The organism is Streptomyces sp. NPDC005070 (assembly GCF_053600395.1).
The window spans coordinates 1-57,671 of the sequence record NZ_JBSFZS010000004.1; the positions used below are offsets into that span (position 1 = coordinate 1).

Sequence of the window (57,671 nt, forward strand, 5' to 3'; positions counted from 1 at the left end):
CTAGGCCGTGTCCGCAAAGTCGCGCCTGCCCGGCGACGCCTGGCACGCACTCTCGCCGCACCGGGCGAAGACCCAAGTACGTCCAGTACGAGGGCCTGCGCCCGGCACGCCGAGAGCACGCACCAGACGCCGCCGGGCCCGCCCTCCGGGCGGACGCCGCGACTTTGCGGACACGACCTAGCCCGTACGGCTTTCGTTCGCCCGGTCGGCGGCACCGCGGGCTCCCGCGCGGGTTCGCCGGACGAGTGCACCTTGACCGCCACGGGACGTGCCGCGAAGGATCTCTCGCATGACCTTCAAGGGTGTGCTCTTCGATTTCTCCGGGACCCTCTTCCGCGTCGAGGACACGGAATCGTGGCTGCGCGCGGTGCTCGCGGAGAGCGGTCACACGCTCACGGAACCGGAGTTGGCCGAAAAGGCGCGCGCCTTGGAGGCGGTGGGCGCGCTCGCGGGCGGAGCCCGTCCGACGCTCCCGGTGCCGGATCGCCTCCGCGCCCTGTGGGAGGCGCGCGACCGCGGTGCCGAGCAGCACCGGGCGGCGTACACCGGCCTCTCCCGGCAGGTGTCACTGCCCGATCCGGGTCTGCACGACGCTCTCTACGACCGCCAGATGCGACCCTCCGCCTGGAGGCCCTATCCCGACGCGGCCGAGGTGCTCGGCGCGCTCCGCGAGCGGGGTCTGGGCGTCGGGGTGGTCAGCAACATCGGCTGGGACCTGCGGCCGGTCTTCCGCGAACACGGGCTCGACCCGCATGTCGGGACGTACGTCCTGTCGTACGAGCACGGTGTCCAGAAACCGGATCCGCGGCTCTTCGCGACCGCCTGCGCCGAACTCGGCATCACCCCGGGGGACACCCTGATGGTCGGCGACGACCGCACGGCGGACGGCGGCGCGGCCGCCCTGGGATGCGCGGTGCTCTTCGTCGACCATCTGCCGACGGCGGACCGCCCTGACGGACTGCGGCCGGTACTCGGCCTGCTGGACACGAACTGACGCACCGGAAACAGCCGTTCACCGTCGCTGGAACACCCGTTCAGGAATCCCGATACGAAGACGACGATTTTCGGCCTCGGGCAGGCCGACACCGTCAAGTTCTGGCCAACAAGGGCCAAACACCTCGTAATTCGAGAGCCACGGCTACGTTGGCGCCTCCGCCACACAGTCCCGAGGTCCGCAATGAAGACAGCGTTCTGGATTCTCCTCGCCGGCTTCCTCACCTGCGTCACCGGTGCCGCGCTCGTCAACACGGCGCGCAGCGACGACAGGGAGAGCCTCGTCGGCAACGCACTGCTGAGCCTGTCGGTCGGCTGGTACATGGTCACCAACTGGCGACGCGCCTACCTCGCCGCACACCGGCGCCCGCCCCATGGCGAGATGCCCGAGATGCGGAACGGCGGTTCGGGGCGCGAGGACGGCAGCCGCCTGGACGGCACTCCCCCGACGCCCGCTGCCGCGCGTCCGACCTGAGGCGATCCCCCGCGTCGCCCCAGGTCGGCGGCAGCCCGGAACCGCCCCGCGAAGGGCCTCGATCCGGACGCGTTGAGTATAGTTGGCTGGCAGCCAGTCAACGCAGGAGTTACAGCATGTCCCCGCGAAGCGCCTCGGTCAATGAAGAGTTGCGGCGGCGTTCCCGGGAGCGCTTGCTGCAAGCCGCGGTCGAGCTCGTCAGCGAGCGTGGTTACGAGGCCACGACGCTCGGGGACATCGCCGATCGCGCGGGCTCGGCGCGCGGGCTCGTCTCGTACTACTTCCCCGGCAAACGCCAGCTCCTGCAGTCCGCGGTGCACCGGCTGATGCACCGCACGCTGGAGGAAGCCCTCGAACGCGAGCCTCGCAGCGAGGACGGCCGGGAGCGGATGGCGCGGGCCATCGACGCGATCCTGGGCCTCACCCAGGACCAGCCGGTGCTGATGCGGCAGCACATGGCCGGGCTGCTCCAGGCCGAGGGGTTCGTGCGGTGCCCCGAACAGGTGCGGCTCTCCGAGCTGCTCGGGGACACCGTGGCACGGTACGGATCGCAGCAGGTCTCGGCCGACTACCCGATGCTGCGCGCCCTGCTCATGGGCGCCGTCTACTCGGCGCTGGTGCCGGGCGTGCCGATGAGGATCCCGGTGCTGCGGGCCGAACTCTTCAAGCGCTACCGGCTGGACTGGGAGATGGGGGCGCCGCCGGACGCCGAGGCGTCGAACGGCCCCCGCACGACGGATCTCTCCCGCTTCTTCGCGACCGATCCAGAGCCAGAGCCCGGGCCAGAGGCCGCGGACGGTCAGTCCGAGTAGCGAGCTTTCCGGGGAGGTCGAGCGCGTGGCGCCGACCTTTCCGGAGGCCAGGACCGCGCGCGGGAGCACGAGCGGGCGGGCCCGGCCCCGGTCAGCGGCGCGCGTGACGAGGTGTCAGGAAACCCGCGTCCCGGGCCCCCGCGATCAGTCTCAGGGACTTGCGGCGGCTGTGACCGGTGGCGTCCATGACCGCGAGCACCGGATCCACTCCCTCTTCCTGCGCCGCCCGGTACTCCTCCGCCACCAGCAGACGGCCCTCGGCGCCGCGCGGCCAGGCGGGCCGGGCGCGCCGCGCCTGGCTCTCCCGGTCCTGATCCTGGTCGTGGCCGGCACCGAGACGACTGCCGCACGCCTCGGACAGGGGTTCCTCGATCCACTCGGCGACCGCCGCCAGGTCGTCCAGCGAGAGGGGCGGCTCGGCCCGTACGTCCTCGATCGACAGGGCCGTCGCCGAGAGCACGGCGAGCAGATCGACTCTGGCACCGTCGGTGAAGGCCAGCCGGACGTTGAACCAGGACGTGACGCCCGACGCGGACTCCCGTACTTCCCAGGCGGGCCACACGGACACGTCGCCGTCCGCGCGGCAGCGTTCCGACAGATTAAGAAACGATGCGTCTAGCACATACGGAACGTAACCGCATCATCACATTCCCTACGAACGGACACGCGCGTGATCGGCACGCACCGCACCCTGTCAGCGGAGCACCCGGTGGTGCGATCCTGGGAGCACCAGCGATTTCCTGTCAGCGATCTTCCTGATCCCTCGGGTGAGGAGTTCCGCCGTGCTGCGTGTCGCCGTCGTCGGTTCGGGACCCAGCGGGGTCTACAGCGCACAGGGTCTGATCCAGCGGAGCGGGCCTCCAGACGTCCGCGTCGACGTCCTGGACCGGCTGCCCTGCCCGTACGGCCTGGTGCGCTACGGCGTGGCACCCGACCACGAGAAGATCAAGTCGCTCCAGAACAATCTGCGGACCGTCCTCGAGGACGAGCGGGTGCGGTTCCTCGGCGGCGTCGAGGTGGGCCCCGGCGGAGTGCCGGTGGCGCGGCTGCGGGAGCTGTACCACGCGGTCGTGTACTGCGTGGGCGCCGCCACCGACCGGCGTCTCGGCGTGCCCGGCGAGGATCTGCCAGGTAGCTGGTCGGCGACCGAGTTCGTCTCCTGGTACAGCGCGCATCCCGACTCCGTGGCCGACGGCTTCGTGGCCGGGGCGCGCTCGGCCGTCGTCATCGGGGTCGGGAACGTCGCCGTCGACGTGACCCGGATCCTGGCCCGCACCGCGCCCGAGCTGAGCCCCACGGACATTCCGCAGGCGGCGCTCGGCGCGCTGGCCGCCAGCGAGGTCACCGCGATCAGCATGGTCGGGCGGCGCGGGCCCTCGCAGGCCCGCTTCACGACGAAGGAACTGCGCGAGCTGGGTGGCCTCCCGGAGGCCGACATCAGTGTGGACGAGGCGGAGTTGGCGCTCGATCCGGCCTACCTCGACCCGTCGGGGCTGCCCGCCGCCCAGCGGCGCAACGTGGAGGTCCTGAGGGGCTGGGCGGCGGCCGCGCCGCTCGGCCGGCCGCGGCTGATCCGCCCGCGCTTCTTCCTGCGGCCCGTCGAACTCCTCGCCGACGGCGGCCGGGTGGGCGCGGTGCGGTTCGAGCGGACGGTTCCGGACGGGTCGGGCGGGGTGACGGGGACGGGCCGATTCGAGGAGATCGAGGCCCAGTTGGTGCTGCGCTCGGTGGGCTATCGCGGGGTGCCGCTGGACGGGATGCCGTTCGACACCGGCCGCGGCACGGTGCCGCAGCGGGCGGGACGGGTCCTGCGGGACGGCGCGGTATCACCGGGCGAGTATGTGGCGGGCTGGATCAAGCGGGGCCCGACCGGAGTCATCGGGACCAATCGCCCGTGCGCGAAGGAGACGGTGGCCTCCCTGCTGGAGGACGCCCCCGCTCTCGTACGGCGGGAGGCGGCCGATGATCCCCTCGCGGCACTGCGGGCCGAGGGCATACGGCCGGTCGAATGGGCCGGATGGCAGGCGATCGAGCGGGCCGAGGCGGAGCTGGGAGCCAGGCTGGGCCGCGAGGTCGTCAAGCTGCCCGACTGGGACGCGCTCCGGACGGCGGCACGGACGGCCGGGTAACGGGCGGCCGCGCGGACTGCCGGCTCCCGGCGACCTGCGGAGGGTGGGGCCCGGCGCCCCTCGCCGGTCCGGCCCCGGCAGCCGCGGGGACAGACGGCATCGATGACCCACGGAGGACGGGATCCGGCGCCCCCCGGCCGGGCCCCGACGGCCGCCGGACAGACGGCTTTGACGGCCCCCGGAGGGTGAGTCCCGGCGACCGCCTCGACCCGACCGACGATCATGCGGATGCCGTGTTCCCTGCTGCCTACGGGGGCCCCGCAGGCCGCGGGGACGGCCGGCCTCCTGCGGTCCTGTGTGTTCTCCGGCGTCAGGGGCTTGTGAGGATGACGAGTTGCTGGGTCGCCCGGGTCATCGCGACATAGCGGTCGACCGTGCCTTCCACGCCCTCACCGAAGTTCTCCGGGTCGATGAGGACGACCAGGTCGAATTCGAGGCCCTTCGACAACTCCGGTGTCAGCGAACGGATCCGGGAGGTCGCCCGGAACGCGGGATCGCCGATGACGCAGGCGATTCCCTCGGCGTGCCCGCGCAGCCAGGTGTCGAGCACCGACTCCAGATCCGCGACCGAACCGTGGACGACGGGAACGCCGGAACCGCGGACGGAGGTCGGCACGTTGGCGTCCGGCAGCGCGGTCCGGATGACGGACTCGGCCTCCGCCATGACTTCTCGCGGCGTCCTGTAGTTGATGGTCAGCGAGGCCACGTCGATCCGGTCGAATCCGACCCGCCCGAGCCGTTCCTCCCAGGACTCGGCGAAACCGTGCCTGGCCTGCGCGCGGTCCCCGACGACGGTGAAGCTCCGGGACGGGCAGCGCCGCAGCAGCATCTGCCATTCCGCGTCGGTCAGTTCCTGCGCCTCGTCGACGACGATGTGCGCGAACGGCCCCGCGAGCAGGTCCGGTCGGTCGGCGGGCAGTCCGCTCTCGTCGATCAGGGTGTCCTGCAGGTCCCGGCCGCGCAGCATCGTCACCGCGCCCTCGCCGTCGTCGTCGGCCGCGAGCACGTTGTCGATGACGCCGGCCATGCGCTCGCGTTCGGCGGCCACGGACGCCTCGTGGCGGCGCCTTCGCAGAGAGGTCTCCGGGTCGCCGAGCCGCTGCCGCGCCGCGTCCAGGACGGGCAGGTCGGACACAGTCCACGCCTGCGCGTCCGGGCGCTGCAGTCCCCGGACCTCCTCGGGTCCGAGCCAGGGCGCGCACAGCCGCAGGTAGGCAGGCACGGACCACAGGTCGCCCACGACGTCCGCCGCGTCGAGCAGCGGCCACGCGCGGTCGAGGGTCCCGACGAGCTCCTGATCGTGCAGCAGCGCCCTGCGCAGCAGTTCGGTCGGGACGTCGTCGTCGTGCTTGTCCGCCAGGATCGCGAGCAGCGCCTCCCAGATCTGGTCGCGTGCCTCGTTGTGCGGAGTGCCCGGTTCCGCCGCCTCGAAGGCTTCGGCCCAGTCGTCGGCGGTCAGCGGGACGTCGGCCCACGGGGTCGTGACCGTCATGCCCTGGGCAGGCGGCTCCTCGTAGAACCTGACGGCCGTCTCGATCGCCCGCACCATGGCCGCGGAGGACTTCAGGCGGGCCACGCCCGGGTCGCGCTCGGCCGTCGCTCCGGCTCCCTCGGCGACGAGGTCGCGCACGGTGCAGGTCTGCACCCCCTCCTCTCCGAGGCTGGGCAGGACGTCGGCGACGTAGGCCAGATAGGGCTGGTGCGGACCGACGAACAGCACGCCGCCGCGCCGGTGGCCGAGCCGGGGGTCGGAGTAGAGAAGGTAGGCGGAACGGTGCAGCGCGACGACCGTCTTGCCGGTGCCGGGACCGCCGTCGACGACGAGGGCACCGCGGGATCCCGCGCGGATGACGGCGTCCTGGTCGGCCTGGATGGTGGCGAGCACGTCCCTCATCCGCGCCGAACGGCTGCCGCCCAGGCCGGCGATGAAGGCGGACTGGTCGTCGAGGGCCGCGCGCCCCTCCAGCCCCTCGGCGGTGAACACCTCGTCCCAGTAGTCGCTGATCCGGCCGTCGATCCAGCGATATCTGCGTCGGCTCGCCAGCCCCATCGGCTGGGCGTGGGTCGCGGCGAAGAACGGCTCGGCGGCGGGAGAACGCCAGTCGGTCAGCAGCCGGCGGCCCTCGCTGTCGGTGAGGCCGAGACGCCCGATGTAGACGGGTCCGGAGCCGTCCGCCGCGACGATGTGCCCGAGGCACAGGTCGAGTCCGAAGCGGCGCAACGTACGGAGCCGACCCGTCAGCCGGTGGATCTCCAGGTCTCGCTCCATCGCCTCGCGGCCGAGGCCGCCGGGCGCCCTGCGTTCGGCGTCGAGGCGGTCGGACAGTTCGGCGATCGCGCGTTCGAGGCTCTCCGCGACGGCCGCGAAGTGCCTCTCGTCCGCGGCGATCAGCGCCGGGTCCGCCTTGGCGGAGAGCCGGCCGGGAAGGCGGAACGCGCTGGTGGTCAGAGGGCTCATGTCAACTTTCCGCAGTTCCTGGCTTCGGCCAGTGATTCTGCGGGACGAGGGGGGCCTTGCCGCAAGCCCCCCGGTGCGCTATAAGTTGAGAGTGGCAAGGGATGGATTTCCCCCTTGCCCTTTCTTTTTGCCCGGAACCCGGAAGTCCCGGAAGCTGCTCCGTGAGACACCGGAAGCGGCGCCGCGAGGGCCTCGGAAGCGGGCTCCGCGAGGCGTCACGGCGCCGGGCGGGCGGCCTGCCGGTTGGCGGCCTCCAGAACGCGGTCGAGGAGTCCGGGGAAGAGGGCGTCGAGGTCGTCCGCACGCAGGCCGTTGAGTTTCGCCGTGCCGCGGTAGACCTGGCGGACGACCCCGCTCTCGCGGAGCACCCGGAAGTGGTGCGTCGTCGTGGACTTGGTGACCGGCAGGACGAAGTCCGAACAGGAGAGTTCACGCCCCTCGGCGGCGAGCTCGCGGACGATCTGGAGCCGCATCGGGTCGGACAGCGCGTGCAGCACCGACTCCAGCCGGATCTCCTCACGCGCGGGGTGCGGCAGATCACGGCCACTGGCGGCGGTGGCGGCGGGCGTCACGGCGGCTCCACTTCGTCCGGGGACCTCGGTCTTCGCCCCCTCACCTTCGGCATCGTCCGACGGGCTTCACCCGACTCCGCCATTGTACGAGACCCGTCGTAGTTTGACGTTCGCCGTACTACGAGGCTTATCGTACGAGGCATACACCGGACCCGCCACGAATGGAGTCGGTCGTGAGCGCTCTCTTCGAGCCCTGCGTCCTGCGCGAAGTCACCATCCCCAACCGGGTGTGGATGCCCCCGATGTGCCAGTACTCGGCCGCGCCCGACGGCCCCTCGGCAGGAGCTCCGCACGACTGGCACTTCGCCCACTACGCGGCCCGCGCCACGGGAGGGACGGGACTGGTCATCGTCGAGGCGACCGCCGTCTCGCCCGAGGGCCGGATCTCCCCGTACGACCTGGGCATCTGGAACGACACCCAGGTCGAGGCCTTCCGCCGCATCACGCGGTTCCTCTCCGCCCAGGGCACGGTGCCGGCCGTGCAGCTCGGCCACGGCGGGCGCAAGTCCTCGACCGACCGTCCCTGGAAGGGCGGCGCCCCCGTCGGTCCGGACGCGCACGGCTGGCAGCCGGTCGCCCCGAGCGCGCTCGCGTTCGACCAGAGGCACCCGGTTCCCGACGAGCTGACGGTCGGCGGAATCCGCGAGATCGTGGGCCGGTTCGCCGACGCGGCTCGCCGCGCCCTGGCCGCCGGCTTCGAGATCGTCGAGATCCACGGAGCCCACGGTTACCTCATCAACGAGTTCCTCTCCCCCCACTCCAACCACCGCACCGACGCGTACGGCGGCTCGTACGAGAACCGCACCCGGTTCGCCCTCGAAGTCCTCGACGCCGTACGGGAGGTCTGGCCGCAGGACAAGCCGCTCTTCTTCCGCGTCTCCGCGACCGACTGGCTGGAGGACGCGGGCTGGAGCGCCGACGACACCGTCCGCTTCGCCGGCGAACTGCACGAACACGGCGTGGACCTGCTCGACGTCTCCACGGGCGGGAACGCCTCCGCCGTACGCATTCCCGTCGGACCCGGCTATCAAGTCCCTTTCGCCGCACGGGTGAAGAGGGAGACCTCGATGGCCGTCGCCGCCGTCGGTCTCATCACCGAGGCGGAGCAGGCCGAGAAGATCGTCGCCAACGGCGAGGCCGACGCGGTGCTGCTGGGAAGGGAGCTGCTGCGCAACCCGTCCTTCGCCCGGCTCGCGGCACGCGAACTCGGGGCCGAGGTCCATGTCCCCGATCAGTACCACCGGTCCGTGTAGACGTCCGGCCGCCGAGGCCGCGAAGTGGCTCCCGGCGCAGGGTGGTCGACGCACTGTCGCACCACCCGGTGCCGGGAGCCGGACCGTGCCTCGCCCCGTTCAGGCGGCGGTCGACGCGGCCCTCTCGACGGCCATCGCCCTGATCGTCGCCACGGTCTCCGTCCCGGTCGTCACCTCGGCCTCCGCTTCGGCCAGCAGCGCGATCAGGGTCGCGCGGGCGCGTGCCACGCGGGAGCGGACGGTTCCGACGGGGCAGCCGCTGACGAGCGCGGCCTCCGCGTAGGGCAGACCCATCATCTGGGTCAGAACGAACGCCTCGCGCCGTTCGTCCGGGAGCACAGCCAGGAGTTCCAGCAGGGCGACGCCGTCGTCGAAGCCGGGCAGACCGAGCGGCTGCTCGCGTTCCACCGCGGTCTGCCAGTCCGCGCACCCGGTCGACCGTGGCCGGGCGGCGGCGTACCGCAGGCTGTCGATCACCGCGCGGCGGGCGATGGACAGCAGCCAGGTCCGCGCCGAGGAGCGCCCCTCGAATCGGTGCAGGCTGCCCAACGCCCGCAGGAACGTGTCCTGGGCGAGGTCTTCGGCGGCCTGCGGATCGGCGGACAGATGGGCGACGTAGCGCACGACATCGCGGTGCAGCGCGCGGACGAAGCGCTCGACGGCGGCCGGATCGCCGGCGCGGGCGGCCAGCGCCCAGGCGGTCGCCGATTCGTCGGCCGACACCGCTCGGCCGTCTTCGTTCCGCCGCTCGCGTCCACGGCGGGGAACAGGCAGGGCAGGAGTGATCACCAGGTGTCCTTCTCGGGTCATCCGTGATCCGGACCGGCGCGAGGGCCATGGGTCCGGTGGTGGGGTGCGGCCGTACACAGGAGGTACGACCGATGCCCGAAGCGCCCAGGTGGCGTTTCGGGGAGCGGGCTGTCTCAGGCGACAGCGGTCCCCACGGGCGGACCCCGGGAAGTGATCGCGTGAACGAGAAGGAGGAGGCGCGGGGCTCGGTCCGATGAACGTCGGCGCACCCGGAGCGTCGGCCGGTACGGCGGCACCGGAGGAGCGAGCAACAGCCGCAGGGGCGCGGCCAGTCGGCCGGCCACGGCCCGCAGGACGCGGAACACGGCACGCTCGCCGTGCGCGAGCCAGAGGCCGCACAACAGTGCCGCGAGCAGGTGAGCGGCGACCATACCGATCGATGAGGGCGAGCCCGCTTCGGCTCCCCAGGGAAGCACGTGCGCCATGGTCCCGGAACCCATGGAGCCCCCACCCATGGACCCCGTCCCCACGGCGTCCAAGCCCATGGCGTCCATGCCCATGGACCCGCCGCCCATGGAATCCATCGAGTTCATGTTCATCGAGTCCATGGCGCCCATCGCCATGGCGTCCATGCCGTCCATGGCACCGCCGGCGGACCGACCCGGTCCGGCGTCCGCGGCGGCGGTGAGGGACTGCGCGACCGAGAACGCGCTGTGGAGCACGCCCTGGGCGAGCACCACGACGGAGACGATCAGGGGAAGCCCGCGCTCACGACCGGCCAGCGACCAACCCGCTCCGGCCATGCCCGCTCCCGAGCCGGCCAGCGCCCACCAGGTCACCGGAGAGCCGGACATCATGACGTGGCCGAGGGCTGCGAGCACCACACAGACGGCCGCGAACATCACGGCCCGCAGCATGCGTGTGCACCACCCGGCAGTCATGACCGCCTCATCCTCGCATCCGGGGTCCGGACGTCATGAAGGGGTACGGAAATCCGCGGGCGCCGAACGGGCGGCGCACCCGTGATCCGGATCACGCGGTCCGGACGCCCCGGTCCCGCATGACGGCCGCCGTCCGGGGTAGCCGCCGCAACACCGTGGAAGCACGGCCAGGACAGAGAGACCCTACGTACTGTAGGGTCCCGGCGGTGAACGACGTACGGCAGGGGGAGCCCGTGAACGAACGTGACACCGGGCGTGTGGCACGCGGACCCGCGTCCGTGCTGGCACTGCTCGTGCCGAGCCTCGGGATCGCCGCGCTGGGCGTGTACCACCTGTGCGGGTTCGACCTGCACGCCCTGCACGGACGCCCGCACCTCGCCGACGGACTGACCATGGCCGGAGTGATCACGGCCCTGGTGGCGGCGGGCGCCGCCCTCGGTGACCTTCTGTGGTGGGCGACCACACGCACGGCGCGCGACCGGGGTGCGACGCCCCAGCGCTGAGGACCGCGCCCCCGACCCCGCCGCCACCGACGCGAGGAATCCGCGATCCGCGAGGGGCACGGCCGCTCGAGACACCCGGCTCGGCCGTCACCACGACCGAGCCGCGGCCGGCGATGCGCTTCCACGTCCACGGCCGGACCGGCCCGCCGACAACGGCGCCCCGGCCCCTGCCGGACAGGCGCAACGCGACTCCTGCCGGACCGGCGGGGGGACTCTGCCGGACAAGCGCGGGGGACTCCTGCCGGACCGGCGCGGCGAGACTCCTGCCGGGCAGGCACGACGCGGACCGCTCCGCGCATTCTCAACTCCTCCTTACCTCTTCACTCCGCCTCTGGCTGGCCATAACCTCACCCTTCCCTACAAGATGTAGTGTTCCGGCCTCTGTCCCCACCGGTTCTCCCGCCCTCTCCCCAAGGTGATGCTCCACGGTGTCCGTACAACAGTCAGCGCTGATCCCGGAACAGCGGCACACGAGCCCGCGCGGCGCGGCCCCCTCCGGACGAGCAGGCGACGGAATCCGGCCACGAGCCGCCGCGTTCACGGTCTGGTATCTGCGGCTCCTCGCCGTCCTCAACATCGTCGCCGTGTCCTCGCTGCCTTTCCGCGAAGAGGTGCACGAGCACAACGCAGGCGAGTTCTTCACCCCCTATCTGGCCACGGCCGGGCTGATCTCGGCGGCGCTGGCCTTGTTCCTCGCACTCGTGATGCGGCGCCGCAAACGGGCCGCCTGGATCTTCAACCTGCTGCTCGCCGGGCCGCTCCTGGTGCTCTACAGCGTGGCCCTGACCCAGGACCGCTACCAACGGCACGTCTTCAACTGGATCTCGCTCCTGCTCACCGCGCTCTTCGTCCTCGCCCTCCTGCTGGGGCGCAAGGAGTTCCACGCCGTCGGAGACCGCTCGAATCCCCGTCTCGCGCTGGCCGTCGGCGCGGGCGGCCTGCTCGTGAGCGCCACCCTCGGCACCCTGCTCGTCAGCGCCACCAACCGCGTGCCGGGAACACCGCTGAGCGACCGGATCGCGTACACCCTGCTGCGCGGAATCAGTGTCGGCCCGCTCGCCGACCGGTTCGACAGCGTCGTCGCGCCCCGCTGGGTCGACATCCTGGTCAACGTGCTGGTGGCCGCCACCTTCCTGCTGGTGCTCTACGCGTGCTTCCGTTCGCCGCGCGGTCTCGAACTCCTCGGCGAGGACGACGAGGTCCGGCTGCGAGCCCTGCTGGCCCGGCACGGGGAACGGGACTCGCTCGGCTATTTCGCGCTGCGCCGCGACAAGGCGGTCATCTGGTCCCCCAGCGGCAAGGCGGCGATCGCGTACGGCGTGCGCGGCGGTGTGACCCTCGCGTCCGGCGACCCCATCGGCGACCCGGAGGCCTGGCCCGGCGCGATCGAGGCGTGGCTGCGGGAGGCGCGGCGGCACGCGTGGACGCCCGCGGTGATGGGGGCCGGCGAGGAGGCCGGGACCGTGTACGCCCGGCACGGCCTGGACGCCCTGGAGCTCGGCGACGAAGCCATCGTGGACCGGTCCGACTTCACCCTGGAGGGACGCGCCATGCGGGGCGTCCGGCAGGCGCACAAGCGCGTCCGGCGCGCCGGCTACACGGTCCGCGTCCGACGGCACGAGGACATCCCCGAGGCCGAGATGGCCGCTTTGACCGACAAGGCGGACCAATGGCGCGACGGGGCGACCGAACGCGGCTTCTCCATGGCGCTCGGGCGGCTGGGAGACCCCGCCGACGGACGGTGCGTGATGCTGGAGTGCCACGACAGCGAGGGCGAACCCCGGGCCGTGCTGAGCTTCGTGCCGTGGGGTGAACGGGGGCTGTCCCTGGACCTGATGCGCCGCGACCGGAACTCCGAGAACGGTCTCATGGAGTTCATGGTGATCGAACTGCTGCTGCGCGCGGAGGAGTTCGGTGTCGAGCGGATCTCCCTGAACTTCGCGATGTTCCGGTCCGTCTTCGAACGCGGCACCCGGCTGGGCGCGGGACCCGTACTGCGGCTGTGGTGTTCGGTGCTGACGTTCCTCTCGCGCTGGTGGCAGCTCGAATCCCTCTACCGGGCCAACGCCAAGTACCGGCCGGTCTGGGAGCCTCGATACCTCCTCTTCGAGAAGAGCGCCGACCTTCCCCGTATCGGTATCGCGGCGGCCCGCGCGGAGGGTTTCCTGGCCCCGCCGGCCCTGCCCCGGTTCGCCTCCCGGCGCCCGGCCCACCCGGACCGGCGCTCGCCCGAACCGCCCCCGGCGGCACCCGCGGCGACCTCGGCCGGGTCCGGAAGTCCCAGGTCGTCCACGCCGGGCGACCAGGGCCTGCCGGACAGGCCGTAGAGCCGCGCAGCGGACGGCGGCCTCGATCCGTCGACACGCGGCCGGGCACCCGTGAGGTGCCCGGCCGTGCCGTCTCCAGGTGCCCCTCTCCCCCGGCCGGGGGTTCCCCGACGGCGGTGGCAGCCCCGGCCGACCGTCGGAAAGCGGCCGTTCGCTCCGTAGTTGGCTGGACCGACGCCATCGACGGGACGGTTCCCGAGCGTCACTGTCAGTGCCGTGGTGCACACTCACGATCAATGGCCGTACGCATGGGGAGGACACCGTGTTCAGGGGGATCGACGAGGTCGACTGGGCCTCGATGCAGCATGCGTACGGAAGCGCCGCGGACGTGCCGGAGCTGCTGCGGGGACTCGCCTCACCGCTCCCCCGGGAGCGGGAGACCGCGCTCGACGGGATGTACGGAGCCGTGCACCACCAGGGCGATGTGTACGACTCGACGCTCGCGTCCATCCCCTTCCTCTTCACGCTCGCCGGACACGCGGGACTCCCCGACCGGGGCGGAGTCGTGGAACTGCTCACCAGCATCGGCGGTTCGGACGACGGGGACACTCCCGGAGACACCTCCGAGAACGATGAGGACGGCGAGGACGGCGGCGGCCGGGACGCGGAGGTCCCCGAGGACGACAACCACGCGATGGCGCGCGCGGCGGTCCGGGCGGGTGCCGCGGTCTTCCTGGACCTCGTCACGGACTGTGACCCGGAGGTGCGCCGCGCCGCGCCGTCGGCGCTCGTACGCTTCCACGGCGAACCGCCGCGCGTCCTGGCCCTGTTGAGCGAGCGGCTGCGGGACGAACAGGAGGACGGCGTCCGGCTGGCTCTGGTCGAGAGTCTCGGCCTCTTCGCCCGGCTGTACGGCGGTTCCTCGGCCCCCGCGGTGGACTGTCTGGTGTCACTGTGCGGCCCGCCGCACGACCCCGGACTGCGCCTGGCGGCGCTCGGTCAGCTCGCCTCGTGCGCCCTCGACCTGCTGCCCACCGACCTCGTGCCCACGGTCGTCGCGCTGCTCCACACCAGGTCCGAGCGGATCCGGCCGTCCAGAGAGCCCGTCCGGACCTCCTCGGACACTCTCATCGGCAGTCTGCGCCGTATACGCCCGGCGGACGAGGAGGGAGCGCAGTTGCTCCGCACGCTCCACAAGGCTCTGGGGGCCCGCACCGCGGACCGGATCGCCCTGCTCAAGGGACAGTTGAGCTGTCAGAACACGGCCGACCGGTGCAATGCCGTCTGGATGTCGGCGGGACTGTTCCGTGAATGGCGGGGCGCGTACGAGGAGCCGGTCGCGCTGATCGGTGAGCAACTCGGCTCGGACGAGGAGCGGTTGCGCTGCGCCGCCGTGTCCGTCCTGGAGTTCCTGTTCACTCTGGCGGTTCCGGCGGCGGACCGGCTCGCCGCCCTCGTGGAGTCGGGCACGGGCGCCCGGGGGCGCGGTACGGCAACGCTGTACCGCCCTCTGAAAGCCCTCGCCCGGTGCGGGGACGCGCGGGCGGTACCGGCCCTCGCCGAGGTGCTGCGGGGCCCGGCCGTGCCGAACGAGACCGGGTACTCCATCGGCTTTCTGGGCCCGGACGCGGCGCCCCTGGCTCCCCTGCTGCGCGAGCGGCTGGCCGAGGTTCCGCTCGACTCTCCGGAGACGTACGACCGCGCCGCGCCGCTGCTGTCCGGTCTCGGCGCGCTGCGGTACGCCGCGGCCGTACCGGAGGTGCTGCGACTGCTGCACGGCACACCAAGGGACCTGCGGCTCCGGGACGCTCTGGTGAAGGCGCTGGCCAGGACACTCGCCGCGTTCGGTCCGCCGGCGCGCGAGGCCGTACCGACGCTGCGGGAACTCCTCACGGGCGAGAACGCCGTGACGGCGGCCGACGCGCTCCGGTCCGTGGAGGGGGACGTCGAGGCGGTCCTTCCGGTACTGCTCGGGGCGCTGGCCCCGGAGCGGGACGCCGGAAGTCGCCGGGCGGCGGCCGAGGCGCTCGGCCGGTCGGGGGCGGCGGCCGCGCCCGCGCTCCCCGGGCTGCTTCGCCTGACGGCCTCCTCCGAGGTGGGGGAGCGGACCGCCGCCGCCTGCGCCCTGTGGGAGATCTCCGGAGATCCGGAACCTGTCCTGCCGGTGTTCCGCGAAGCCTGGCGGAACCCGTACACCCGGGGCACCATCACCGCGTGCCTCGTCCGGATGGGCGCTTCGGGCGCACCCGTCCACGACCTGGTCGGCACGGAGCTGGCCTCGCCCCGCCGTCACCGCGCCCGCTCCGGCGGGCACGGCAGCCACGACGTCCTCGACGACGAAATGCTCCTCCGGGACTGCCGGACGGCACTGGAGGCCGCGTGACGGATCCGAAGCTCCCGGGCCCGCGATGGCGGGGTCGATTCGGGCGTCGAGGATGACGCAACGGAAGGAAGTCCGGGCCGTTCGCCCATGCCCTGGGACCCTGTCCGGTCAGCTTGTCATGCGGCCCCAGAGCGGGCCGATCCGGGCCCACTCCGCGTCCCAGCGGTCCACGCGTCGGCGTTCCAGACGGCCCCGGAGGAAGCGGCCGGCGGCGAAGGGGATGGCCGCCACTCCGGCGCCGGCGAAGACGCCGATCAGCCAGGCCCGCAGCCGGGCCACGGCGACGGCGGTGGGCCGGTCGACGAGGCGCCCGTCGGGATCGGTCCACACCAGGACCGGCGTCTCCGCCAAGGTGCCGGCGGAGACCCGCACCTGACCGGAGCGAGCGGTGCCGTCCGGTGCCGTCCAGCGGACCCGCGTCCACGCGACGCGGGCGGCGGGCCCGCTCGACTCCGGCGCGTCCTCGGTCAACCGGGCGGGGACGGTGCGCGACTCCGCACGCTCCCTCGCCAGACTGTTCTCCACGGCGCCGACGGTCACCAGGCCCGCCACCGCACCGCCGAGCACCGTGAACGCCCAGGCGGCGAGCATGATCCAGGCCTCCAGGACGTCGCTTCGCCGCCGCAGCGGATTGCTCCGCCACCGCCACAGCCAGACCCCCGGACCACGGAACGCCGCCATCAAGGGCCTCCTCCTCACGACCGCACGAACACGCCACATCTCCCTCCCTTACGCGCGTGCTCCACGCGATGCTCACGCCTCGCGCCCACCCGCTCGTCCGGCACGCGAGGTCGGAGGGCTGCGGGACCCTCTCCGCGCGCGGTCCCGCGAGCGAGGCCGCGAAACCGCGTCCACCGCCGACACACCCCGTCCGACCTGCGCAAACGCCAGGCCGAAAGGTGACTGTCGGTGCCGGGGTGCAGACTGGCCCGTAGCGCAGACAACGACGTCGCGGAGGTGGCCGGTCATGGCCGACGCACTGCTCACGGTAGGCACGCGCAAGGGTCTCTTCATCGGGCGACGGCGCGGCGGCGCCTGGGAGTTCGACGAGAGCCCGTACTTCAACGCGCAAGCCGTGTACTCGGTCGCGATCGACTCCCGGGGCGAGAATCCACGGCTGCTGGTCGGCGGGGACAGCGCGCACTGGGGCCCGTCCGTCTTCCACTCCGACGACCTGGGCCGTACGTGGACCGAGCCCGCGCGGCCCGCGGTCAAGTTCCCCAAGGAGACGGGCGCCTCGCTGGAGCGGGTATGGCAGTTGCACCCGGCGGCCGCCGAACCGGACGTCGTGTACGCGGGGACGGAACCGGCCGCGCTGTACCGCTCGGAGGACCGGGGCGAGTCCTTCGAACTCGTCCGCCCCCTGTGGGAACACCCCACCCGCTCGCAGTGGGTCCCCGGCGGAGGTGGCGAGGGGCTGCACACCATCCTCACCGACGAACGCGACGCGCGGGCCGTGACGGTGGCCGTGTCCACGGCCGGGGTCTTCCGCACCGGCGACGGCGGCGCGAGCTGGGAGCCCGCCAACTCCGGTGTCTCCGCCGTGTTCCTGCCGGATCCGAACCCCGAGTTCGGACAGTGCGTGCACAAGGTCGCGCGCGACGCGGTGAACCCGGACCGGCTCTATCTCCAGAACCACTGGGGGGTCTACCGCAGTGACGACGGGGCCGGACAGTGGACCGACATCGGCGCGGACCTTCCGTCGACGTTCGGCTTCGCGGTGGCGGCGCATCCGCACCGCGGGGACACGGCGTACGTCTTCCCGATCAACGCCGACGCCGACCGGGTCCCGGCCGACCGGCGCTGCCGGGTCTTCCGTACGGACGACGCGGGCACGACCTGGGAACCGCTGACGGCGGGACTGCCCTCCGAAGACCACTACGGCACGGTGCTGCGCGACGCCCTGTGCACGGACGGCGCGAACCCGGCGGGCGTGTATTTCGGCAACCGCAACGGCGAGGTGTACGCGTCCGCGGACGACGGCGACAGTTGGCAGCAGCTCGCCTCACACCTCCCGGACGTCCTGTGCGTCCGCGCGGCGGTCATGGCCTGAGCAGTGTCATGACCTGAGCCCGGTCATGGCGTCAGCACGGCCATGGCCTCGGCACAGTCATGGCCTCAGCACAGTCATCTCCTGAGCACAGCCGAGGCTTGAGCACGGTCGAGGCCGGAGCGGCGTGGCCTGAACATCCGGTCGGCCCGTGTCATCCTGCGAGCACAGCGACCGCGAGCCTCACCCGGGCACTGATCCCCTTTTTGATCTTGGCCAGAGCCGCACTGTTCTTCTCGATCGCCTGCCGCTGCAGGGCGGCGTCGACGGCGTACCAGACGCCGACGACGTTGTTGCGCATCTTGCAGTCCGCGTCGGCGCGGGCCGCCGACTTCTCCTTCGCCGACGCGGTCCTCGTACGCCAAGCACGGTCACCGGTGGCCGCGAGCGGGTCCGGGTAGGAGAAGCCGCGGCCTTCCATGCACTGCGACCACTTGGCGAATACGGCTCTGACCAGGGGATGCTTCCGCGAGGACTCGAAGCTGCCGATGTTGATGTCGTTGGAGAGCTCCGTGTCGCCGCCGGCTTCCGGCCCTTCGGAGTGCAGTCGCGACCGAGCCTCACCGACACATCCGCCGACAGGGATCTTCCGGCCCTTGTAGACCTGCCCGCCGGCAGTGGCGGAGCCGGGTTTGACGTGCGGGTCGTTCGTTCCCGTCAGGACGAGAGTCGTCTCCGCGGACAGCGGAGCGGGTTCGGCGGTTGCCGGGGCGGTTCTGCTGCCGTCCGGAGCGAATCCGTCGACCGCCGCCGCCTCGGGGTCGGTCACGCCGTACCGGAACTCGGTGGGGGTCCTCGGCCTGAACACCGGGGTCGGGGCGGGAGAGGTGTAGCGGAACCCGAACCGGGCCATGCACCGTTCGGTCAGTTTGGCCTGGGCCGCGGTCAGTTCGTCCGACTGCTTGTCGCTCAGGAGGTAGTCGCCGATCGGCAGCGTCCGGTCGGCTGCCGTGATCAGCCTGGGCACAGAGGAGACCTCCGGCATGACGGCGGCCGCGCCCTTCGGCCGGGAAGGCCCGGAGGACGACGGCGAGGACGAGGAGCAGCCCCCGGCCATCAGCACGGCGGCCGTCGCCAGGACGACGGCGGCTTTCGGGTGGCCGGGGCCAGGGGACGAGTTCATGAGCCGGTGTGTCCTCGATGCGTGAGTGGGTGCGCAAGGACGGCCGAACGTGCGGCCGGGGCGCGGGGGATGCCCCGCCCGGTGTTTTCAGAGCGGGGCACCCCCTGCGCGAGGCTTCGGTGAACGGACCTCAGTCGGTCGGCACGTCCCGCCGGATCAGCCGAACTTCCCCGAGGCGTTCTCGTTGCGCAGCGTGGTGTTGAAGTTTCCGCCGCCGCCCGCGGCGAAGCGCTGGCTCGCTCCGGTGTAGTTGACGTGGTAGTACACGGTGAAGGCGTTGTTGAAGTCCCAGTTGTCGACCGAGGCGGCGTTGTTCCGGACGCCCTGGCCCGCGCCGTCGCTGCCGTTGGCACTGGTCGTGAAGGTGTAGCCGGAGTAGTTGGGGATGTTGGGGAACTGCTTGAAGAAGGCCCCCTGGTAGTTGGGGTGGTAGTAGATGCAGGCGTAGCCGCTGGAGCAGGTCGTGTCGGCCGCTGACGCGGGACTGATGGTGAGGGCGGTGGCACCGGCGGCCAGGACGGCCGCGACGGCTGCCGAGCGACGTATGTTCTTCACGGTGTGTCGTATCCCTTCCGGTACGGATGCGGGCTGCCCGCCATACTCGCCAGTCTGTTCGGTTCAGGGACACCCCTTTCCATCGCGGTCGAAACGCGCAGGTGACCACGGCCCTGGTCACGTTTCGGATCTCAAGTGCCCTACGTATGAGCCGCGTTGACCAAGGCGGATCCGGTGGAGGTACGGGTGTGCAGGATGAGCTCGCCCTGCTGCAGGGTGCTCAGAAGACCCGCCGCGCGCAGTGCGGACAGATGATGGCTCACCGTGGCGGCGGACACCCCTACACGGCGGGCGAGTTCCCCGGATGTCGTCGCGGTCTCGGTGGCGATCAGAATGGAGGCACGGGTGCCGCCCATCAGCCGGCCGAGAGCCCGGACCGTCACCGGCGCCGCCGCCCTGTCGTATCCGGCGGGATAGACGAGGACGGGCGGCAGAGTGGGATCGGCGAGCGAGTTCGCGGGTCCCTGGCCGAAGTGCGACGGAGCCAGGAGCAGTCCTCGTCCGTTCAGACGCAGAGTCTGGTCAACCGCGTACCGGACGTGCAGGACCGGTGGCGCCCACCGCATCAGCGGCGGGTAGCTGTGCAACAGCCCGTCGACACCGCCGTCGAGAAGGGCGCGGGTGCGAATGGCCCGATCCGCCTCGACGCTGTTACGGATCGCATTCCAGTGAGGAGCGAGGGCGATACGGTGATAGTCGCGCAAGAGGTTCCGTAAATCTTCCCGGGCCGAAAGATCCCCTTCATACAACCGCTCCAGCCAGGCGGATCCGTGGCCTCGGTCGAGGAGGTCGAGTTGATCGCGCAGGACACTTACGGGACTTCCGGCCACCGATTCGATGATCGATTCGACCCCTCCGTGCCGCCGGTTTTCCGGAGTCAGAAAGTCCGGAAAATATCCCGAGGCCGGGATCATAGGCATCAGCATGAGCCGAATGCGCTGCAACAGATCGCTGCGGGCCGCTTCGGCCCTGACCTGCCGATACCACGGTTCATACCGGGCCACGGCAAGCCGCCTGCGTAATCGGAAGACGCTCAGCACCAGTTCCCACATGGGATCCGGCGACGAGATCACCCTGGTTTTCAAGAGATCTTCGGTCGTGAAATGAATCCGCAGCATCCCCCACCCCCACGAGCCCCCGAGCCTCGTCGTTCATTGTCTATACCAGGAATGCCGGGCTCGCAAGAAAATTTCTCGCAATTCCGCGTGCGCCAATCACGCTCGCGCCAATCACGCCAGCTCGACCCGTAGATGGCGGCCCTCATCGGCCCGTATCACCATCACCATCACCATCCGGCGGTTGGCTGAATACATGCCGCTGTTTCAAGCAAGCGAGTCGGCCGCGCAGCGCGGCAGTGCGGTGTATCCACGGCTACGCGCAGCCGTTCGTGAACTCGATGGCCAGGCAGAGCCCAACGACCTGCCGTGGCAGGCGTCTTGCGCCCGGAGGCGTCTTATTCGGCAACGAATCGGTCATCCCCGGTCGCGGGACGGCCGCCAGTTTGATCTCGGCCATGTGTACGGCAGTAGGGTGACGCCCGTGGCACCACGACCGTTGCATGAGATCGTCGAACCGGGCTGGGCGAAAGCCCTCGAACCCGTCGCCGGACGGATCGCCGAGATGGGCGACTTCCTGCGCGCGGAGATCGCCGCGGGACGCACCTACCTGCCGTCCGGGGCGAACGCCCTCAGGGCCTTCCAGCAGCCCTTTGACGACGTACGCGTCCTCGTTGTCGGACAGGACCCCTACCCGACCCCGGGCCACGCGGTGGGCCTGTCGTTCTCGGTGGCCCCGGAGGTGCGTCCGCTGCCGCCCAGCCTGATCAACATCTTCCGCGAACTGAACACCGACCTCGGCGCGCCCCAGCCGTCCAACGGCGACCTCACCCCCTGGGCCGACCAGGGAGTGCTGCTGCTCAACAGGGCGCTGACCACGGCGCCCCGCAGCCCCGCCGCACACCGCGGCAAGGGCTGGGAGGACGTCACGGAACAGGCCATACGGGCGCTGGCCGCGCGCGGCCGACCACTGGTGTCCATCCTGTGGGGCCGCGACGCCCGCAATCTGCGCCCCCTGCTCGGCAGTCTTCCCTCGGTCGAATCCGCGCACCCCTCACCCATGTCGGCCGACCGCGGCTTCTTCGGCTCGCGCCCCTTCAGCCGCGCCAACGACCTGCTGGCGAAGCAGGGAGCCGAGCCGGTGGACTGGCGCCTGCCGTGACCTTCGACGGAGGACACGGCCGACCGCACGACGGGCGGAGCCCCGCCGTGGTGCTGGCCGTGGACTCCGGAGGCTCGGGCCTGCGTGTGGCGCTCGGCGCGCACGGGACTCCGGACGATGCCGTCAGGGGCGTACTCCACGAGGTCCCGGTCCGGCTCGGCGGGCCGCTGACCTCCCCGGAGCCCGTCCGTACCGGGCCACGCGGGATCTCGGCCGATCATCTACTGGAACAACTGCTGCCGATGGCACGCGGGTTGATGGCCGAAGCGGGCGCCGAACGGCTCGGGGCCGTGGCCGTCGGCGCGGCCGGGCTGGCCACGCTCGGCGACGAACTGCGGGACGAACTGCCGGCCGCGCTGGAGCGTGAACTGGGCGTACGGCGGCTCGCCCTGGCGGCGGACGCGGTGACCGCGTACACGGGCGCTCTGGGCACCCGGGCGGGTGTCGTGATCGCGGCGGGCACCGGCATGATCGCGATCGGCACCGACCTCAGGTCGTGGCGCAGGGCCGACGGCTGGGGCCATCTGCTCGGCGACTGCGGCGGCGGGGCGTGGATCGGCCGCGCGGGCCTGGAAGCCGCCCTGCGCGCGTTCGACGGCCGCCCTGGCGGTTCGGCCGCGCTGCTGGCACGGGCGGAGGAGAAGTTCGGGCCGATGGCGGAACTGCCCGGTCGGCTGTATCCGCGCACCGACCGGGCGGCCGTGCTCGCCTCCTTCGCCCCCGATGTGGCCGACCTCCGCGGGAGCGATCCCGTCTCCTCGCGCATTCTGCGGACCGCCGCCCGGCACATGGCCGAGTCGGCAGCAGCGGTGTGCCCCGCCGACGGCGAGCCCCATCTGGCGTTCACCGGAGGCGTATTCAACATGGGCGCCGCCCTTCTCGGGCCTCTGGGCGAGGAGTTGGCCGAGCGCCTGCCGAACGTCCGCCACGTACCGGCCGCGGGCGACCCGCTCGACGGCGCGCTCCGCATCGCGACCGACCTGGCGGACGGCCGGCTCACGCTGCCCCTGGACGAACGTTTGTTGCACGTGGTGGCCGAAAAGCCGTACCAGGAAATCCATGACCAGAATTCGCCGTAGGACCGACAAGTCGGCGTTTACCGATCACTTCTGATCTCTACGTAACTCATCAGACAAAAGCGGACGGATACCGCTCACCTGCACCCTCCCCGAACAGGGGAACCCGAGAAACCAGTAACATGCGGCGCCATGAGCTCCCCCACTGGGCCCGCGTCCGGCCTGCCAGTACGAATGCCGCGACCCCGCCAAGCCGGGCGGCACCGCCGTCCGGAACCCCTGGCGGCTCCTGAGGGCGCGCCCGCGCTCGTCCTCGCGGTGCCGGGCACCCCCAGCGCCGCCACGCGCAGCCTCGCCGAGGAGGTCGTGAGCATCGCCCGCTCCGAGCTCCCCGGCCTCGATGCCCGCATCGGTTACCTGGACGGGGACGACGAGTTCCCCACGCTGCAGTCCGTGCTGACCCACGCCGCCGAGGAGCGCACCGCGCGCTTCGAGCAGGCCCGCGCCGCCGGTTCCGACGTCTCCCAGCCCGACGGCCCCGTCGGCATCGTTGTCCCGCTGCTCGCCGGTCCGGACAACGCCCTGCTGCGCCGGATCCGCCAGGCGGTCATGGAAAGCCGTGTCGCGGCCGAGCTGACCGACGTCCTCGGTCCGCACCCGCTGCTCGCCGAGGCGCTGCACGTACGCCTCTCCGAGGCCGGTCTGGCCCGCGCCGACCGCGCCCGGCTGTTCACCGTGGCGACCGCCGCGGACGGCATCGTCCTCGCCACCGTCGGCGGCGAGGACGCGGTCCAGGCGGCCGGGATCACCGGCATGCTGCTCGCCGCGCGGCTCGCCGTGCCGGTCATGGCGGCGGCCCTCGACGAGGAGGGTTCCATCGCGGCCATCGCCGAGCAGCTTCGTGGCTCCGGTTCGCAGCAGCTCGCGCTCGCCCCGTACCTGATCGGTCCGGAGCTCGACGCGGGTCTGCTCGACGCGGCCGCCAAGGAGGCCGGCTGCAGCGCCGCCGAGGCCCTCGGCCCGTACCCGGCGATCGGCAAGCTCGCGCTCTCCCAGTACACGACGGCGCTGGGCATCGCGCCGCCGCAGAGCCAGGGAGCGCCGGCCTTCTAGTCGGTCGCCTGCACCGCACCACCCGTACCACCCGCACGCCGAAAGGGCCCGCTCCTGAGTCAGGAGGGGCCCTTTCCCATGGGCGGCGGCGTGACCGGGCCGGGGCGTGGCCGGGCCAGGCGTGACCGGGCCGGGGCGTACGGGGCGTGGACCGTTCGGGCGCCGGTCAGGCCGGCCGGATCAGTCGAAGACCACGCAGGACGCGGCGGGCGCCTCGACCGAGCCGCCACGGAGCGGAACGCCGGTGTCCGGATCGACGGAGAACCAGGTCACGTCGCCCGAGCGCTCGTTGGCCGCGTAGAGAAAGCGCCCCGAGGGGTCGAGGGCCAGCGCACGCGGCCAGACGCCGCCACAGGGCACCTCCGCGACGAGCGTGAGCCCCTCGCCGCCCGCGTCGACGGCGAGCACGGAGACGGTGTCCCGCCCCCGGACGGCAGCCCAGACGAAGCGGCCGTCGGGCGAGACGACGATTCCCGATGGGTACGCGTCGCCGTCCGGGACACCGGACAGGACCGGCGTCTCACCGACCGGCCGCAGCGAGCCCTCCCCGGCGTCCCAGCGGCAGACGGTGACGGTCGGCGCGAGTTCGTTGAGGACGTACGCGTGCCCGCCTCCCGGGTGGAAGGCGAGATGGCGCGGCCCGGAGCCGGGACGCAGGGCGATCTCGCGGTGCACGGTGATCGTTCCGCCGTCGAGGGCGCACACCCGGACCGAGTCCGTGCCGAGGTCCACGCTGACCGCCCAGCGGCCGGTGGGGTCGGGCTGCACCTGGTGGGCGTGCGGCCCCTGCTGCCGCTGCGCGTCGGGACCGGAACCGGTGTGCCGGAGCACGCCGGCCGCGGCGGGCGCCAGTTCCCCGCCGGGACGGACGGGTACGACGCTGACGCTGCCCGAACCGTAGTCCGCGGTCAGGACGTGTCCGTCGAAGACACTGAGGTGGGTGGGGCCGCTGCCGCCGGTCGGGGTCGGCGGACCGGTCAGTTCCGGCTTGTCGCCGTGCACCCGGTAGGCGGCCACCGCGCCCTCGGCGCTCTCGCTGACCGCGTACAGGACGTCGTGCGCGGGAGCGAACGCGAGATACGAGGGGTCGGGTACGTCGTCGGCGGCGCCCAGCACGGTCAGCGCGCCCGTGTCCGGGTCCACGGCCGCCACGAGGACGCCGAGGCCTCCCGCCCCCGTGAACGAGCCGATGAACGCCCGCTGTCGCCGCCTGCCGCCGTGCGCCACTGCTGTCCCCTCTCGGTCCCGCGTCGTCGGGGCGACGGTAGCAGTCAGGACGCTGCGGTCTAGACCAAAGCTGGGCCGGTTGGCGGACGACTCAACGGGGGCCGAACCAGGCGATCCGGGCGATCCGGCGACGGGAAGCGCGGGTGCGACCGGATACGTGCCGCATGCACATGGGTGCGCAGGGCCCGTGTGGGTGCGCAGGGCCCGTGTGGGTGCGTGAAGCCCGTACGGCGGCCTCCACGAGCCTTCCGGGCGCGCGCCTGAACCGGGGCCCCGGGAACCGCTCCGACGCCGTCCAGCGGGCACCCGGAGCCTCGTTGTGGATCTTCCAGGCCCGTGCCGGCGTAGGCCTCTCGGACCCATGGGGCCGGAGTCGGCCCCCGCCCGTGCCCGGAAAGGAAAAGCGGCCCCTGGGGCGCCGGACGACGCCCCAGGGGCCGGAGGAGGTAGAGCCGTGCTGCCGTGTCAGGCGCCGACGACGAGTCGCGAGCGGGAGACCGGACCACGCAGCGGTGTCGCCATGTCGACGAGCGCCCGCTCCAGGCCGTGCAGGTGCACGAGCGCCTGCTCGGCACCGGGGTGATGACCGGGAACGCCGTGATGGAACGCCGGAGCGCCTCCCGGTACGGCGCCGACCAGGGACTCCATCGCGGTCTCGACCCGTCGGCAGGCCGCCGTGAGGCGGGCGTCGTGCGAGGCGTCCGGGTCGGCGGCGACTGCGGCGAGACCTCGTACCTCGCGGGCACAGTCGTCCAGCAGGGCGAGGATCGCGCGGGCCCGCTCCTTGCGCCGCCGCATCGGGTTGAGCGGATGCACCAGGGGCGCGAGAGCCATCCGTACGCGCCCCAGAAGCGCTTCGAGCTCCCCCGCGAGCGGTGCCGGGTCGGCCTGGTCGTCACCCGCGAGCCGCCGGGCCGCCGCCGAGGTGCAGCCGTGCACGGCGTGCAGGGCGCGCTCGATCCAGCGGTCGGTGACCGTGTGCGTGGTGATCGGCAGGACGACCGCCACCGCGAGCGCGGCCCCGAGCGCGCCGACACCGGTCTCGGCGAGCCGCAGGCCCAGAAGCCCCGGATGCAGGACGCCGAGCAGCCCGTAGAGCAGGCCCGCCATGACGGTGACGAAGAACATCATCCAGCTGTACGAGGGAGCGGCCGTGTAGAAGATCCCGAAGACGCTCACCGCGACGAGGACGGCGGTGGGGGCGGGCGCTCCGTGCAGCGGCACGGCGACCAGGAGCCCGGCCACGATGCCGATGAACGTGCCGATCACACGCCGGAAACCGCGGACCAGCGTCTCACCGCGCGAGGCCGTGTTGACGAAGATCCACCACGCTGTGCCGACGGCCCAGTACCAGCGGTCGTGCGAGAGCAACTGGCCCGCGGCGAGCGCGAAGGCGCAGGCCGCGGTCGCCTGGAAGGCCTGACGGGTCGCGGGGCGCGCCAGCCCGCGTCCTTCCAGCGGCAGCGGCGCCGCGGGCAGGGGGCTGCGCCGCTCGATGCACCAGGCGCCGAACCGGACCGCCGAGGAAGCCGTCAGCGACAGGGCGACGGCCGCGTAGAGCTGCGGGAGCTGGCCGGGCACGGCGTGCAGGAACTGCGTCGTGAAGAACATCATGAACGCGAAGATGCCGAGCGCGTGTCCGCGCGGGCCGAAGCGGCGGGCGTACACCCCGGCGAAGACCACGGCGAGCCAGGTCGCGTCCCGCAGCATCGGCGCCCCGTGCAGGGTGGTCGCCGCCGCGAGGACCGGGAAGCCGGCCACGGGGAGCAGCGCGGTGGTGCCGGCCTGCCCACGCACGGTCGGGTCGCCGACCGTGAACAGCGCGAGGAGCGCCGCGAGCCCGCCCGCGATCGAGGCGGGGAGCGAGAGTCCGGTCAGTTGGCACAGAGCGACCGCGAGGCCGATGCCGAGAACCGCCCGGAGCGAGACCCGCAGCCGGAACAGTCCCGGATCCGGCGCCATGAACATCTTCTTCACCTTCGGCGGCCCGCCCCCACTTCGCAGTTCAACAGTGATCCGGCATGCGCTGGGCACATGCGAAAGGCGCCGCGGGTCCGGTACGGCTTCCTTGCCGTCCGGCGCTGCGCAGCGCCATCGATACGGACAAGGTACGTGGCAGGCCTGAAGTGGCTCAACCGGCCTGATTTCGGCTGGGCCATTGGTACAGTCGAAGGAGAACATTGTCGGCCGCGAGGAGGCCAACGGACCATGGCCGTGGACGAGCTCGACACCCGCATCCTGCGGTTGCTTCTGGAGCAGCCGCGCACCAGCGTCCGTGAATACGCCCGTGTCCTCGGTGTCGCCCGGGGGACGCTCCAGGCCCGCCTCGACCGGCTGGAGCGGGACGGGGTGATCACCGGGACGGGCCCGTCGCTGTCCCCCGCCGCTCTCGGTCATCCCGTGCTCGCGTTCGTGCACATCGAGGTCACGCAGGGGCATCTGGACGACGTGGGCGACGCGCTCGCCGCCGTGCCGGAGATCATCGAGGCGTTCTCGATCACCGGCGGCGGCGATCTGATCACCCGGGTCGCGGCACGCGACAACGCCCACCTGGAGGATGTGATCCAGGCGCTGATCAGCCTGCCCGGAGTGGTCCGCACCCGGACCGAGGTGGCGCTGCGCGAACGGGTCCCGCACCGGCTGCTGCCTCTGGTGGAGTCGATCGGGCGGGCGTCGCGGGGCTGAGCGCGACGCCGGGTCAGGGGGTCACCGGGCCCACGCGGGTCTGAGCGCGGCCCGGGGCCACCGGGCCGGCACCCGTCCGTGGGCCATTTCGCAAGTCCCGGCCGGAGCTCCGCCGGGTGCGCCAGAATGCCGGTCGGCGAGAGGTTCCGGTCGCCGAGGGCGGCCCGGGCGTCACACGACCGGGAGGGTCCGGCGGTCGTTCCGGAAGGAGTACGCGTGCACCCCGACAAGGACGCACCCGCGAGCTCGGGGGCGCCGGCAGGTCCGTACGACACAGCCACGGGCCCGGCAGCGCCGACCGGTCCGTACGACACAGCCACGGGCCTCGGAGCACCGACCGGTCCGGACGGTCCGCTGCGCTCGGACGCGCGGCGCAATCGCGAGCGCATCCTGGCCGTGGCCCTCGCGGAACTGACCCGCTCCGCCGACACACCGCTGAGCGCGATAGCCAGGAAGGCGGGGGTCGGTCAGGGGACCTTCTACCGCAACTTCCACCACCGCGAGGCCCTCATCCTGGAGATCCACCGCCACGAGGTGCGGCAGGTGACCGACGCGGCGGAGCATCTGCTCGCCACCCGCCCACCGGACCGGGCGCTGCGGGAGTGGACGGACCGTCTCGCGCGGTTCGCGATGGCCAAGGCGGGTCTGACCGAGGCGCTGCGCACGACCACCACCACACCCCGGGGAGTTCTCACGAGGCTCGACCACGGGCCCCTGAGCTCGGCGGTCGCGCTCCTGCTGAGGACCAACGAGGAAGCGGGCACCATCCGGCCGGGGGTGACCCCCGACGACTTCCTGCTCGCCGTCTCCGGGCTCTGGCACCTCGACCGGCACGGAGACTGGCAGGCGCACGCCCGCCGCCTGCTGGACCTGGTGACGGACGGCCTGCGCGTCGGTGCGCCGGGACCGGACACGCCCGCGCGGGAGCACTGAGCCCGCGGCCGGCTCGCGGGCCAAAAGCGTCGCCGGTCAGCAGTGGTCGGGCCGGCCCGGCGAAGGCGGCCGGGGTCAGCGGCGGACCAGCCGGACGTGCGTCGCGGCCGGCGATCCGACCGTCTCGGCCACCCGGTAGCCGCCGATCCCGTCCCCCAGGTCGTCGAGCAGGCGTTCTCCGCCGCCGAGGAGCCGCGGGACGACGGCCATGTGCAGTTCGTCGAGGAGTCCGGCACGCAGGTACTGCCGCACGGTGGCCGCTCCGCCGCCGAGCCGGACGTCCTTGCCCGCCGCCGCCTCGAAAGCGCGGGCGAGGACCGTCTCGACGGGTTCGTCGGTGAAGTGGAAGGTCGTTCCGCCCTCCATGAGGACGGAGGGCCGCAGGTGATGTGTGTGCACGAACACGTCGTTGTGGTACGGAGGGTTGGGGCCCCACCAGCCCGTCCACGACTCGTCCTCCCATGGTCCGCGCTGAGGCCCGAACATGTTGCGGCCCATGATGGTGGCGCCGATGTTCTCCTCGCTGCGCCTCACGTACTCGACGTCGATTCCGTCCTTGCCGTCGGCCAGGTCGCGCATGGCGGCGAACATCCACTCGTGCATGGTCTCGAAGCGCTCGCCGAGCGGATGCCCGAGAGTCTGGCGGGGACCGGCGGCGTAGCCGTCCACCGAGACGGTGATGTTGTGTACGCGCAGCTTGGGCATGGCCGTGCTCCCTGGGTCGATGGTGTCCCGCTCTCACCCGTACGTCGAACGGATCGCGCGTGGATCGACGGCTTCCCGGGAATTTCCCGGCCGCCCGGGACGCGGCCCCTCCGTCACCGAGCCGCCGAAGGAGGCGGCAGGCGCAGTTCGGCGAGGTCCGGGGGGATGGGGGTGTCGGGGCGGAAGAACGGGGCGGGTTCGGCGTCGGCCGCTGTGGCCGGGGCGTCGGTGAGGCGGAAGCGTTCGCGCAGCCGTCCGTAGAAGTCGGTGGGGTGCAGGCGGATGAGCCGCACCCGCCGTGGAGACCGGAAGACCCCGATCCAGTCACCGGGGTCGAGCACCCCGCGCAACTGGCCGTCGATGCTGACGGCGGCCTGGCCCGAGTGGGGCAGCACCCGCAGGGCGACGGGCTCGTCCGGCGCGGCGACGACGCTGCGGTTGAAGGTCATGTGGGGCGCGATCGGGGTGAAGACGACCGCGTCCATGTGCGGGGAGAGCACGGGACCCCCGGCGGCGAAGCTGTAGGCGGTCGATCCGGTGGGGGTGGCGACGGCGAAGGCGTCCGCCGAGTAGGAGGCCAGCCGCCGCCCGGCGAGGTAGACGCCGACGCTGACCTGACGGTCCCGGGCCAGTTTCTCCAGGACGACGTCGTTCAGGGCCGTGACGTCCAGCGCCACCCCCCAGCCGTCGCCGTCCGTCGTCTCGGCTCTGACCTGCGGCGGAGGCAGTGCGGGACCCCGCCCGTAACAGAGCACGGTCGCCATTTCCCCGGGGATCTCGAGCACCCGCGAGGCGCGCAGGGTCAGCGTCATCCGTTCCTCGACGGTGGCCTTGCCCTCGTGGACCGTTTGCAGCGCCCGGGTGACGTCGGCCGCGGGCACCTCGGTGAGGAAGCCGACCTTGCCGAGGTCGACGCCCAGCACGCTCGCACCGCTCTTGACGGCGATCCGGGCGCCGCGCAGGAAGGTGCCGTCGCCGCCGAGCGTGACGACGAGGTCCGGGTTGCCGGCCGCCTCGGCTTCCGCGCGTCCGCCGCGTCGCCGCTGGTCCTTGGCCCAGACGTCGATCTCGGTGCACCGGATGCCTCGCGCGTCGCACCAGTCGTGCACGGCGCGGGCCACATCGCGGGCCGCCGTCCGCCCCTGGTGGACGACCAGGCCGACACGGTGCACGGACACGGCTACCTCCAGGTCCACATCCAGGTCCACACGGGGTACGACTCGATCCTTCCATGAATGGGACATTTCGGTACGGGGGGACGGGCCGTCCGGCCGCACCGGAGAGCCTGTGGCCCCGCCGGACCGGGAGATCCGCGGGGCGGGCGCCACGCCCGGGGTGCGGCGCCCGGATGCCGGTCCCGCCGCAGGCATCTCCGGCCGCGTTCACCACCGGCACCTCCGCCCGTACCACCGCCCGCGCGATCCGGCGCCGAGGGCCGGTGCCGCCACCTTGCCGTCACTTCAACTCCCCACACGGGAAGCCGACTTCGGCATGTCCGTTGCCACGAGCGCGACTTGGCGCCACGAGCGCCGCTCCGGCCCCCGATTCCCCCGGACGGATTCCAGCCGTGTCGGTCTCACCGGGGTACATCAACTCGCTTCCGCTCAGCACGAGTTCGGATGCCGTAAGCGGCGGGGCAGCCCGCGCGGGAGCCGTTCCGCGGGCCGAACAGTTTCGGACACTTGGGCATCCCGCCGAACGCTGAACGACTATCGTCTCGAATTGACGTCTCCTGAGCGACCGACAAGGCTCGGAGATCCCACCATGGCCGCTTTCATCCACATTACGGACCACTTCGACAGCCCCCATGAAAGGTTCCTTTCGTGATCAACAGCAATCACGGGACTGATTACGAGAGCCTTCTGCTCGACCGCAAAGGCCAGGCCGAAGCCTTCGACGCCATCGGCGACCGCTACGACGAGGCCTTCCCGCACAAGGAAGGCCAGGTCGCGGCGGGCGAGTGGCTGGTCGGATCACTGGCCGAGGGGGCACGGGTCCTGGATCTCGGCAGCGGCACGGGGGTGCCGACCGCGCGCCAGATGACGGACGCGGGGTTCGAGGTCGTGGGCGTCGATCTCTCCGGCGGCATGGTGAAGCTCGCGAGCGGTTATGTCCCGGACGCGACGTTCCATCAACTGGACCTCGCCGACCTGCGCCCGGGCGGTCCCCGCGACCTCGGCCGCTTCGACGGCGTCGCCGCCTTCTTCTCGCTGCTGATGCTGCCGCGCGCCGAGATTCCCCTCGCCCTGCGGACCGTCCGTCATCTGCTGGTGCCCGGCGGCCTGTTCGTCCTGTCGATGGTCGAGGCCGACGTGGACGACTTCGCGATCCCGTTCCTCGGGAACACGATCCGGGTCTCCGGCTATCTGCGGGAGGACCTGCACAAGATCATCGAGGAGGCGGGCTTCGAGATCGTCAAGGAGACCTCGTACACGTACGCCCCCTCGGTGAGCGACGTCCCGCCCGAGGAGCAGGTCTTCCTGTGCTGCCGGCGGTGTGACTGAGGAGGCGGAGTCCGAGCCGCGGACCGCGCCACCCACCCGACGGGACAGAAGCGTGACCGAGCACCGCACCCCTCACGAGGGCACCACCCCGCCACAGGTCCTCCTGCCACCTGCGGCGATGACGGACGGCCGCGTGCCGCAGACCGACCGCCTCCGGTATCTCGACGTGGCGACGCGGCGGATCGCCCGCGGAATGGATCTGGACGAGACGCTCCGGGAACTGCGTGAGGCGGCCGTACCGGCGTTCGCGGACGCGGTCTTCATCCACCTCGACGATCCGCTGCCGGTGGGCACGGAGCGGTCGACGGGACCCGTTGTGCTCCGCCTGCACAGCTCCGAACCGACGTGGCCGGGAGCGCTTCACGCCGACACGGCGCCGCACGCCGGCACGGCCCCGCATGCCGAGACAGCCCCTCGCGCCGACCAAGCCTCGTACACCGGCCGGACCCCGCCACCGCCGCCGCTCCCCGACATCGCCGAGCGCGTGGAACCGGCCGGCAGCGGACGGCTCGCGGAACTGCTGCGGGACGGGCGTCCCGCCTTCGGTGACGCGCCCGGCAACGCGCCCGCCGTCGCGGAACTGCTCGCGGCGGGGACCGTCCCGCCGGGCACGCTGCCGCCGGGCCATCGTCTGATCATCGCGCCGCTGCACGGCAGCCATCACGTCATGGGCACGGTCGTCCTGTTCCGGTGCGCCGACCGCCCGGTCTTCACCAGCGACGATCTGCTCGTCGCCTCGCAGCTCGCCACGCACACCGCGCTCGGGGTCCAGAAGGCGGTGATGTACGGCCACGAAGCCGCCGTGGCGGACACCCTCCAGCACACCATGCTCCCGTCGTCGCTCCCGGAACCCACCGGCATCCGGCTGGCCAGCCGCTATCTGCCCGCCTCCAAGACCGCCCAGGTCGGCGGCGACTGGTACGACGCGATCCCGCTGCCCGGCAACCGGATCGCACTGGTCGTCGGCGACGTCATGGGCCACTCGATGACCTCCGCCGCGATCATGGGCCAGCTCCGAACCATCGTGCAGACCCTCGCCGGCCTCGACCTGCCGCCCAACGAGGTCCTGCACCACCTCGACGAGCAGGCCCAGCGGCTGGGCAGCGACCACATCGCCACCTGCCTCTACGCGATCTACGACCCCATCTCGCACCGCCTGCTGATGGCGAACGCCGGCCACCCGCCCGCTGTACTGCTCCACGAGGACGGCCGGGCCGAAGTGCTGGGGGTTCCGCCCGGCGCTCCGATCGGCGTCGGCGGTGTCGTCTTCGAGTCGGTGGAGATGGCCGCGCCCACCGGGGCGACCCTGGTGCTGTACACCGACGGACTCGTCGAGTCCCGCGACACGGACATCGGCAGCGGCGTCGAGGCACTGCGCGGCACCCTCCAGAGCACCGCCCAGGGACTCGCCTCGCTGGAAGTGCTCTGCGACCACGTGCTCGGAACCCTGGGCCCTGGGACCCGGGACGACGACGTCGCCCTACTCACCGCCCGGTTCGACGGCTTCCCGCCGGACAGCGTCGGCTACTGGTTCCTGGCCCCGCACCCGATGACCGCGGGCCAGGCGCGCCGGCTGACCCGCAGGGCCCTGCGCCGCTGGGGGCTGGAGTCCCTGATCGACCCGACGGAACTCATGGTCAGCGAGATCGTCACGAACGCCGTGCGGTTCGCCTCCCGTCCCCTCTCGCTGCGGCTGCTGCGCACCGACGTGCTGCGCTGCGAGGTGACCGACGACTCGCCCCAGGTGCCGAGAATGCGGCAGGCCGGCTCCGGGGACGAGAGCGGTCGCGGCCTCTTCCTGGTCAACCAACTCGCCCTGCGCTGGGGCGCGACACGCCTGAGCAGCGGCAAGGTCGTCTGGTTCGAGCAGAAGATCCCGGCGAAGTAGCGGACCCGAGGACGGCGCCCCGCCGCGCACCCGCGCCGCCGCGGTCCGCATTCGGATGATTCCTGAACGATCTCGAACGACGGTCCCGGCGGTTCCGGGGTACGCATACCCGTCCGGGGTACGGTGGCGGTCCTCGCTCGCAGGAAGTGCTGACGCCCCTGATGACGGTACGCATGTTGCCCTGGGCCCGGCCCGCCGTTCCTCTCCTCACCGCGCACATAGGCCATGTCCCCACGGCTCTCCGCGTCCTTCGACGCCGTACGGCCGTGTGCGGACCGTCCCGAAACGCCTGACGCGCATCGAGAAGAGGACTCCTCGTGAACAGCATCAACCGTCGCACCGTCCTCGCCGGACTGGGAGCGGCAGGTACCGGCCTGCTCGCCGCCTGCAGCAAGGACACCCCCACCGCTCCCTCCCTCCTCAGCCCCAACGGAGCCCAGGTCGCCCGCGTCGAGAAGAAGCGCGGCGCCACGGGCAGGGTGCGAAGCCTCAACGTGACCGCCGCGCCCGCCACCGTCGACCTGGGCGGCGGGGTGGTGGCCAAGTCCTGGGCCTTCGGCGGACAGATCCCCGGCAAGGAGATCCGCATCTCCGCCGGCGACACGCTCGAAGCCGAGCTGTCCAACCAGTTGCCCGATGCCACCACGACATCCATCCACTGGCACGGCATCTCGCTGCGTGGCGACATGGACGGCGTACCGCCCGTGACGCAGGACCCGGTGCGGGCCGGATCCAGCTTCACGTACCGCTTCGTCGCCGACAAACCCGGCACGTACTTCTTCCACCCGCATGTGGGCGTCCAGGTCGACCGCGCCCTGTACGCGCCGCTGATCATCGAGGACCCCAGGGAGCCGCTGTCCTACGACGACGAGTGGGTCGTCGTCCTCGACGACTGGCTCGACGGTGTGACCGGCACGCCCGACGACGTCTTCACCGAGCTCAGCCACGGCATGTCCGGCATGAACATGAAGGGCAGCGGATCGAGGCGGCCGATGTCCTCACGGCACCCGTCCATGCCGCCGTCCCCGTCCGCGTCCGCCGGCGACGGCGCCTCGACACGGTTCAGGCTCGGCAGCTCCGCCAGCCCTCTGCTCGGCCGTGACGCCGGGGACGTAGACTACCCGTACCACCTGATCAACGGGCGCGTGCCGACCGACCCGGCCGCCTACAACGGCACCCCCGGCAGGCGGGTCCGCCTCAGGATCATCAACGCCGGCGCCGACACCGCGTACCGGGTGGCGCTCGGCGGCCACAAACTGACGATCACCCACACCGACGGCTTCCCCGTCGAGCACGAGGAGGTCGACGCCCTGCTGGTCGCCATGGGTGAGCGGTACGACGTGCTGGTCACCCTCGACGACGGCGTCTTCCCGCTCGTCGCGCTGGCCGAGGGCAAGGACGTCTCCGGCATGGCTCTCGTGCGGACCGGATCGGGAGGCCTGCCGGATCCGGCCGTGCGTCCAAGTCAACTGGACGGCCGCATGGTGACCGCCGGACAGTTGCGCGCGAGCGACGGCGTACGGCTGGAGGCGAAGGATCCCGACCAGGTGATCCGCGTCAAACTCACCGGCAGCATGGGCACGTACGACTGGGCGATCAACGGCCACCGGTTCGACATGGCCGACCCGACCGCCAACCCGCTGCTGGTGCAGCAGGGCCAGCGGGTCCAGCTCGACTTCGTCAACGCCACGGGCATGTGGCACCCGATGCACCTGCACGGCCACACCTACCAACTCGGCGCCGACGGCGCGCGCAAGGACACGACCATCGTGCTGCCCAGGTCGAAGGTGTCCGTCGCCTTCGACGCCGACAACCCCGGGCAGTGGATGCTGCACTGCCACAACGCCTACCACAGTGAGGCCGGGATGATGGCTCTCGTGGCCTACGGGGCCTGAGTCCACGGAGCGTCAGGGCCGGTCGCTCAGCCGAGGAAACTCAGTCGCACCCGGCGGTTCGGGTTGTCCCGGTTCGTGTCCACGAGGCACACCGACTGCCAAGTCCCCAGCTCCAGAGCCCCGTCCACCACCGGCAGGGTCGCGTGCGGCGGGACGAAGGCGGGAAGGACGTGGTCGCGGCCGTGTCCGGGGCTGCCGTGACGGTGCTGCCAGCGGTCGTCCGCGGGAAGCAGGGAGTGCAGCGCGGTCAGGAGGTCGTCGTCACTGCCGGCGCCGGTCTCGATGATGGCGATTCCGGCGGTGGCGTGCGGGACGAAGACGTTCAGGAGGCCGTCGCGGCCCGCCGCGACCTCACGGAGGAACGCCTCGCAGTCGCGGGTGAGGTCGACGACCGTCTCGGACGAGCCGGAGGAGATGTTCAGGACCTGCGTGGTGAAGGCATCGGACATGCCTCGATCCTCCCCCATCCGCGGACTCCCGGCCTGTGGCGACGGCGTCCGTCCGGCGGCTGCGGCGACCGCGTCCGGCGTCCGGTCGTGGACGGCCGGCCGCCGGCGGCCTCCGGCACGGTGCGTTCATCGGGTGGCTCACAGTGAGGTACCCGACGTGCCCGACGGGAAGATCCCGGACCCCGGCCAGGTTCGTAGAAGCGTGAACAACACCGGGGTGAATGCGCGCGAGGTCGATGTGGTCGTCGTCGGAGCCGGTCAGGCCGGTCTGGCCGCCGCCTACCACCTGCGGCGCACCGGCTTCGAGCCCGAGCGCGACTTCGTCGTGCTCGACCACGCGCCGCACCCGGGCGGGGCCTGGCAGTTCCGCTGGCCGTCGCTGACGTACGGCAAGGTGCACGGGATGCACTCCCTGCCCGGCATGGACCTCACGGACGCCGACCCGGACCGTCCGTCCTCCGAGGTGATCTCGGAGTACTTCGCCACGTACGAGAGCACCTTCGGCCTGCCGGTGCACAGGCCGGTCGACGTCAGGTCGGTCCGGGAGGGGACCGGCGGGCGACTGCTCGTGGAAGCCGGCGACCGTACGTGGTCGGCGCGGGCGCTGATCAACGCGACGGGTACCTGGGACCGCCCGTTCTGGCCCCGCTATCCGGGCCAGGAGACCTTCCGCGGGCGGCAGTTGCACACGGCTCAGTACCCCGGCCCCGCGTGGTTCGCCGGGCGGCGCGTCGTCGTCGTGGGCGGTGGCGCCTCCGGTACCCAGCATCTGATGGAGATCGCCTCACACGCGGCCGCGACCACCTGGGTCACCCGGCGTCCCCCGGTCTTCCGCGAGGGACCGTTCTCCGAGGAGTTCGGGCGGGCCGCCGTCGCCCTCGTCGAGGAGCGGGTCCGGCAGGGGCTGCCGCCGAAGAGCGTGGTCTCGGTCACCGGGCTGCCGCTGAACGACGCGATCCGTCAGGCGCTGGCCGACGGCGTGCTGGACCGGCGGCCCATGTTCGAACGGATCACCCCGGACGGCGTGGAGTGGGCGGACGGGGTGCGCGCGGACGCGGACGTGATCCTGTGGGCGACCGGGTTCCGGGCCGCCATCGACCATCTGGCGCCGCTGCGGCTGCGTGAACCGGGCGGCGGCATCCGGGTCGAGGGAACGCGCGCGGTCGCCGATCCGCGGATCCACCTGGTCGGTTACGGGCCCTCCGCGAGCACCATCGGTGCCAACCGGGCGGGCCGGGCTGCCGTACGGGACATCAGGCGGTTGCTGGCGGACACGCCGGTCGCCGTGTGACGCCCCCGTACGCCTGTCAGTTCGTGGGAATGACCGTGGGACTGGCCGTGGTCACGACCGTGGGACTGGCCGTGGGCGTGGGCGTGGCCGTCGGCGTGGCCGTGGGGGTCGCGGCGGACGTGACCGCGGGTGACACCCCCGGCGTGATCGACGGTGTGACAGCGGCGGAGGCCACGGGCGGAACCGTGGGTGACGCCGGGGACGTGACCGCGGGAGAGGCCGACTGAGGGAGCGTGGACGAGGCCGCGGGGGACGCGTTCTTGTGGTGCCGCCGGTTGAACTCGGCCACGTTGCGCTGGTGTTCCGCGTAGTCGGCCGTGAAGCGCGTGTCGCCCGGCTTGACCGTGACGAAGTACAGCCAGTCGCCCGCGGGCGGGTTGACCGCGGCGCGCATCGCCTCCTCGCCGGGGTTGGCGATGGGCGTGGGCGGCAGGCCCATGCGCCGGTACGAGTTGTACGGACTGTCGAGCCTGGTGTCCGCCTCGCTCGTGCTCAGGGTGGAGCGGTTCAGCGCGTAGTTGATGGTGGAGTCCATCTGCAGCGGCATACCGCGTGCCAGGCGGTTGTAGACGACCCGGGCCACCTTGCCCATGTCCGCCTCGGTCGCCGCCTCCGCCTGCACGATGCTCGCGACGGTGACCGCCTGATAGACGTTCATCGCGTTGCGCTGCGCACCCGCCGCGATCGGCGCCCCGTTGAACCTCTTGTTCGCGGTGTCGACCATGAACGTCAGCAGGGACTCCGGGGTCGCCTTCTCGCCGATCGGATAGGTCGCCGGGAAGAGATAGCCCTCGGGGTTGCCCCTGGCGTCGTTCGGAAGCTTGAGGCGGGCCTTCCCCAGGGACTTCTTGGTGGTTCCCGCGGGGACCCGGAGGGCCTTGTCCACGGCCGCGTAGATCTGTCCGGAGCGCCAGCCCTCCGGAACGACGAGAGACGTCGGCCGGGCGTCGTCCCCCATGCTCAGCAGCGGCACCGCCACGGCGGTTGCCGCCACGACGGCGCCGGTCGCGATCAGGGCGACCCGGCCCCGGCGCGTCAGTCGGATCGTGCTCCGTGGCGGAGTGTTCGTCTGCATAACGGGCACGGTAACGCGCTAGTGCCCACAAACCCGGCATATCGTCATCTTGTCGGCTCCAGTTGGGCATCCCGGTGGACGAGAGCGGCGTAGCGCCCCTCTTGCGCCAGCAGTTCCTCGTGCGTGCCGCGCTCGACCGCGCGGCCCGATTCGAGGACGACGATCTGGTCGGCGCTCCGGATCGTGGACAGCCGGTGCGCGATGGTCAGCGTGGTGCGGTTGGCCGACAGGGCGTCGATGGCCTCCTGGACGGCATGCTCCGTACGGGTGTCCAGGGCGCTGGTCGCCTCGTCCAGGATGAGGACGGGAGGGTCGCGCAGGATCGTCCGGGCGATGGCGAGGCGCTGCTTCTCGCCGCCCGAGAACCGGTGGCCGCGTTCACCGACGACCGTGTCGTACCCGTCGGGCAGCGACGCTATGTGGTCGTGGATCTGGGCCGCCCGCGCCGCCGCGTGCAGTTCCTCGTCGGTGGCGTCCGGCTTGGCGAAGCGCAGGTTCTCGGCGACCGAGGCGTGGAAGAGGTACGTCTCCTGGGAGACGACGCCGACCGCGCGCGCGAGGGTGTCGAAGTCGAGGTCCCGGACGTCGACCCCGTCGAGGGTCACGCGTCCACCCGTGACGTCGTACAGCCGGGGCACCAGATAGCTGAGCGTCGACTTGCCGGAGCCGGTCGGACCGACGACGGCGAGGCTGCCGCCGGCCGGGACGGTGATGTCGATGCCGTCGAGGATCGGGGAGCCCTTGTCGTCGTAACGGAACTCGACGTCCTCCAGGCGGATCTCGCCCTTGACCTGGTCGAGGTGGACCGGGTTCTCGGGCTCGGTGATGTCGATCGGCAGGTCCAGGTACTCGAAGATGCGCTGGAACAGCGCCAGCGAGGTCTGGATCTGCACACCGGTGGACAGCAGGCTGACCGTCGGCCGGAACAGGCCCTGCTGGAGCGAGACGAAGGCGACGAGCGTGCCGATCGATATGGAGGGCCCGCCGAGCTGAAGGGCCACGCCGGCGGTCCAGTAGATGAAGGCGGGCATGCCGGCCATGACGATGCCGATGACGGACATCCGCCAGCGCCCCGCCATGTTCGACCTCACCTCGAGGTCTACGAGACCTTCGGACTCCTCCGCGAAGGACTTCGTCAGCGAGTCGGCCCGGCCCATGGTGCGCCCGAGCAGGATGCCGCTGACGGACAGCGATTCGGTGACGGTGGCGGCCATCTCCGCCATCTGCTTCTGGCGCTGGGTGGTGATCTTCTTGCGTTCGTCGCCGACCCGGCGGCTGATCCACACGAAGGCCGGCAGCAGAAGCAGGGAGACGACGGTCAGGCGCCAGTCGAGGGCCACCATCGCGACGATCGTGGCGATCACGCTCGTGAGGTTGGAGACCAGCGAGGTGGCGGTGGACGTGACGGTCGCCTGCATGCCGCCGATGTCGTTGGCGATGCGGGACTGGACCTCGCCCGTGCGTGTCCTGGTGAAGAAGGCGAGCGACATGCGCTGGAGGCGGCCGTAGACCGCCGTGCGCAGGTCGTGCATCACGCGCTGGCCGACGGTCGTGGAGATCAGTGTCTGCAGGACACCGAAGACACCGCTCAGGACGGCGCTCGCGATCATGCCGAGCGCGAGCAGGGTCAGCAGGCCCGTACGCCCTTGCGGGATCGCGGTGTCGAGGATCGCCTTCAGCAGGAAGGGCGTGGCGACGCCCACGAGGGAGGCGGCGCCGACCAGCATGCCGACGACCGCGAGGCGGCCGCGGTAGGGCCGGAAGAGACTCAGGATGCGGCGCACCTGCCGTGGCTGTTGCCTGTCGACAGGTGGCGGGCTCCAGGTGGACTGTTCGGGGCGCAATGGACTCCTAGGGAGACGGGAGGACAGAGATGCCGATGACGACAGGGACATCGGCAAGGATCCGACGACTGACGGACCCCAGCTCATTGTTACCTATACTCACAATGAACGGCATCCTGATATTGTTCCCGCATGAGCACCCCCGATGCCGACGGCCTGCTCGCCGAGCAGTTGCTGCGTCTGACGCGACGCGTGCACCGCATCCAGAAACGCCATCTGGAGCAGCGCGAGCTGGGCATCACCCCTGCCCAGTCCCGGCTCCTGCGCACCCTGGCGCACTACGCCTCACCACCCCGTATGGCCGATCTCGCGGAACGCCTCGAAGTGGTGCCGCGTGCCGTGACCACGCTGGTCGACGGCCTGGAGGCGAGCGGCAAGGTGCGCCGGGTGCCCGATCCCACCAATCGCCGGGTGATCCGTATCGAGGTCACGGACGAGGGCCGTAAGGCGCTGCGCGAGCTGCGCGCCGCGCGCCGCGGCGCCGCGGAGGAGATCCTGGCTCCATTGACGGACGAGCAGCGCGAGGTGCTCGGCGGGCTGCTGGACACCTTGGTGGACGGCATGCCGCGGGCGGACCACCGGTGCTGAACGGGCTCGGGGCGGTGCGTCGCCGCTGAGGCGACTCAGGGCGGAGCGGACGCTTCCGGGCCGGCCGGGCACACCCGGGCCGGTCGCGCACACCACACCTGAGGCCGGTCGGGCACACCGGACCGGCCGGGCACGACAGGCACACCGCGCCGCCGTCGGTCAGCCGAGCGTGTGAGGAGTGGTCCGCTGTGCCTCTGCTGGAGCCCGACCCCGACACACTGCGTCCCGGCGCGCGCCCCGACGCCCCGGCGGCCGACCGGGTCCCGGAGGACCGGGCCGGTGGGACTCCCGAACCCCTGCGCGGCGACCTGATCGCCCTGCTCGGCGCCGAGAAGGTGCTGACCGGGATCTCCGACCTCGTGCGCTACGCCTCCGACGCCAGCCCCTACCGCTTCGTGCCGCGGGTCGTCGTGGTCCCCGAGGACCTCGACGACGTCTCGGCGGTGCTCTCGTACGCCCACGGCAAGGGCCGCGAGGTGGTGTTCCGCGCGGCCGGGACCTCGCTCAACGGCCAGGCGCAGGGCGAGGACATCCTCGTCGACGTCCGCCGGCACTGGACGGGCGTCGAGGTCCTCGACGGCGGAGCGCGGGTCCGGATCGCTCCGGGCACGACCGTCGCCCGCGTGAACGCCGCGCTCGCCCGGCACGGGCGCGTGCTCGGCCCCGATCCGGCGAGCGCGGTCGCCTGCACGGTCGGCGGCGTGGTCGCGAACAACGCCTCCGGTATGACGGCGGGCACCACCCGCAACGCCTACGTCACTCTGGCCTCGCTCATGTTCGTCCTGCCGTCCGGCACGGTCGTCGACACCGCGGAACCCGACGCCGACGAGCGGCTGGCCCTGGCGGAGCCGGACCTGTGCACCGGACTCATGGAGCTCAAGACCGAGATCGAGGCGGACGCCGGGCTGGTCGACCGCATCCGCGCCAAGTACGCGATCAAAAACACCAACGGGTACCGACTGGACGCGTTCCTCGACGGCTCGACACCCGCCGGGATCCTGCGCGGTCTGATGGTCGGCTCGCAGGGCACCTTCGGCTTCATCTCGGAGGTCGTCTTCGACACCCTGCCGCTGGACCGCCGGGTCTCCGCGGCGCTGCTGTTCTTCGGCTCGCTGCCGGCCGCGGCCGCCGCCGTGCCCCTGTTCACCGCGGCCGGCGCCTCGGCCGTCGAGCTGATGGACGGCAACACCCTGCGTGCCTCGGTGGCCGTCGACGGCGTGCCCGGGGACTGGGCCGGTCTGCCGGGTCCGACGACCGCGCTGCTCGTCGAGTTCCGCGCCCCGGACGAGGGGGCACAGGAGGCGTACGAGGAGCGGGCCCGCGCGATCCTTGAGGGGCTTTCCCTGGTGTCGCCCGTGCCGTCGGTCACGAACTCCTTCACCCGTGACCAGCGGACCGTGGCCGGCTACTGGAAGGCCCGCAAGGCATTCGTGACGGCGGTCGGCGGCGCGCGTCCGTCCGGTACGACGCTGATCACGGAGGACTTCGCGGTACCGCCCGAGCGGCTCGCCGAGGCCTGCGAGGCGCTGCTGGAACTCCAGACCCGGCACGGTTTCGACGCCGCCGTCGCGGGCCACGCCGCCCACGGCAACCTGCACTTCCTGCTGGCCTTCGACGCCTCCCGGACGGCCGACGTGGAGCGTTACGCGGCCTTCATGGACGCGTTCTGCCGGCTCACGGTCGAACGCTTCGACGGCTCACTCAAGGCCGAACACGCCACCGGACGCAACATCGCGCCCTTCCTGGAGCTCGAATGGGGGCCCAGGGCGACGGAGTTGATGTGGCGCACGAAACGGCTGATCGACCCGGACGGCGTCCTCGCCCCGCGCGTCGTGCTCGACCGCGATCCGCGTGCGCACGTACGAGGTCTGAAGACCATCCCGCGCGTCGAGGCGATCGCCGACCCGTGCATCGAGTGCGGCTTCTGCGAACCGACCTGCCCCAGCCGGGACGTGACGACGACACCGCGCCAGCGGATCGTGCTGCGCCGCGAGTTGATGCGCCAGGCCGACGGCTCGCCCGTGGAGAAGGGACTCCTGGAGGCGTACGGATACGACGCCGTGGACACCTGCGCGGGCGACTCCACCTGCAAACTGGCCTGCCCGGTCGGCATCGACACGGGCGCTTTGATGAAGACGTTCCGGCACGCCCGGCATTCGCCGCGCGAGGAGAAGGCGGCCGCGCTGGCCGCGCGGCACTTCCGGGCCCTCGAGGTCTCCGCCCGGCTGGCCGTGGCCGCCGCGGACCGGATCGGCGACCGGCGGGTGAACGCTGTGACGCGGGCGGTACGCAGGGCCGTACGCCCCGATCTCGTGCCCGAGTGGCTGCCGCGCATGCCCGGAGCCGCGCCCTCCGCCATGCCCCGCACCGGGCGCGTGGGGGCCGTCGCCGTCTACTACCCGGCGTGCGTCAACCGCATCTTCGGCGGCCCGGGAGACGTGTCCCTGGCGCGGGCCGTCGTCGCGGTCTCCGCACGCGCGGGAAGACCCGTGTGGATTCCGGACGATGTGCGCGGAACGTGCTGCGCGACGATCTGGCACTCCAAGGGGTACGACGCCGGCAACGCCGTGATGGCCAACCGCGTCGTCGAGGCGGCGTGGGGCTGGACCGCCGGCGGCAGACTGCCGCTCGTCGTGGACGCCTCGTCGTGCACGCTCGGCATCGCGCGCGAGGTCGTACCGTATCTGACCCCGGACAACCGTGAGTTGCATGCCGAGCTGCGGGTCGTCGACTCGGTGGTGTGGGCGGCGGAGGAACTCCTCCCCCACCTCACCGTGCACCGCACCCTCGGCTCCGCGGTCCTCCATCCGACCTGCTCCATGCGGCACTTGGGCGACGAGGCCGAGCTGCGCGCAGTCGCCGAGGCCTGTGCGGACGAGGTGGTGGTGCCCGACGACGCCGGGTGCTGCGCCTTCGCGGGCGACCGCGGCATGCTCCACAGGGAGCTCACCGAGTCGGCCACCCGCGAGGAGGCGGCGTACGTGACCTCACGCGACTTCGACGCGCATCTGTCGGCCAACCGCATGTGCGAGGTGGGCATGGATCACGCGACGGGCCGCTCCTACCACTCCGCCCTGCTGGCGCTGGAACACGCGACCCGCCCCGGCGCCGGGGCGGCCGACCGGTCCTCCTGAGCCGGCCGGTGATCAGGCCTCGCCCGGCTCAGCAGCGGGCGCGGTCCTGCGTGAGCGTCCCTTGCACCGTGACCAGGGAGCGGTCGTAACAGCCGGCCGAACCGTGGCGCCGATAGCGCTCGCTCGTCGTGGCGACCGCGTGCCGCTGGTCGCGCGGCACACCGGTCGTGTAGGCCGCGTCGCCCGTGTAGGTGTCGTCGAGCCGTGACCACGTGGTGGGCCGGCCGCCCGACTTCTCGGTCACGGTGGCCCGGTCGCCGAGCGTCAGCACGGTCCGCAGCCGGGCGTCGGCGCCGAGGGTCGTCGTGCCGTCCATCGTGTACGTGCGCCGGGTACGCGTCGTCGTGGCCGGTCCGCGTCCGTCGACGGTCACCACCTCGTCGTCGGTCCACGTCGCCTCCAGGCCGTCCGTGTTCTCCCCCTCGGTCCAGCGGTGCGTGGAGTTGTTGGCGAGGACCCGGCCGACCGTCGTCAGCACCCGGCCGTGCGAGGTGTCGAGATACCCGGCGACCGTCAGCCGGTGCCCGCCCACGGTGTCGACGCGGTTCTCCGAACCGGGTGTGTACGTGGCCGAGTCGGTGAGGTCGCCCGCCTCGGCCCGGACGAGCCCGCCGCTCACCCGGGCGCGCCCCGCGTCCTGTCGGACCAGCACGTTGACGGGCAGACTCCAGCCGGTCCGCCCCTCGGGAACGCCCACGACGGAGACGTCGATGCGGTGCGGGCGCCCGTCGTTGAGGAGTCCGGCGAACGGGGTCAGGTCGTACTCGACGGGTCTGACCGCGAAGGCGCGGGGCGCCGGAATCACGTACCAGAGGAAGGGGTTGGACCAGCCTCCGGTCCACACCGTCGGGAACGGCTCGGCGATTCCGGCGAGCCGGCCGTCGACCTTGATCTGCACCTCACGGTAGGGGCCGTCGCCCGCCTTGCAGGAGTACGGTGCCGCCTCCGGGACCGTCATGTACCAGACCTCCTCGCAGCCGCCACCGGACCCGGTCGCGTACACCTCGGCGATCACGCGCTCACTGTTGCGCGGGGTCGTCAGGGTGCCGTCCTGGAGGGTCAGGACACGGTCGGGGGTCACGGCGGGCCTGCCCGCGTAGAAGGTCAGCGTGGCCTTGACGTCGAGGACCCCGGTGTACGTGTCGTCGACGACGGTCCCGATGAGCATCTCGACGTCCTGGCTCCGCCGGAACGTGTCGCTGTAGCGGGTCACATCCGTCTCGACGGACCACTCGATCCCGTCGGGCGACGGCTCGGGCGTGGACGTACGGAGAATCTCCACCCCGCCGACGTGCAGATAGCCGAGGCGGTCGAACTGACGCCCCTTGACCTTGCCTTCGAGTCGGAGCACGACCTTGCTCCAGCGGTCGCCGCAGCCCGACGGCGGGGCGTAGGTCCCTGTGTAGGGCGTGAAGTCGCGGAACTGCGCCTCGGCGAGCGTCACTTCGCAGGACTTCGCGGACGGCCTGCCGACGGGCGGGGCTGCGGTGACGGGGTCGTGCCAGTCGCTGCCGAACTCGGCGGGCACGTCGGCCGACCGGGCGACGGGCGTGGACGCGCCCTCCGCGACGGACGCGGTGGCCGCCGGAGCCGGGCCCGCCCCGAGAAGGGTGCTCGCCGCCCACACCAATCCGGCGAGCATGGACATGATGACCGGTCTCTTCATGTGCGGTGTTCTACGGGGCCGCCGAGCCGTCCGCAATGGCGCACCGGCGCCTCCCGGCCAACGCACCCGGGTCCGCTAGGCCTTCAGATCCGCCTTGTCCCCCATCACCACCACGGGATGCTGCCGCGGGTCGAGTGTGCGCAGGAGGTACTCCATGCCCTCCTTGGGCAGACTCACGCACGCCGACGTGCCGCTGCCGTGGTCCATGTGCAGCCAGATGCCGCCGCCCTTGTCGTCGCCCCAGGGCCGGGTGGGATCATCCGGCGGATTGCCTTCGAGGCGGTTGTAGTCGATGGCGATGACGTAGTCGAAGTCGTGCCAGTACGACTCGGGCCAGTCGTGCGGAGCCTGGTACGTCTCCGACTGCGTGTACGGCAACAGGGCACCCGGGTCATCGAGCACGCCACCGGCGTCGCTGAGCGTGAACACGCCGACGGGGCTGCGCTTGTCGTCCTCGTGATGGTCGGTGGTCCAGCCCTTCTTCCCGTTGTGCGCGGCCCAGACACTCGTCTTCTCCCAGGCCGTACCGGACTTCGTGTACAGCACGGCCGTGGAGTCCGCGGAGTCCTCGCCCTCGCCGTACACCGCCAGGACCTGCCGCGAGTCGGAGGGGATCTGCCGCTGGAGCCGGTCACCCACATCGGGGATGCGCGTCGGGTCGACCGCGGGCGCACTCGTACGAGCGACCTCGCCGCGGGATCCCGAGTGGCCCTTGGCACCGCTGCCGTTGCCGCTGTCGCCCTCCGCGCCACCGCAGGCCGAGAGCGCGAGCACGACGGCCCCGCAGACCATGGCCGCGAGCCCCGTGCGCATCGCACCGTTCTTTCGCATGCCGCCCATCCTCGCATCACGTATCGGGCGAATCGCCCTTCTCTCCCGTACCGGCCAGTCGCGGCCGCCCCGGTCCGGTTCCTTGCGGCGGGACGTAAAACCGTTTGCTTTCGACCACGCTGCGACGCGAACCTGTCACGGTTTGCTGCCTGCCCCGGCCGGACGGCTGCCGACATCCGGAACACTCTCCATCGCCTGACACGAGCCACTGGGACGTCATGCAGATCCAAGACCTTCCGTATCCCGACCCGGGTGTGCCCGACGCGCGCTCAGGTCCCCGATTCCTGTGGTGGCTCGGGCGGAATCAACTCGGCGGACAGTTCAAGGCCCTGGCCTGGGGTCTGCTGCACTTCCTCGCCGTTTCCGCGCTGCCGTTCTGCGTCGGTCTGGCCGTCCAGTCCGTCATCGACCGTTCCGGCACCCGGCTCGCCCTGACCGGCGCGCTGATGGCCGTGTGCGGCGCGTGCATCGCCGTCGGCGAGCTCATGCTGCACCGCACCGCGGTCACCAACTGGATCACCGCGGCCGCGCGCGTCCAGCAACTGCTGGCCCGCCGGACCGCGCTCCTGGGCTCCGCGCTGACGCGGCGCGTCGCGGCGGGCGAGGTGGTCTCCGTCTCCACCGGCGACGTCGAGAAGATCGGCTGGTTCGTGGAGGGCGTGTCCCGGTTCTCGGCCGCCGCCGTGACGGTCGTGGTGGTCTGTGTCGCCCTGGTCGTCTACCAGCCGGCCCTGGGCGTGCTCGTCGCCGTGGGCGTACCCGTGCTGGCGTTGGCCGTACTTCCGCTGCTGCCCCGGGCCACCCGGCGTGCCGACTTCCAGCGGGAGAAGGCGGGCCGTGCCACCGAGCTGGCCTCCGACACCGTGGCGGGCCTGCGGGTACTGCGCGGCATCGGTGGCGAGGAGCTCTTCCTCGACCGCTACCGCCGCGCCTCCCAGGAGGTGCGCAGGGCCGCCGTGCGCAGCGCGCGCATGTGGTCGGCGATCTCGGCGATCCAGGTGCTGCTGCCCGGTCTGCTGATGATCGCCGTCGTCTGGCGCGGTGTGGAGCTGGCCCGGGACGGCCGGATCGAGGTCGGTGAACTGGTCACCGTGTACAGCGCCGTCATGCTGCTCACCTACCCTTTGCGGCATTTCGAAGAGATCGCCATGGCGTATTCCTTCTCGCGTCCGTCGGCCAAGCGCGCGGCCCGGGTGCTGTCCCTGGAACGGGCCATCGACAGCGGCGGCTCCCTCGCCGCGGAGGTACCGCGCGGCGACCTGTACGACCCGGTGACCGGTCTGCTCGCTCCCGCGGGCCGCTTCACCGCCGTGGTGTGCGGGGACCCGGACGCGGCGGGACTGCTGGCCGAGCGGCTCGGCGGCCACCCCTCCGAACAGGGCGACGAGGGTCGCGTCGAGGACGGGCCGAGGAGCACCTCGGTGGTCCTCGGGGGCGTACCGCTGGACGAGCTGCCCCTGGAGTGCGCCCGCACCGCCGTCCTCGTCCAGGACAAGGACCCGGTGCTGCTGTCGGGCACTCTGCGCGAGCTGCTCGACGTGCCCGCGTCGGGTCTCGTGAGCGCCGAGGCCGCCCTGTCGGCGGCCCAGTGCGGCGACGTGCTGGACGCGCTCACCCAGGGCTCGCTCGACACCGAGGATCCGATGGACGCGCGCGTCACGGAACGCGGGCGCTCCCTGTCCGGGGGCCAGCGCCAGCGGCTCGCACTGGCCCGGTCCCTGATCACGGACCCGGAGGTACTCGTCCTGGACGAGCCGACGTCCGCGGTGGACTCGCACACCGAGGCCCGGATCGCCGACGGAGTGCGCTCCCTGCGCACCGGGCGCACGACCGTGGTCTTCACCTCCTCACCGCTGCTCCTGGACCACGCGGACCGGGTCGTCCTGGTCCACGAGGGCGAAGTGGTCGCGGTCGGCGCGCACCGCGAACTGGTGCACGGCGAACCGCGATACCGAGCCGTGGTGACCCGCGAGACCGAGGAAGAGTCCGCCGCCGAGGCCGCGAACCGCACCGCACTCGTCCCGGTGGTCTCTGACGGTGAGACCACCCTCGGCACGGTGACCGTGAACGACGAAACCGCTCTCGGCACGGTGACCGCGGACGACGCGGCCGTTCTCGACGGCGTACTGGAAGAGATCGAGGAGACCGCATGATCGGCGTGGCCCCACCGGCGTACGACCCGGCCGCCCCGACGACGGCGAACACGCTGCCCGTCGGCGCGCCCGCGACCGTGCGCGCCTACGTGACCGAACTGTTCCGACGGCACCGCAGAGCCTTCCTGCTCCTCGTCGCCGTCAACACCGTGGCCGTCGTGGCCTCGATGGCCGGGCCCTATCTGCTGGGCTCGGTCGTCGAACGCGTCTCGGACCACGCGCGCGACCTCCATCTGGAGGCCACCGCCGCTCTCTTCGTCGTCGCGCTCGTGGTCCAGGCCGTGTTCGTGCGGGAGGTGCGGCTGCGTGGTGCCATGCTCGGCGAGCGGATGCTGGCCGACCTGCGCGAGGACTTCCTCGTACGGTCGGTGGGTCTGCCGCCCGGCGTCCTGGAACGGGCCGGGACGGGCGACCTGCTGTCCCGCATCACCACGGACATCGACCGGCTCGCCAACGCGATGCGCGAGGCCGTCCCGCAACTGGCCATCGGCGTGGTGTGGGCGGCCCTGCTCCTCGGCGGACTCGCCGTGACCGCCCCCGTGCTCGCTCCCGCCGTCCTCGTGGCCGTTCCGGTGCTGGTGATGGGCTGCCGCTGGTACTTCAAACGGGCGCCCGCCGCCTACCGCTCGGAGGCGGCCGGCTACGCCGCCGTCGCCGCCGTCCTCGCGGAGACGGTCGACGCCGGGCGCACCGTCGAGGCGCACCGACTGGGCGGGAGCCGCATCGAGCTGTCGGACCGCCGCGTCCGGGAATGGACGGCCTGGGAGCGCTACACGCTCTGGCTGCGGTCGGTTCTCTTCCCGGTCGTCAACATCACGCATGTGACGGTGCTCTGCTCGGTCCTGATGATCGGTGGGTGGCTCGCCCTCCAGGGCTGGATCGGGGTGGGCCAGCTCACGACGGGTGCCCTGATCGCCCAGATGCTCGTCGACCCGGTGGGACTGATCCTGCGCTGGTACGACGAGCTGCAGGTCGCCCAGGTCTCGCTGGCGCGGCTGGTCGGTGTCCGGGACATCGAGCCCGCCGCGGGCGACCCGGACGTGAAGCCCGAGGGACGCGACGTCCACGCCGACCGGGTGCACTTCGGCTACCGCGCGGGGGTGGACGTGCTCCGGGAGGTCTCCCTGGCGGTGCCGCCCGGGACCCGGCTCGCCCTGGTCGGCCCGTCCGGCGCGGGGAAATCCACCCTGGGCAGACTGCTCGCCGGGATCTACGCGCCCCGGGACGGCCGCATCACCCTCGGCGGCGCCGAGCTGTCCCGGATGCCCGCGGAGGAGGTCCGGGCGCACGTTGCCCTGGTCAACCAGGAGCACCACGTTTTCGTGGGCTCCCTGCGCGACAACCTGCTGCTCGCCGTCCCCCACGCCCGGCAGCAACAGAACGAGGAGCAAGATCAGGAGCAGGCTCAGGGGCAGAAGCAGGGGCGGCAGGCTCCAGCTCCGGAAGGGACTCAGGCACCGACCCCGACCCAGGCGGAGCATCAGGGCGAAGGCGCCGCCTCCATGGACGCCCGGCTCTGGGCCGCTCTCGGCGCGGTCGACGCGGCCGGCTGGGCGCGGGCGCTGGACGACGGTCTGGACACCGAGGTCGGCTCGGGCGGGTTCGCGCTCACTCCGGCCCAAGCCCAGCAGATCGCGCTGGCCCGGCTGGTCCTGGCCGACCCGCACACCCTGGTCCTGGACGAGGCGACCTCGCTCCTGGATCCGCGCGCGGCCCGCCATCTGGAGCGCTCTCTGGCCCGCGTCCTCGACGGCCGCACCGTCGTCGCCATCGCCCACCGTCTCCACACCGCTCATGACGCGGACGTCATCGCCGTCGTCGAGAACGGCCGCATCAGCGAGCTCGGCAGCCACGAGCAACTGGTCGCGGCGGACGGCGCGTACGCGGCACTGTGGAGGTCCTGGCACGGGTGAGCGGGGTGCCCTGCCGGGGCCTGTGGCGCTGCTGGTCGGCCCCTGTGGCGTTGCGCGGTGCCGAAGGGGGGTGGAAGGCTGGATGTGGGCACCCGCTCGGGGGACTCCCGGGAACCAACCGGTTCCCGGGGATGGACGCCTGTGTCCTCGGGTCCGCGCGCCCGCCGTCGAACACGGCGGCTCCGGTCCCGTCCGCACCCCCTGGAGGTACCCGTGGACAGCGCCGACGGATGGGGAGACGACGTCTACCAGCCCGACGGATCCGAGGTACAGGACGACGCGGGGCTGCTCGACGCCGAGGACACACTGGTCACGGACGGTGTGAGTGACCCCCTGGACCGCGGCTGGTCGCCGCCGGATCGGCCGTGGGCGGTGGAGCACAGCGGGGTGACCGCCTCGGAGCGCCGTGCGGGCGAGACCCTGGATCAGCGCCTCGCCGACGAGCTGCCCGACATCGCCGGATCCGACGGCGACGGCATCGGCGACTGCGAGGGCACCGACGGAGAGCCCATCGACAACGAGGTGGGCGCCCTCCGCTCGGGCCGTCTGGTGGCGCCGAACGAAGGCGCGCACGAGGACGAGGAGAGCGGGCTCATCGCCACGGACATCGGCATCGACGGTGCCGCGGCCTCGGCGGAGGAGGCCGCTATGCACATCGTCGACGAGGACGCCGTGTCCGGCTGACCAGTACGCCTCCCGCTTCTTTCCCAAGAAGGAGTCGCCATGCAGCAGGACAAGCAGCCCGACTACCGCCCCGTGGTGTTCCGCGACCGTGCCGCCGGCTACGCGTTCCTCACGCGCTCCACCGCCACGAGCGACCGGACCATCGACTGGGACGACGGCGAGACCTACCCGGTCGTGGACGTCGAGATCTCCTCCGAGAGCCACCCCTTCTACACCGGCAAGGCCCGCACAGTGGACTCCGAGGGCCGCATCGCCCAGTTCGAGCGGCGCTTCGGAGGCGGAGAGCAGGGGTCCGGCGGGGACAACGCCGGCTGACCGAGCCGGGCGCCCTTCGCCGAGCCGAAGGCGCCCGCACGGCCGCGAAGGAGCCGCGCGCCGCTGATGCGGCCCGGGCGGCGCCGGACTCAGATGAAGTTCAGCGCGGCCGCGCAGCCTACGGCGCCCAGCACCATGAACACCGGCGTCAGCACCTTGAGCTCGACCCAGCTCCCCGCGCGGAAACGCATCGCCTTGGGCGGGCCTATCGGATACCAGCGCTTGCGGCCGACCGGGATGGGCCACAGGATCGGGCAGCCCGACACCGTGAGCGCGTCCCCGATGTCGTGCACCAGGGCGCCGAGGATGATCGGCAGTCCGAGCCACAGGTACTCCTGGCCCGGCGCGGAGAACAGCCAGTCCGCGCCGTTGCCCGGCTTGTCCAGGGTCTGCGCGAGGATCCACGAGCTCGTCGCGGCGAGCAGCCAGACCAGGACGTTGCTGCTCGAACCGCGGGCGGCCCGCCACAGCAGGCCCTCGATGGCGAGCACCATGTGCACGAAGAGGATGCCGAGGACGGCCCAGCGACCGCAGGTGATCGCCAGCACGGCCGTGCCCGATCCGAGCGCCACCGCCCACACCCAGGTGTGCGTCAGTGTGCGGTGACCGCCGCTGCGCCGGGGGTCGCCCGGCTTGCGGGTCCCCTTGTAGGCGGCGTAGGACAGCTTGTCGACGATCTCGCACAGCCTGCGTGACACCGGTCCGAAGGCATTGGAGATCGTGGCGGCCTTGTGGTCCAGGTCCGGGGCGAGAGCTGCGCCGGCGCAGATCAGGGCGCCGACGAGCAGGACCGGCCAGGGCATGGCATGGCCGGTCGCGGCGGCCGCCGCTCCGACGCCGAGCCAGGCCGCGGCCCCCGACAGTGAGTGTGCTGGTCCCATCATGGCCGTTCCCCGCCCCATTTCTCTTGCAACGCTGTCCAGTTGCCCGTGCACGCTGACGCGTCACCGGCGCCACAGCGTAGCGGTCGTGATCTTCCCGCGAACATCCGATTCCCCCATCACGTGTATCGACAGGCAAGATGGGGGCGTGACCCTTATCGATCAGCTCCCGCAGACCACAGACCCCGACGCCCTCTACGAAGCCTTCGAGTCGTGGGCCGGGGAACGCGGTCTCACCCTCTACCCCCACCAGGAGGAGGCGCTGATCGAGGTTGTCTCGGGTGCGAACGTGATCGTCTCGACACCCACCGGCTCGGGCAAGAGCATGATCGCCGCGGGCGCGCACTTCGCCGCGCTCGCCCGGGACGAGGTCACTTTCTACACGGCGCCGATCAAGGCACTCGTCTCGGAGAAGTTCTTCGAGCTGTGCAAGATGTTCGGCACCGAGAACGTCGGCATGCTCACCGGCGACGCCTCCGTGAACGCCGACGCCCCGGTCATCTGCTGCACCGCCGAGGTCCTCGCGTCCATCGCCCTGCGGGACGGCAAGCACGCCGACGTCGGTCAGGTCGTCATGGACGAGTTCCACTTCTACGCCGAGGGCGACCGGGGCTGGGCATGGCAGATCCCGATCCTGGAACTTCCGCAGGCGCAGTTCATCCTGATGTCGGCGACGCTCGGCGACGTCGCGATGTTCGAGAAGGACCTCACGCGCCGCACCGGCCGCCCGACGGCGGTGGTCCGCTCGGCGACCCGGCCCGTCCCGCTCTCCTACGAGTACGTGCTCACTCCGCTGACGGAGACGCTCACCGAACTGCTCGCCACGAAGCAGGCCCCGGTCTACATCGTGCACTTCACCCAGGCACAGGCCGTGGAGCGCGCGCAGGCGCTGATGAGCATCAACATGTGCACGCGCGAGGAGAAGGACCAGATCGCCGAGCTCATCGGCAACTTCCGGTTCACGACCAAGTTCGGCCGCAACCTCTCCCGTTACGTACGCCACGGCATCGGTGTGCACCACGCCGGCATGCTGCCCAAGTACCGGCGGCTCGTGGAGAAGCTGGCCCAGGCCGGTCTCCTGAAGGTCATCTGCGGCACGGACACTCTGGGTGTGGGTGTCAACGTCCCCATCCGCACGGTGCTGTTCACCGCGCTGACGAAGTACGACGGGACGCGGGTGCGCACGCTGCGCGCCCGTGAGTTCCACCAGATCGCCGGCCGGGCCGGGCGCGCGGGCTTCGACACGGCGGGCTACGTCGTCGCTCAGGCGCCGGAGCACGTCATCGAGAACGAGAAGTCGCTCGCCAAGGCGGGCGACGACCCGAAGAAGCGCCGCAAGGTGGTACGCAAGAAGGCTCCCGAGGGCTTCGTGGGCTGGACGGACAGCACCTTCGAGAAGCTGATCGCCTCCGATCCCGAGCCGCTGACCTCGCGCTTCCGCGTCACGCACACCATGCTGCTCTCGGTGATCGCACGCCCCGGCAACGCCTTCGACGCGATGCGGCATCTCCTCGAGGACAACCACGAGCCGCGCAAGCAGCAGTTGCGGCACATCCGCCGGGCCATCGCGATCTACCGTTCGCTCCTCGACGGCGGCATCGTCGAGAAGCTCGACGAGCCGGACCCGACGGGCCGCATCGTGCGGCTGACCGTCGATCTCCAGCAGAACTTCGCGCTCAACCAGCCTCTGTCGACGTTCGCGCTCGCCGCCTTCGACCTGCTGGACCCCGATTCCCCGTCGTACGCCCTGGACATGGTGTCCGTCGTGGAGTCCACGCTGGACGAACCGCGGCAGATCCTCGCGGCCCAGCAGAACAAGGCCCGTGGCGAGGCCGTGGCCGCGATGAAGTCCGACGGCGTCGAGTACGAGGAGCGCATGGAGCGGCTCCAGGAGGTGACGTACCCCAAGCCTCTGGAGGAACTGCTCTTCCACGCGTACAACACCTACCGCAAGAGCCATCCGTGGGTCGGCGACCACCCGCTGTCGCCGAAGTCCGTCATCCGTGACATGTACGAACGGGCCATGTCCTTCACCGAGTTCGTCTCCTTCTACGAGCTCGCCCGCACCGAGGGCATCGTCCTGCGCTACCTGGCCAGCGCCTACAAGGCCCTCGAGCACACCGTCCCGGACGACCTCAAGTCCGAGGACCTGGAGGACCTGATCGCCTGGCTGGGCGAGCTGGTGCGCCAGGTCGACTCCAGCCTGCTCGACGAATGGGAACAGCTCGCCAACCCCGAGGTGATGACGGCCGAGGAGGCGCAGGAGAGGGCCGACCAGGTCAAGCCGGTCACCTCGAACGCCCGGGCCTTCCGTGTCCTCGTCCGCAACGCGATGTTCCGCAGGGTCGAGCTGGCCGCTCTGGACAACGTCGACGAACTCGGCGAGATGGACGGAGAATCCGGCTGGGACGCCGACGCGTGGGGCGAGGCGATGGACAAGTACTGGGACGAGTACGAGGACCTCGGTACCGGCCCCGACGCCCGTGGCCCCAAGCTGCTCTCGATCGTGGAGGAGCCGCAGAACGGTCTGTGGCGCGTCCGTCAGACCTTCGCCGACCCGAACGGCGACCACGACTGGGGCATCAGCGCGGAGGTCGACCTCACGGCCTCGGACGCCGAGGGCCGTGCCATCGTCAAGGTCACCGACGTCGGACAGCTCTGAGTACAGGAGAACCCCACCGATGACGAACCCGGCCGAGAGGCTCGTCGACCTGCTCGACCTGGAGCAGATCGAGGTCAACATCTTCCGCGGCCGCAGCCCGCAGGAGTCGCTGCAGCGCGTCTTCGGCGGCCAGGTGGCGGGCCAGGCGCTGGTCGCCGCGGGCCGCACCACGGAGGGCGACCGGCCGGTGCACTCGTTGCACGCGTACTTCCTGCGTCCGGGCCGGCCGGGCGTCCCGATCGTGTACCAGGTCGAACGGGTGCGGGACGGGCGGTCGTTCACCACGCGCCGCGTCACCGCCGTGCAGCAGGGCCGCACGATCTTCAATCTGACCGCCTCCTTTCACAAGCCCGAGGAAGGGAGCTTCGAGCACCAGCTGCCGCCGGCCCGCGAGGTGCCGGACCCCGAGTCCCTGCCGACGGTGACGCAGGAGATCAAGGAGCATCTGGGCGCTCTGCCCGAAACGCTGGAACGCATGGCGCGGCGCCAGCCGTTCGACATCCGCTACGTGGACCGGCTGCGCTGGACGCCCGAGGAGGTCAAGGGCGCCGAGCCCCGTAGTGCCGTGTGGATGCGCGCCGTCGGGCCGCTGGGCGACGACCCGCTCGTGCACACCTGCGCTCTCACCTACGCGAGCGACATGACTCTGCTGGACGCCGTCCGCATCCCGGTGGAACCGCTGTGGGGTCCGCGCGGTTTCGACATGGCGTCGCTGGACCACGCCATGTGGTTCCACCGGCCGTTCCGCGCGGACGAGTGGTTCCTGTACGACCAGAAGTCGCCGATCGCGACGGGTGGCCGCGGCCTGGCCCGCGGGCGCATCTACGACCTCGAAGGGCGCCTGCTCGTCTCGGTCGTGCAGGAGGGACTGTTCAGAGCCCTGTAGGCGGACTCGTCCGGGCTCCTGCGACGCAGCCATGCGAGCAGCCTCCGCGACCGTGCGGACTCCGGCCGTGTGAGCGGGGCGTTCGCGGCGGCCAGGCGGCGCCGTTCGGCGCGCGGGGAACCGGCGGGTGAGGTCCGGGCGGCCGACGGTGGAGCCCCGGTCGGCCGACTTGCCGATGACGCGGGCGCCGGGACCGGCGCCTCGACGGTCGGAACATCCGGTGCCGGGCGGGGCGCGGGACGGACTTCCCTGGCTTCCATCACGCTCTGTCCCAGGTCGACCCTCAGCCAGCCGATCTCGTCCGGGTGGTCCGCCGTCGTGATGCGTTCGTTGATCCGAGCGCCGGGCGAGTCGGGAGCCGCCCGGGAAACAGGCGCGGGCATAAGACGGTTGAGGTGCGCGCGCTCGTAGGGATCCTTGACGATCTCGGCCACGTGGACGGGGTCGAGCAGGGACGCCACCGCCGCGGCACGGGCCCAGGGATCCTCGGACTGCCGCAGCAGGAACCCCAGGTGACGGCCACGCCAGTTGCGGGGACGAAGGTCCAGGCCTTCGCCCAACTGGTCCCGGAGGCCTTCCGGTGTGCGGCCGCTCAGCAGCGGCGCGTTCTGCTCGTCGGCCGCGAACTGCCGTAGCTCCTCGGCGAGGTAGAGCCAGACGACCACCCTGTAGCGGTTGAGATAGAACTTGACCGGCCCGACGAGTCCCAGGCGGGCGAGGCGTGCGAACCGGGCGGTCGTCACGCCGACGAGGGCGGCGCCCTCCGTGGTGCCGACGGCTTGGACCCGCTCGCGCAGCGTCTCCGGGAAGCCGGCTTCGGCTCGCACCCGGTCGATCTCCGCGCGTGCGATCCGGCGTCCCCCGCCTCCCTCGTCGGGAACCGAGCGCACACAGCCGAGTTGCAGGGCCAGGTCGAATTCGCCTCGCCTGAGTTCCAGTTCGCGTGCGGCCCTGCTGAGCGAGACGGTGGCGGACTGCGTGATGGTGGTCGCGGACATGACGGTCTCCCCTGTGGTGTCGGAGGCTCGCGCCGGTGTGCGTTCGCCTCGGGAAAAACCGTATCCGGCTTGTCGGACATCGTGGCGGGCCTGTGGAAAACCTCAGCCACGGCGACGTATCAGCAGGTCAGAAGTCTGAAGCAGGCTTGCCCTCCGGTTGCCGCGCGTCCACGCGAAGGTGTTCGCCGACGCGGTTCACGAGCAACGTCATCTCGTAGGCGACCTGCCCGATGTCCGCCTCCGCCCCGCTGAGGACGGACAGACAACTGCCCGAGCCGGCCGCGGTGACGAAGAGAACCGCGTCGTCGAACTCGACCATCGTCTGCCGTACCTGACCCGCGCCGAAATGGCGGCCGGAGCCCTTGGCCAGGCTGTGCAGTCCCGACGAGACCGCGGCGAGGTGTTCCGCGTCCTCGCGTCGGAGTCCCGTGCTCGCGCCCGTCACCAGCCCGTCGTTGGACAGCACCAACGCATGCCGAACGTGCTCGACGCGCTCGGTGAGGTCGTCCAGCAACCAGCCGAGTCCCGTGTTCTGTTCCATGATCCGGTCTCCCCGTGTGCTGTTCCCCCTGGCCGGAGGATTCGACCAGCAAGCCTTCCCCACTGCCGCCGTCCGGGCAAGGCGCATGAGCGGCATGGCAGAGAAGATGGCCGACGAGCGGGCGCGAACGGTGGTACCGCGGGCAGGCCCTGCGACGGTGGCGGGGGGCGGGGCTGTGCCGATGCGACGGCGGGCGCTCTCAGCCGACGGATTCGAGCAGTCGGGCGGTGTACACCCGGCCCGCGTACTCCACGAGCCGGATCAGCACCTCCTTCCCGGAGTCGCGGTCACGGGCGTCACAAAGGACCACGGG

At 71.7% G+C, this 57,671-nt stretch carries 47 protein-coding genes and 1 pseudogene (1 of these 48 running past the window's edge); 26 read left to right on the top strand and 22 right to left on the bottom strand.

Annotation, left to right across the window (positions count from 1 at the left end; translation table 11 throughout):
* The first annotated feature begins 289 nt into the window (after positions 1–289).
* The 3 genes from ACWEBX_RS02310 (at position 290) to ACWEBX_RS02320 (ending at position 2,280) form a co-directional block, all read left to right on the top strand.
* Positions 290–994 carry an HAD family hydrolase gene (locus ACWEBX_RS02310; protein WP_451883011.1) on the top strand — a complete coding sequence of 235 codons (705 nt, stop codon included), beginning with the start codon at positions 290–292 and terminating at the stop codon, positions 992–994.
* Positions 995–1,177: 183 nt separating this feature from the next.
* A complete protein-coding gene (locus ACWEBX_RS02315) occupies positions 1,178–1,468 on the top strand; it encodes a hypothetical protein (RefSeq protein ID WP_451883012.1) in 291 nt (96 codons plus the stop codon).
* Positions 1,469–1,584: 116 nt separating this feature from the next.
* Positions 1,585–2,280, top strand: a complete 696-nt coding sequence (locus tag ACWEBX_RS02320) for a TetR/AcrR family transcriptional regulator (protein ID WP_451883013.1) — start codon at positions 1,585–1,587, stop codon at positions 2,278–2,280.
* 91 nt (positions 2,281–2,371) lie between these two features.
* On the opposite strand, the gene ACWEBX_RS02325 is transcribed toward ACWEBX_RS02320, so the two are convergent.
* Entirely contained in the window at positions 2,372–2,848 is a 477-nt protein-coding gene (locus ACWEBX_RS02325) for a DUF6214 family protein (protein ID WP_451883014.1), read from the bottom strand.
* A 214-nt stretch (positions 2,849–3,062) separates the two neighbouring features.
* On the opposite strand from ACWEBX_RS02325, the gene ACWEBX_RS02330 reads away from it, so the two are divergent.
* Positions 3,063–4,409 carry an FAD-dependent oxidoreductase gene (locus ACWEBX_RS02330; protein WP_451883015.1) on the top strand — a complete coding sequence of 449 codons (1,347 nt, stop codon included), beginning with the start codon at positions 3,063–3,065 and terminating at the stop codon, positions 4,407–4,409.
* Positions 4,410–4,719: 310 nt separating this feature from the next.
* Here the strand turns inward: ACWEBX_RS02330 and helR are convergent, their stop codons facing one another.
* Complete coding sequence (gene helR, locus ACWEBX_RS02335) at positions 4,720–6,867, bottom strand: RNA polymerase recycling motor ATPase HelR (protein ID WP_451883016.1); 2,148 nt, start codon at positions 6,865–6,867, stop codon at positions 4,720–4,722.
* 215 nt (positions 6,868–7,082) lie between these two features.
* Complete coding sequence (locus ACWEBX_RS02340; protein WP_451883017.1) at positions 7,083–7,439, bottom strand: ArsR/SmtB family transcription factor; 357 nt, start codon at positions 7,437–7,439, stop codon at positions 7,083–7,085.
* A gap of 173 nt (positions 7,440–7,612) precedes the next feature.
* Here ACWEBX_RS02340 and ACWEBX_RS02345 point away from each other — a divergent pair, with 173 nt between their 5' ends.
* On the top strand, positions 7,613–8,692 hold the full coding sequence (locus tag ACWEBX_RS02345; protein WP_451883018.1) for an NADH:flavin oxidoreductase/NADH oxidase: 1,080 nt from the start codon (positions 7,613–7,615) through the stop codon (positions 8,690–8,692).
* Between the two features lie 99 nt (positions 8,693–8,791).
* Here ACWEBX_RS02345 and ACWEBX_RS02350 read toward each other — a convergent pair whose 3' ends face one another.
* Both ACWEBX_RS02350 and ACWEBX_RS02355 read right to left on the bottom strand, forming a co-directional pair.
* Entirely contained in the window at positions 8,792–9,481 is a 690-nt protein-coding gene (locus ACWEBX_RS02350) for a sigma-70 family RNA polymerase sigma factor (protein ID WP_451883019.1), read from the bottom strand.
* Between the two features lie 134 nt (positions 9,482–9,615).
* On the bottom strand, positions 9,616–10,383 hold the full coding sequence (locus ACWEBX_RS02355; RefSeq protein WP_451883020.1) for a hypothetical protein: 768 nt from the start codon (positions 10,381–10,383) through the stop codon (positions 9,616–9,618).
* Between the two features lie 233 nt (positions 10,384–10,616).
* Between ACWEBX_RS02355 and ACWEBX_RS02360 the strand changes: the two genes are divergently transcribed.
* From ACWEBX_RS02360 to ACWEBX_RS02370, 3 genes are all read left to right on the top strand, one after another.
* The gene (locus tag ACWEBX_RS02360) at positions 10,617–10,886 is read left to right on the top strand and encodes a hypothetical protein (RefSeq protein ID WP_451883021.1); all 270 of its coding nucleotides are present in this window, start codon (positions 10,617–10,619) and stop codon (positions 10,884–10,886) included.
* A 428-nt stretch (positions 10,887–11,314) separates the two neighbouring features.
* Positions 11,315–13,213: a phosphatidylglycerol lysyltransferase domain-containing protein gene (locus tag ACWEBX_RS02365; RefSeq protein ID WP_451883022.1), complete on the top strand. Its 1,899-nt coding sequence runs from the start codon at positions 11,315–11,317 to the stop codon at positions 13,211–13,213.
* A 262-nt stretch (positions 13,214–13,475) separates the two neighbouring features.
* Positions 13,476–15,536, top strand: a complete 2,061-nt coding sequence (locus ACWEBX_RS02370; protein WP_451883023.1) for a HEAT repeat domain-containing protein — start codon at positions 13,476–13,478, stop codon at positions 15,534–15,536.
* A gap of 108 nt (positions 15,537–15,644) precedes the next feature.
* Here ACWEBX_RS02370 and ACWEBX_RS02375 read toward each other — a convergent pair whose 3' ends face one another.
* Positions 15,645–16,217 carry an Rv1733c family protein gene (locus ACWEBX_RS02375; protein WP_451883024.1) on the bottom strand — a complete coding sequence of 191 codons (573 nt, stop codon included), beginning with the start codon at positions 16,215–16,217 and terminating at the stop codon, positions 15,645–15,647.
* Positions 16,218–16,503: 286 nt separating this feature from the next.
* On the opposite strand from ACWEBX_RS02375, the gene ACWEBX_RS02380 reads away from it, so the two are divergent.
* Complete coding sequence (locus ACWEBX_RS02380; protein WP_451883025.1) at positions 16,504–17,589, top strand: WD40/YVTN/BNR-like repeat-containing protein; 1,086 nt, start codon at positions 16,504–16,506, stop codon at positions 17,587–17,589.
* 151 nt (positions 17,590–17,740) lie between these two features.
* Here the strand turns inward: ACWEBX_RS02380 and ACWEBX_RS02385 are convergent, their stop codons facing one another.
* The 3 genes from ACWEBX_RS02385 to ACWEBX_RS02395 form a co-directional block, all read right to left on the bottom strand.
* Positions 17,741–18,709, bottom strand: coding sequence for a hypothetical protein (locus tag ACWEBX_RS02385; protein WP_451883026.1), 969 nt, complete (start codon positions 18,707–18,709; stop codon positions 17,741–17,743).
* Positions 18,710–18,865: 156 nt separating this feature from the next.
* Positions 18,866–19,264 (bottom strand): peptidase inhibitor family I36 protein, encoded by a 399-nt coding sequence (locus ACWEBX_RS02390; protein WP_451883027.1) that lies wholly within the window; start codon positions 19,262–19,264, stop codon positions 18,866–18,868.
* Positions 19,265–19,404: 140 nt separating this feature from the next.
* Complete coding sequence (locus ACWEBX_RS02395; protein ID WP_451883028.1) at positions 19,405–20,382, bottom strand: ArsR/SmtB family transcription factor; 978 nt, start codon at positions 20,380–20,382, stop codon at positions 19,405–19,407.
* Between the two features lie 421 nt (positions 20,383–20,803).
* Between ACWEBX_RS02395 and ACWEBX_RS02400 the strand changes: the two genes are divergently transcribed.
* The 3 genes from ACWEBX_RS02400 (at position 20,804) to ACWEBX_RS02410 (ending at position 23,610) form a co-directional block, all read left to right on the top strand.
* Positions 20,804–21,481 carry a uracil-DNA glycosylase gene (locus tag ACWEBX_RS02400; RefSeq protein ID WP_451883029.1) on the top strand — a complete coding sequence of 226 codons (678 nt, stop codon included), beginning with the start codon at positions 20,804–20,806 and terminating at the stop codon, positions 21,479–21,481.
* On the top strand, positions 21,478–22,560 hold the full coding sequence (locus ACWEBX_RS02405) for an N-acetylglucosamine kinase (protein WP_451883030.1): 1,083 nt from the start codon (positions 21,478–21,480) through the stop codon (positions 22,558–22,560). The genes ACWEBX_RS02400 and ACWEBX_RS02405 overlap by 4 nt, the downstream gene beginning before the upstream one ends.
* A 129-nt stretch (positions 22,561–22,689) precedes the next feature.
* On the top strand, positions 22,690–23,610 hold the full coding sequence (locus ACWEBX_RS02410) for a sirohydrochlorin chelatase (protein WP_451883031.1): 921 nt from the start codon (positions 22,690–22,692) through the stop codon (positions 23,608–23,610).
* Between the two features lie 180 nt (positions 23,611–23,790).
* On the opposite strand, the gene ACWEBX_RS02415 is transcribed toward ACWEBX_RS02410, so the two are convergent.
* Positions 23,791–24,837 carry a lactonase family protein gene (locus ACWEBX_RS02415; protein WP_451883032.1) on the bottom strand — a complete coding sequence of 349 codons (1,047 nt, stop codon included), beginning with the start codon at positions 24,835–24,837 and terminating at the stop codon, positions 23,791–23,793.
* A gap of 465 nt (positions 24,838–25,302) precedes the next feature.
* Positions 25,303–26,805 (bottom strand): FUSC family protein, encoded by a 1,503-nt coding sequence (locus ACWEBX_RS02420; RefSeq protein ID WP_451883033.1) that lies wholly within the window; start codon positions 26,803–26,805, stop codon positions 25,303–25,305.
* 240 nt (positions 26,806–27,045) lie between these two features.
* Here ACWEBX_RS02420 and ACWEBX_RS02425 point away from each other — a divergent pair, with 240 nt between their 5' ends.
* Positions 27,046–27,522 carry an Lrp/AsnC family transcriptional regulator gene (locus tag ACWEBX_RS02425; protein WP_451883034.1) on the top strand — a complete coding sequence of 159 codons (477 nt, stop codon included), beginning with the start codon at positions 27,046–27,048 and terminating at the stop codon, positions 27,520–27,522.
* Between the two features lie 354 nt (positions 27,523–27,876).
* Positions 27,877–28,455 carry a TetR/AcrR family transcriptional regulator gene (locus ACWEBX_RS02430; protein ID WP_451883136.1) on the top strand — a complete coding sequence of 193 codons (579 nt, stop codon included), beginning with the start codon at positions 27,877–27,879 and terminating at the stop codon, positions 28,453–28,455.
* 75 nt (positions 28,456–28,530) lie between these two features.
* Here ACWEBX_RS02430 and ACWEBX_RS02435 read toward each other — a convergent pair whose 3' ends face one another.
* Complete coding sequence (locus ACWEBX_RS02435; RefSeq protein WP_451883035.1) at positions 28,531–29,160, bottom strand: dihydrofolate reductase family protein; 630 nt, start codon at positions 29,158–29,160, stop codon at positions 28,531–28,533.
* A gap of 113 nt (positions 29,161–29,273) precedes the next feature.
* Positions 29,274–30,338 carry an NAD(+)/NADH kinase gene (locus ACWEBX_RS02440; protein WP_451883036.1) on the bottom strand — a complete coding sequence of 355 codons (1,065 nt, stop codon included), beginning with the start codon at positions 30,336–30,338 and terminating at the stop codon, positions 29,274–29,276.
* 645 nt (positions 30,339–30,983) lie between these two features.
* On the opposite strand from ACWEBX_RS02440, the gene ACWEBX_RS02445 reads away from it, so the two are divergent.
* The 3 genes from ACWEBX_RS02445 (at position 30,984) to ACWEBX_RS02455 (ending at position 35,447) form a co-directional block, all read left to right on the top strand.
* Positions 30,984–31,664, top strand: a complete 681-nt coding sequence (locus ACWEBX_RS02445) for a class I SAM-dependent DNA methyltransferase (protein ID WP_451883037.1) — start codon at positions 30,984–30,986, stop codon at positions 31,662–31,664.
* Positions 31,665–31,716: 52 nt separating this feature from the next.
* On the top strand, positions 31,717–33,552 hold the full coding sequence (locus ACWEBX_RS02450; RefSeq protein ID WP_451883038.1) for a SpoIIE family protein phosphatase: 1,836 nt from the start codon (positions 31,717–31,719) through the stop codon (positions 33,550–33,552).
* Between the two features lie 317 nt (positions 33,553–33,869).
* Entirely contained in the window at positions 33,870–35,447 is a 1,578-nt protein-coding gene (locus tag ACWEBX_RS02455) for a multicopper oxidase family protein (RefSeq protein ID WP_451883039.1), read from the top strand.
* Between the two features lie 26 nt (positions 35,448–35,473).
* Here ACWEBX_RS02455 and ACWEBX_RS02460 read toward each other — a convergent pair whose 3' ends face one another.
* Positions 35,474–35,896, bottom strand: coding sequence for a secondary thiamine-phosphate synthase enzyme YjbQ (locus tag ACWEBX_RS02460; protein WP_451883040.1), 423 nt, complete (start codon positions 35,894–35,896; stop codon positions 35,474–35,476).
* 202 nt (positions 35,897–36,098) lie between these two features.
* Between ACWEBX_RS02460 and ACWEBX_RS02465 the strand changes: the two genes are divergently transcribed.
* Positions 36,099–37,187, top strand: a complete 1,089-nt coding sequence (locus ACWEBX_RS02465) for an NAD(P)-binding domain-containing protein (protein ID WP_451883137.1) — start codon at positions 36,099–36,101, stop codon at positions 37,185–37,187.
* A 238-nt stretch (positions 37,188–37,425) separates the two neighbouring features.
* Here the strand turns inward: ACWEBX_RS02465 and mltG are convergent.
* Positions 37,426–38,262: pseudogene (mltG, locus tag ACWEBX_RS02470) on the bottom strand (endolytic transglycosylase MltG); the annotation flags it as partial.
* A 44-nt stretch (positions 38,263–38,306) separates the two neighbouring features.
* Positions 38,307–40,157: an ABC transporter ATP-binding protein gene (locus ACWEBX_RS02475; RefSeq protein ID WP_451883041.1), complete on the bottom strand. Its 1,851-nt coding sequence runs from the start codon at positions 40,155–40,157 to the stop codon at positions 38,307–38,309.
* Positions 40,158–40,238: 81 nt separating this feature from the next.
* Between ACWEBX_RS02475 and ACWEBX_RS02480 the strand changes: the two genes are divergently transcribed.
* Positions 40,239–40,694 (top strand): MarR family winged helix-turn-helix transcriptional regulator, encoded by a 456-nt coding sequence (locus tag ACWEBX_RS02480; RefSeq protein WP_451883042.1) that lies wholly within the window; start codon positions 40,239–40,241, stop codon positions 40,692–40,694.
* Positions 40,695–40,882: 188 nt separating this feature from the next.
* Positions 40,883–43,828 carry an FAD-binding and (Fe-S)-binding domain-containing protein gene (locus ACWEBX_RS02485; protein ID WP_451883043.1) on the top strand — a complete coding sequence of 982 codons (2,946 nt, stop codon included), beginning with the start codon at positions 40,883–40,885 and terminating at the stop codon, positions 43,826–43,828.
* A gap of 28 nt (positions 43,829–43,856) precedes the next feature.
* Here the strand turns inward: ACWEBX_RS02485 and ACWEBX_RS02490 are convergent, their stop codons facing one another.
* Together ACWEBX_RS02490 and ACWEBX_RS02495 are read right to left on the bottom strand one after the other, a co-directional pair.
* On the bottom strand, positions 43,857–45,494 hold the full coding sequence (locus tag ACWEBX_RS02490) for a peptide-N4-asparagine amidase (protein ID WP_451883044.1): 1,638 nt from the start codon (positions 45,492–45,494) through the stop codon (positions 43,857–43,859).
* 75 nt (positions 45,495–45,569) lie between these two features.
* On the bottom strand, positions 45,570–46,325 hold the full coding sequence (locus ACWEBX_RS02495; protein WP_451883045.1) for a L,D-transpeptidase family protein: 756 nt from the start codon (positions 46,323–46,325) through the stop codon (positions 45,570–45,572).
* A 218-nt stretch (positions 46,326–46,543) separates the two neighbouring features.
* Between ACWEBX_RS02495 and ACWEBX_RS02500 the strand changes: the two genes are divergently transcribed.
* From ACWEBX_RS02500 to ACWEBX_RS02515, 4 genes are all read left to right on the top strand, one after another.
* Complete coding sequence (locus ACWEBX_RS02500; protein ID WP_451883046.1) at positions 46,544–48,478, top strand: ABC transporter transmembrane domain-containing protein; 1,935 nt, start codon at positions 46,544–46,546, stop codon at positions 48,476–48,478.
* A complete protein-coding gene (locus ACWEBX_RS02505; RefSeq protein ID WP_451883047.1) occupies positions 48,475–50,391 on the top strand; it encodes an ABC transporter ATP-binding protein in 1,917 nt (638 codons plus the stop codon). The genes ACWEBX_RS02500 and ACWEBX_RS02505 overlap by 4 nt, the downstream gene beginning before the upstream one ends.
* A 213-nt stretch (positions 50,392–50,604) precedes the next feature.
* Positions 50,605–51,075, top strand: a complete 471-nt coding sequence (locus ACWEBX_RS02510) for a DUF5709 domain-containing protein (RefSeq protein ID WP_355770243.1) — start codon at positions 50,605–50,607, stop codon at positions 51,073–51,075.
* Positions 51,076–51,114: 39 nt separating this feature from the next.
* Complete coding sequence (locus tag ACWEBX_RS02515) at positions 51,115–51,390, top strand: type B 50S ribosomal protein L31 (RefSeq protein WP_451883048.1); 276 nt, start codon at positions 51,115–51,117, stop codon at positions 51,388–51,390.
* An 89-nt stretch (positions 51,391–51,479) separates the two neighbouring features.
* On the opposite strand, the gene ACWEBX_RS02520 is transcribed toward ACWEBX_RS02515, so the two are convergent.
* On the bottom strand, positions 51,480–52,274 hold the full coding sequence (locus ACWEBX_RS02520) for a metal-dependent hydrolase (RefSeq protein ID WP_451883049.1): 795 nt from the start codon (positions 52,272–52,274) through the stop codon (positions 51,480–51,482).
* A 145-nt stretch (positions 52,275–52,419) separates the two neighbouring features.
* Here ACWEBX_RS02520 and ACWEBX_RS02525 point away from each other — a divergent pair, with 145 nt between their 5' ends.
* Positions 52,420–54,933: a DEAD/DEAH box helicase gene (locus ACWEBX_RS02525; protein WP_451883050.1), complete on the top strand. Its 2,514-nt coding sequence runs from the start codon at positions 52,420–52,422 to the stop codon at positions 54,931–54,933.
* A 19-nt stretch (positions 54,934–54,952) separates the two neighbouring features.
* On the top strand, positions 54,953–55,819 hold the full coding sequence (locus ACWEBX_RS02530) for an acyl-CoA thioesterase (protein WP_451883051.1): 867 nt from the start codon (positions 54,953–54,955) through the stop codon (positions 55,817–55,819).
* Here the strand turns inward: ACWEBX_RS02530 and ACWEBX_RS02535 are convergent.
* From ACWEBX_RS02535 to ACWEBX_RS02545, 3 genes are all read right to left on the bottom strand, one after another.
* Complete coding sequence (locus ACWEBX_RS02535; protein ID WP_451883052.1) at positions 55,756–56,817, bottom strand: DUF6397 family protein; 1,062 nt, start codon at positions 56,815–56,817, stop codon at positions 55,756–55,758. The two genes, ACWEBX_RS02530 and ACWEBX_RS02535, sit on opposite strands and share 64 nt — an antisense overlap.
* A 127-nt stretch (positions 56,818–56,944) precedes the next feature.
* Positions 56,945–57,358, bottom strand: a complete 414-nt coding sequence (locus ACWEBX_RS02540; protein WP_389837189.1) for a roadblock/LC7 domain-containing protein — start codon at positions 57,356–57,358, stop codon at positions 56,945–56,947.
* A gap of 199 nt (positions 57,359–57,557) precedes the next feature.
* On the bottom strand, positions 57,558–57,671 hold the 3' portion of the coding sequence (locus ACWEBX_RS02545) for a GTP-binding protein (RefSeq protein ID WP_451883053.1). Its footprint extends 492 nt past the window's final position; only the last 114 of its 606 coding nucleotides appear in the window; its start codon lies off the right edge, out of view; its stop codon occupies positions 57,558–57,560.

What these genes read in the sequence shown, in the direction of transcription:
- ACWEBX_RS02380 (WP_451883025.1), top strand. Translation starts at nt 16,504, where the DNA reads ATGGCCGACGCACTGCTCACGGTAGGCACGCGCAAGGGTCTCTTCATC.
- ACWEBX_RS02310 (WP_451883011.1), top strand. Translation starts at nt 290, where the DNA reads ATGACCTTCAAGGGTGTGCTCTTCGATTTCTCCGGGACCCTCTTCCGC.
- ACWEBX_RS02410 (WP_451883031.1), top strand. Translation starts at nt 22,690, where the DNA reads ATGAGCTCCCCCACTGGGCCCGCGTCCGGCCTGCCAGTACGAATGCCG.
- ACWEBX_RS02490 (WP_451883044.1), bottom strand. Translation starts at nt 45,494, where the DNA reads ATGAAGAGACCGGTCATCATGTCCATGCTCGCCGGATTGGTGTGGGCG.
- ACWEBX_RS02520 (WP_451883049.1), bottom strand. Translation starts at nt 52,274, where the DNA reads ATGATGGGACCAGCACACTCACTGTCGGGGGCCGCGGCCTGGCTCGGC.
- ACWEBX_RS02395 (WP_451883028.1), bottom strand. Translation starts at nt 20,382, where the DNA reads ATGCTGCGGATTCATTTCACGACCGAAGATCTCTTGAAAACCAGGGTG.
- ACWEBX_RS02385 (WP_451883026.1), bottom strand. Translation starts at nt 18,709, where the DNA reads ATGAACTCGTCCCCTGGCCCCGGCCACCCGAAAGCCGCCGTCGTCCTG.
- ACWEBX_RS02535 (WP_451883052.1), bottom strand. Translation starts at nt 56,817, where the DNA reads ATGTCCGCGACCACCATCACGCAGTCCGCCACCGTCTCGCTCAGCAGG.
- ACWEBX_RS02530 (WP_451883051.1), top strand. Translation starts at nt 54,953, where the DNA reads ATGACGAACCCGGCCGAGAGGCTCGTCGACCTGCTCGACCTGGAGCAG.
- ACWEBX_RS02495 (WP_451883045.1), bottom strand. Translation starts at nt 46,325, where the DNA reads ATGCGAAAGAACGGTGCGATGCGCACGGGGCTCGCGGCCATGGTCTGC.
- ACWEBX_RS02500 (WP_451883046.1), top strand. Translation starts at nt 46,544, where the DNA reads ATGCAGATCCAAGACCTTCCGTATCCCGACCCGGGTGTGCCCGACGCG.
- ACWEBX_RS02355 (WP_451883020.1), bottom strand. Translation starts at nt 10,383, where the DNA reads ATGACTGCCGGGTGGTGCACACGCATGCTGCGGGCCGTGATGTTCGCG.
- ACWEBX_RS02540 (WP_389837189.1), bottom strand. Translation starts at nt 57,358, where the DNA reads ATGGAACAGAACACGGGACTCGGCTGGTTGCTGGACGACCTCACCGAG.
- ACWEBX_RS02435 (WP_451883035.1), bottom strand. Translation starts at nt 29,160, where the DNA reads ATGCCCAAGCTGCGCGTACACAACATCACCGTCTCGGTGGACGGCTAC.
- ACWEBX_RS02505 (WP_451883047.1), top strand. Translation starts at nt 48,475, where the DNA reads ATGATCGGCGTGGCCCCACCGGCGTACGACCCGGCCGCCCCGACGACG.
- ACWEBX_RS02320 (WP_451883013.1), top strand. Translation starts at nt 1,585, where the DNA reads ATGTCCCCGCGAAGCGCCTCGGTCAATGAAGAGTTGCGGCGGCGTTCC.
- ACWEBX_RS02315 (WP_451883012.1), top strand. Translation starts at nt 1,178, where the DNA reads ATGAAGACAGCGTTCTGGATTCTCCTCGCCGGCTTCCTCACCTGCGTC.
- ACWEBX_RS02420 (WP_451883033.1), bottom strand. Translation starts at nt 26,805, where the DNA reads ATGTTCATGGCGCCGGATCCGGGACTGTTCCGGCTGCGGGTCTCGCTC.
- ACWEBX_RS02515 (WP_451883048.1), top strand. Translation starts at nt 51,115, where the DNA reads ATGCAGCAGGACAAGCAGCCCGACTACCGCCCCGTGGTGTTCCGCGAC.
- helR (WP_451883016.1), bottom strand. Translation starts at nt 6,867, where the DNA reads ATGAGCCCTCTGACCACCAGCGCGTTCCGCCTTCCCGGCCGGCTCTCC.
- ACWEBX_RS02480 (WP_451883042.1), top strand. Translation starts at nt 40,239, where the DNA reads ATGAGCACCCCCGATGCCGACGGCCTGCTCGCCGAGCAGTTGCTGCGT.
- ACWEBX_RS02425 (WP_451883034.1), top strand. Translation starts at nt 27,046, where the DNA reads ATGGCCGTGGACGAGCTCGACACCCGCATCCTGCGGTTGCTTCTGGAG.
- ACWEBX_RS02375 (WP_451883024.1), bottom strand. Translation starts at nt 16,217, where the DNA reads ATGGCGGCGTTCCGTGGTCCGGGGGTCTGGCTGTGGCGGTGGCGGAGC.
- ACWEBX_RS02475 (WP_451883041.1), bottom strand. Translation starts at nt 40,157, where the DNA reads ATGTCCCTGTCGTCATCGGCATCTCTGTCCTCCCGTCTCCCTAGGAGT.
- ACWEBX_RS02460 (WP_451883040.1), bottom strand. Translation starts at nt 35,896, where the DNA reads ATGTCCGATGCCTTCACCACGCAGGTCCTGAACATCTCCTCCGGCTCG.